Below are 56709 nucleotides of genomic sequence, written 5' to 3'. Positions count from 1 at the left end.
GGGGCGGTGACGATCGGTGGTGGATCTGGTGGTGGCTCCTCCGGCGGAGGCGTGAGTGTCGGCGGCGGTGACTCTTCCGGCGGTTCCAATGGTGGCGGGGATGGTCCTCTGAAGATCGTCAAGCAACCCACCAGCGTGAGTGTGGTGGAAAAAGGCTCCTTCCAGCTTGAAGTGACCTTCAGCGGAGGAACTTCTCCTTATACAATTCAGTGGTATCACAACAGCAAGGCCATCACCAGCGGCATGGGCCACTACAGCTTTTATTCAGGTTCGGCCGATTCGTGGCACAACGAAGGCACTTATTATGTGGTGATCAAAGACAGTCGCAATCAATCAGTCCAAAGTAATTTGGCGCGCGTCACTATTCTGGAGCCTGCGGTGGGTTGCACTGCCGGCCGCTACTTCACCTATACCAATGCGACTTATGATCAGGCCTATAACTACTTCACTGAATATTTTGATGGCCCCCGCGGGAAGTTCCTGCTGCATCAAAGTTACGATCGCTACAATGCCCTGTTCCCTTATCCAAGCTTTAGTAAGTTGAGCAGTTATGACGTCCCGGCATTAAAATATATGGATAAAACCTGGATGAACTGCCGAACAGCCATTCCGCGCATTCATACGCCCACGGTGAACCCCAACTACGACTATGATTATGGGGACCGCTATGCTGACAATTATATGTGGAAATACACCGGGGAAGTGCTGTTTGAGTGTCGCAACAACAAACTGAAACTCATCTCTAACACCTGCAAATGGGTGCGACAGGACAACTAAAAAAGGGCTCTTATGATCTGTACCCCAAAAAGTGGACAGTTAAATAAAAGGGCCCTCTAAGTGAAACCTCGGCATTCTGCCGGGGTTTTTCCTTTTAAGCCCCATTGGGGACGTTCGTTATTGTAGTAGTTAATATAACGGTCTATCTCTGCTACCAATTCCTCAAACGTATGGCAACTTTGAAGATCCACTTCATCTTTTAAATGACCAAAAAAACTTTCTATAGGCGCATTGTCCAGGCAGTTGCCTTTTCTGGACATGGACTGGGTGACACCCCACTTAGACAAAAGATCTCGATACGTCTTGGATGTATAGTGACACCCTTGGTCCGAATGCATGATCAAACTCTCTGGCTTTCGGCTGAATAGGTCTTCCAGGCCTCGAATCGCAACGTGTAGTCCAGCTCCAGGAGAAACCGTATAGTGGACGATATCTTTCACTGCCAAGTCTTTTACGGCTGACAGATAAGCCCTGTTTCCTTTGCCATAGTCTAAGTAGGTAATGTCTGTTGAATAAACTGTGTCTTTCTTTTCAACATTAAATTGCCTGCTTAGGATGTTCGGACTTACCCGGTGTTCCTCACCTGATGCCCAGCCTTGCTTGTACTTATTCTTACGTCGGATAGTCGCCTGAAGGCCGTACTTCTTCATTAACCGTCTAATTTTCTTCAGGTTCATGTTGATCCAGAAGTGGCGTTGCAAAAGCATCTTTATTGTCCTAGCGCCGGCTTTACCCCTTCTATACGCAAAAATGATTTGCACCCATTCCGCGTCTGTTGTGATGACCTGGGGAGATGCTCTTTGGGCAAACCAGTAGTAATAGCCACTGGTACTGACTTGAGCCTGAGCGCACAGCCTGCTGAGACATAGATCAGGCCGATGATTGACCGCCTTGCTAATCAACGCGAACTTTTCTTGTTTGCGTATTTTGCCTCCAAGGCGCGGAGCTTTTTTAGGAAGTCGTTCTCCGCGCGAAGATAAGCGATTTCATCTTCTGCTGATTTAAGCTTTTTTCCCTTGGGTCGACCTGTAGACTTAGAACCTCGGCGGTCTTTCTTTAATCCACCTTCTTGGGTAGACATCTTTTCCCAACGCTGAAGGCACTTCTTGGCATAATCCACACCAAATAAGGATAGGTTAATACCAGCATCTTTAAAAATTTGACTAGGAGTTTGTCCCTCTTCCCGAAGCCTTAAGGCCCTAACCTTAAATTCGGGGGTATAGGCAACATTGGACTGCGTTACCTTTAGAACATTCGGATTCTTCTCAAGATCTCGGCGATCTCTTTCGGACAGTGAGCCCATGATCTGCTTCCTTTTTATACGAAAATACCCCAAAAATGGGACAGGGTCTTTTATTTTCCTGTCCGAAATTTGGGGTACAGATCACTTACGAGCCCTTTTTTAGTTCTATTTTTTATCGATACTGATGGCGAATTTTTTAACCCCGGACCCTTTGACGATATCCAGAAGTCCCACCACTTTTCCGTGCGGCACATCTTTGTCCGCTGAGATGATGGCCTGAACATCCGCGTTCTTGCCCACTTCTTCAGTGGCTTTGGCGCGAACGTCCTCTTCCGTCACGAAACTTCCATTCAGGTTGATGCGTCCGTCAGCAGTCAAAGCAATATTCAGCTTGCTCGGAGCTGTCTGATCACCGCTGGCTGCTTTGGGCAGATTCACGTTGATCGTGGGCTTCATAAACATGGGTGCTGTCACCATGAAGATGATCAGAACCACAAGAATGATGTCCACGAGCGGAACGACGTTAATGTCCGCTATGGCTTCATTATTGTCGCTGTTATTAAATGCCATTTTTAAACACCTTTTTTCTTAGCGTAAGCCAGGCACAACTCTTTCACGCTTTCCAGATTCTGGAACACACCACGAACCTGTTTGCTGTAATAGTTGTACGCTGCCACCGCCGGGATCGCCACGAACAGACCCGCTGCCGTTGCCACAAGGGCCATAGAGATGCCCGCCATCACCGTCTGCTGGCCAGCTTCTGGAGCTGTCGCCAAGTCGTTGAAGGCTTTCATGATACCCAAAACCGTACCAAACAATCCGATATAAGGCGCATTGGAACCCACTGTTGCCAGGAAGCCCAGGAATTTTTCAAGCTCTGGGCGTTCGGTCAACGCAAAGGTGTTGAAAATCTCAGACAGACCTTTGCTTCCTGCATCCTTCATATGTTTCAAAGCGTAACCAGCCGCACGACCTTCAATGGAGTTTGGATCCTTTGCCAGATCTTCGACATCTTCTAGGCTGTTGCTTTGCAACGCCAGCTTGATGCGTGCGCGAACACGTTGAGACTCAGCGGAAACTTTTTTCAGAGCAAAGTAACGCTCCAGAATCATGCCGATGCTCAGGACGCTGAGAACAAGCAAGATCCACAAAACGACCTGATCCGCCAAGTGGGCAACTGTAAATATTTTTTCCGTGAGCATGGGTGATTTCCTCCAAATCTTTGACTGCGCAATCTAATTGATCCATTATCACTAAAACCATTACATACGGTCAAGGTATGCGGAAAATCATTTTAACTCTCACACTGCTCCTTCTGAGTTTGGTCCAGCTCTCCTGCCAAACACACGACAGGAAATCCATTCTGGTCATTGCCGTCGATGAATTGACCATCAGCGACGTCAATTGCAATCAAGAAGCCCCCGAGAGGTCTGGTTTTCAATTGCTTTGCAAAGAGTCCGTGCGTTTCACCCACGCCTTTTCACCATCCCCTCTGTCCGTGCCCGCCCTGACTTCACTGCTGACTGGACTTTACCCCTATCAGCACAAGGTTCGTCACAATGGCGGTCCGGGTCTGGCGGCCGAATTTGAACTGGCCTCCGAAGTGGCTTTGGACCAAGACTATCGCACCAGCTTTTTTTCCGGTGGCGCCCCCGTCTTCCGTCGCACAGGTTTAAATCAGGGATTCGAGCTTTTTGAAGACAATATCGTTCCGACCTTCCGCAGCCTGATCCGTCCATTTAAGCAGAATGCCGATGCCTTTCGACAATGGGTCCATCAGGACGCGGCCGGTATGGCTTTTTTCAGTGTGATCTACGTTCCGGATCTGCTTTTCACCACAACTGAAACCGTCACGGATCTGGGGGAAACACGCAACCTCAGTTTTGAAAGCCAACTGGATGAGTTGGATGAAAGCCTCTACGAACTTTTTGAGGACCTCAAAAACAGTGGTCGCTGGGACAAGACCACCATCTTCTTGGTCGGCTTAAACGGTCACACAGGCAACGATCGCCCCAAAGAGCTCAGCACCATGAACCTGCATGGTGAAAACACGCAGGTCGCCTTGTTTATTAAACCATCCCAGAAACAAAAACGTGACGAAGCCATTCATTGGAAGATTGACCAGAACGTCAGTTTGGTCGATGTGGGTCGCACCTTATTCCATCTTCTGGGGGAAAGCATCGTGGATCAGGCCCCTCCGGCCTTCCCGGCGCAATCTCTGGCGGAGGTTCTGAAAAGTCCGAACGCCAACTGGTCTGATGATCGTCCTTTACTGCTGGAATCAGGCTGGGCTCTGTGGCGCAAGGCGGGTCCACTGAAAACTGCTGCCATTTCCAACCATGTTCTGCTGATCAATGATGAAAAGCCTCTTTTGTACAACACCCTGGTGGATCGCTTTGAAACCAATCCTCTTCCCATGTTGCAGGAAAGTATTCTGCCAACGACGCAACGACTGCAGTCACTGCTTTACAGAAATCAGTTCCCGGCCTTCCCTCCACTGGCGTCCGAATGGACCACCAAACTGAGCCTGCCTTTTTCGCGCTGGATGCGACTGGATCAGGAAGCCCAGCTCCTGAAGGATCTGAAACGGCTCCTGCAAGTTCAACCCGGCAGTCTGGATCTGCTGAACTGGACCGCACAGATCGCCCTGAACCAAAAAGACTGGGAAACCTTGAAACAACTGGGCACCAAACATAAAGTCCCCACCTGGCAGTTTATTGCGGAAAAGAATCTGGGTATCAAAAGCGCCAAGGTTTCAGACCCGTGTTTTGATTTGATTTCCGCCAAGACAATCAACACCGACAACCTGAAAAACTGCGGGGATTCTTTATTCCTGGAATGGATTGACTGGATTCGTGCGGATGCGCGGGGACTGTCTCGTGACACTCAGAAAAAACGTTTTGAACGTTCATTTAAAAACTACATGCTGGATCAGCAGATTCAGCGCACCAACATCGCCGCGGGCCTGATCTGGGATACGTCCCGGGATAATGTGTTCGCACCTTCAAGGGTGGAACTGGCGTTAAGCCTGCCGGAGTTCAGCAAACTGCGCAGTCAGGTTTATAAGAATCTGACATTGGAAGATCTTTAATCCGCATCCACTTCAATGAGTCCCAACCAGAAAGGCGACTCAGGGCTTTCCTGAATCATACCGGTTGTGACTGAGGACAGATCCAAAGAGTTGCCTTCACGAGTCCACAGGGTCGTCGCGACTTGGCTGCTGGCCAGCAGGACCAGACGATCCCCTTCTTTCACCGAGGTGTGCCCGCACTGGATATAACAGGTCGGGTCCAAACCAAGAAGCTGGGCCGGAAGCGGTGGCAGTTGCAGGGAGGCCGACTCGCTGGACAGATCCAGCCCCACAGAAAGCGGCTGCAATCGTTGATTCTTTCTTTGAATGAATAAACTCGGACACCCTACATGGGCCCAAGCCAACTGCGATCCTCTTCTAAAAATCGCCATCAGTTCCACACCGGAAAAATATTCGGCGCGGTTTTCACCCCGATACAGCAGATCATTGGCAATCAGAATACCGGTGCGCACATAGTTCACTTCATCTGTCAGGCAGGTTAAAAACTCAAAAGGCGAAGTCACTTCCACGTCAGCCTTGGCAGCACTGACATATTTCACCACTTCCTCCAAGGCACGCTGTGCGTGCTCTGGCTGCCCCCAGGACGTCGCCACGACGATCAGACTTCCGTCATCTTCCCGATGAATCAGCGGCTTGGGGCGAAGCATCTTGGTGCTATAGGACCGTTCTTGAATCTTCACGACTACAGGGCTCCGTATTTCTTCAACTTGATGTAGGCCTTTTTATAGTATTCCCCGTCAGGAATATCCATTTCCAAAATCTTGCGCCATTTGTCCTTGGCACCAGCCTTGGCCTCGCCTCCATCGACGTTTCCGAAGCTTTCCTCAAGAATACCTTCTTGATAAAGCGTCATCATCTGCTTACGCAATTCCACCACGTAACGTTCGATCCGCTCTGGCAGTTCGTCGTTTGTCGGGTCCAAAGTACGAGCTTTACGCAAAGACAGAATGGCCCCTTTAAGATTCTGAGCCTGATAGTATTTTTCAGCCTCTGCCTGCAAACTAGCCGTCTTGGAATTCATCATCTGACGAATGGAGGCAATCGTTCGCTTGGACTGACCCTTATAGCCATTCGGATCCGGAAGCTGTGCTTCGATCACTCTTTCATAGGCCGCGATGGCATCCAGTGGTTTGCCTTTTTTATGAACTGCTTGGGCTCGGTCATACAGACCCTTCATTCTGGAAACCAACGATTGATAAGCGGCCTTTTCAGCTGCTTTGGCTTCACGCTGCATATTCAGCATTTCAACCTGAGCCTTCAAATCCATGATTCGTGGATGCTCGGGGTTAAATTGCAACACCGGGCTTAAGCAGTCCTCAATTTCCTGAGCCGTGATCATCGGATTGATCTTTTTCTGACATTCCGCGACCTGCTTCTGAATTTTTTCTTCCGCCTCTATCTTGGATTTTTCAATCTCAGCCTGGCGTCTTTGCTGCTCCTGAATGAAGATGGCCTCTTTGGACAGACGTTCAATCTCACGAATGTCCTCATAGTCAGGAACCAGTTCCTGAATCTTGATGATTTCATCCTGAGCCAACTGGTACTTACCCTGCATGTACAGGTTCTTCGCATCTTTATAGCGCTGACGGACCAGAGCCTGCTGTTCGGGTTTCAACTTCGCAAACAGATCCGCCGGTGAACCTGGTGCCACCAAACCCTGCCCCGGTTGCGCCGGAGGAGCCTTGGTGTCACTGCCACTGAACAAATACGCCACCGCCACCAGAACAACCGCGCCAATGATGATCTTTGGACGGTGCTTTTGGAAGTCAAACTTCCCAGCCGCCGCTTGAGGATAATGCGGCTGCGGACCCGGCACACCCATTCCCGGATACTGCATCGGTTGCTGATAAGGCATGGGCGGCATCGCGCCTTGATAAGGGGCCATTTCATAGGACTGCTGCTGTTGATATTCCATCGGCAGACTGTCCTGCGCCGTCGGAACCAGCGGACTGAGCGGCGCCACACTGACCAGCTCCATACGACTTTGGAAGCTGGCATCGTGCAATTCAAAATAAAGATAGTTTTCCAGCACACTGATCGCATCACCGCTCTTGATCGGTGTCATATCCGTGGAGGAAATAGGGTTTCCATTTAACAAGGTCCCGTTGACGCTGCCCAGATCCAGAATGACATACTGGGAACCGGCTCTGCGGATTTCAAACTGGCGACGGCTGACACGCTGATCCCGGATCTGAATATGACAGGACGGATCACGACCCGCAACCCACGAATCCCCCGCATCCAGACGGATCATTTCTTTGGCTTCATTCTGACTGTCCACAATCTTGATGAAGGCCGCCGTCGGCGCCACACCAATCATGGTCTTTTCATCACTGCCTTCAAAGGACTCAAGGTGCGCACCGGCCAACGCAGGCAGGTTTTCCCCTGTAGGGGCCTGCGGCTGCTCTTCATACACAGGGGCTTCCGCCACTGTGTTCAGGAAATCAAACTCATAGGGCGGAACAGAAAACTGACTGCCGTGATCCAGCGAAAACTGCTGAACCTGCTCTCCGTTATGGATGACTTCGCCATAACGGGACACCACCTCAACATTCCAGGTGCCACTGGCAAAGAAGACCTTGAAGTGTTCCCGCGAGATTCCTTTTTCAGGCTGCAACACAATATCGCAGTCCTCTTTACGGCCAGCCACGTAAGAACGGTCTTCACTTAAATTCACTTCACAAACTGTCTTGCCACGAAGGCGAACCCGAAGCAGTGCCATTAGTATCTGCCCTCCAGGTTCAAAGTACATTCTTCATAATACTGTTTGGCTTCTTTATAGGACGGATCATCCTTCCTATGTTGAAGCATTGTCATCACATTGGAATAATTGGACTGGCACATTCTCCAGTTCTTTTTCTCTCGGTAACGGTTGCCCTGAATCATGTTGAATTTCACCAGCTCATCAAACTTAATCTTCGACAAATGGAAATAGCGCTTGGCCAGTTCATTGTCCGGATCCAGATTTAGCACCACCTGGAATGCTTCACGGGCACGGGCGTACTGTCCCTGCTGGAAGTCACGGAAGCCCTTGATAAAGTTTTCCTGGGCACGACGATATTGAATGGAATCATACTTTTCTTTTTTTACTGTCAACAGTTCCTGTGAGCGCTTTTCTGCTTCGGCGACATCGGCCATCGACAACGCAGATGTTCTGAAGGCATTGGCATCCTTTTTCGGTTTTGAATCACCCGAGAACAGGAAGAACCACGCCGCCAGACCAATGAGGGCCACAATTCCATAGAAGCGAACTTTCGGATTCGACAATGGCCCACCTGTCGGTGGCGGAGCCATCGTTCCCATCGCCGGCCCACCAACACCACCGGAAGGAGGCGGTGTGTATCCGCCATAACCCATCGGCTGAGCCGGAGGCATGGACGGATTGGGCATTGATGGCATAGGGCGCGGTTGTTGATACGCCGGCATCTGCTGCGGGCGAGGCGTCGCCACTGGTGTCGGGAAGGGATTAGGGGTCAGGCCCGGTGGCCCCTGCTGAAGAGGCGATCCCGGATTCGGAGTCAGGAAGGACACCGGGGCTGGAGCCGCCGCTGGAGGCGGAGCCACCTGAACCTCAGGCATCTCGGCGCGGAAAAGAATTTCTGTCTCACCAATCTGAATCACCGAATCGTTTGTCAACGGCTCGGATTGAACGTTCTGGCCATTGACCATCACGAAGTTCTTTTGACTTAGATTGACGAGCACAAATTCGCTGCCCCGCTGTTTGATTTCCGCATGTTGACGGCTGACGCGCGGATCCCCGGAAAGAACAATGTCGTTTTCCGGCCCACGCCCCAGCGACACGGAGGCTTTGCTGAACGAAAGCTTCAAACCGCTGTGAGGCCCCTTGATGACCTCAATATCGAATTTCAATGCATCCTTCATTGAAGGGGCTGCACTCATCAGGAGCCTCCTTCAGTTGGCGATACTGTAATTACGAAATAGTCCACTTCTTGTCCTGTGCACATGGCCTGACAACTCAAAATACAAAGATGGCCGCTGAACTCCAGCTGATCCGTATGGATGCCTCGGGTGTTTTCGCGCGAGCGCACCATCAGGCCTTCAATATTCTGCTGAAGGGCCGCATCCGGAATCGCCTTATAAGGCTGCCCCTGCAACTGCGCCATTTCCGCGCGCGCCACCTGCAGGAAGGCAGGATTGCAGGCCACAATGCGACCTTCTTTGGAAATCGTCACACACGGGAAGCCCACGATCTGCACCAGATTCTCTGCTTCGCCGTCTTTATTCACAAAGCCGGCACCACCTGACCCGCTATCCGTGTCACCATGGATATAGCGAGTCAGAAGACTGTTGATATTGCCAATCAAAGCCTGCAAAGGCGGGAACTGGAAATCCAGTGCGGTGTTATCGGTTTTTTCACGCATGGCTGTGTCCAATTGAGCATTCAGTGCCACCAATGGATATTCGATCAGCTTGTACATGAAGTAATAAATCAAAAGTCCCAACAGGGAAGCGATCACCAGCGTCTGCATGAACAAGCTGATAGCCCGTCCGTCATCGAACGCCAGACTTCCCACATCATACAACACGATGGCATGCGCCTTCACTGACTGCTCACCCGTGTTCGGGTCAAACAAACCAATCGGGAAGCTTGCACCAATTGTGGAGGAATCGACCTCCATAGCCTGAGGCCGCATCTCACGACGAGCCGAATGCACGAACGGAAGATCCGGTGTGGTCCCCGCACGGGAGGCCGGCGCCAGGATCATGCCATCGGACTGCTGCACAATCAGAACCTGCTTCACACCGTCCTCTGCCTCAGCAGCATTCGTCGACAAAGACGAATAGCTGTTCTGGATCAGCGCCGACTGATTCAGAGTTGCCACGGTACGGGCAATGGAAGACGCCCTTCTTTTACTTTCATTGATAATACTGGCCCGAGTGATCTGCACCATCGGAATCATCGACAACAGCGTCGTGGAGAAAATAAACAGAACCACAAAGCCCAGAAGGACCATTCTCATTTCCACAAACTGTGGCAAACGATAAACCCCTGGCAAAGCCACGCGGTCCATATAATCGTTCAGCTTATCCATCAAGCCGCGGAATCCACCCTGCTGGAAGGCCGGAGCTGGAGCCGGAGCGACTCCAGGAGACGCCATCCCCGGCATACCGGCCATCGGTTGCGGCATTCCATGAGGCATCCCCATCGACATTGGTTGTTGCTCGGGCATTCCCATCGGCATGGCCGGTGGCATTTGCGGAGCCGCACCACCACCATAATATGGCATGGGTGCTGGAGCATTATTCTGAGCAGGTCGCTGCGCACGGGCCTCTGGTGACGGGATCACATCGGCAATCACATCATGAATACCGAGTTTGTCCCCCAAGCGCATCACACCACTTTGCATGCGAACACCATTTAAATAGGTCCCGTTGCTGGAGCGCAAATCGGTGATCACAATTTTATCTTTATAAACTGCGATTTCCGTGTGCTCTTTGGAAACACCCGGACTTAAAAGCTTAATATCACACTGCGGAGCCCGACCGATGAGGTTCTTCCCCATCTTCAGCTCAACAACGGATCCGGCCTGTGGGCCGGTCAAGATTCTAAGCGCCCACATAAAGTTGATCTCCCACGCTGACATTCACTTTGCTGACGGTCCCTGCTGCCATTTCAATCACAGAGGCGGCACCCCAAACTGGTAAAATCAGTCTCCAAGGGCGCACATCCCTGCGAATAGCCCGAACTTTCAGATTCTTGTCCACAAACACACAATCAATTGCAAACTTCATAAAGAAAGTATGAATGCTGTTGCAATGATGAATCCACAACGCCTGATGGGACGGAAGATCCTCCCGCCCCAAAAGTCCCTTGCCACGGCTGAGGAAAGTGGAAGCCACTTCCAAATCCGCTATCAGGGTCTGATTTGTTGTTGCATTCATCAACTTAGCCATCATTACTTACCACCATACATAAAGGACACAGCCACGGGTCCAAAGACGACGATGAAAACCGCTGGCAGAATAAACAGCATCAACGGAATCAAAATCATCTGTGACGCCTGAGCCCCGGCCTTCTCTGCACGCACGAATCTTTCCAGACGCATTTGTACAGACTGGTCTTTCAAAACCTGGGAAATACTGGCACCTGTCGCCTCCGCATCCACCAGAACGGCCACGAAGCTTGTGATCTCGTTCATATCCAGGCGCTCGGCCATCTCTTTCAGGGCCTGGGCCTTGGAGGAGCCGATTTTGATATCCTTCAAAACAATCGAAAGCTCATCCGCAAGCACACTGTCGGTCCCACGTGCTTTATCCACGATCTTTTGAATCGCAGAGAAAAAGTCCAACCCCGCCTCTACCGACAAAGCCAGAAGATCAATAAAGAACGGCAGGTCGGCACGCACGGAAAGCTCCCGACGCTTCTTTTCACCCTTGGCGTGAATCTGCGGCAGATAGAAACCAATCAATCCCATCCCGATCACAACCGGGACAGAAAGACCCAACTGCAACGAAAAATTCATAATCATCAGGAAGATCGGGAACATGATCCCCCACAGAAGCTGTAAACCGATGAACTCATCTTCATTCAGCTCCGAGGACAGGCCCGAGGTTTTAATGTATTTGCTGATCTTCTTGCGATAGGACTCACTGCGGATTCTCATCGCATGTTGCAAAGTAAACTGATGCACCAAAGGGCGGGAGAAATTAATCACCGGATTTTTGGATTTCACCGGCTCATCGTTATTGGCCCACGACAACTGCTGCTTGTCCGAGTTGCTTGCAAATATCGAACTGACAAATAGGAAGACCGCCACTCCTGCGAGCAGCAATCCCAGAATCAGCATTAACTCTGCACTTCCCATTTTCGCCTCTTCGTGTTCAAGTATTCCCATGAAGCCTTTAGTTCTTGCCTCAAAGTCCCCGCGCCGAAAACAACTGCTTAGTGAAGCTGGTTTTTCATTCGACGTGGTGCCAGTTAAAATATCGGAAATTCCCAATAAAAACCTGAATGTAAACGAGCAGATTTTAGATATTGCCCGTCGTAAGGCGAGGGCCGCTTTGCCCCTGCTAAAGGCCAGTCGCACAGAGCCCTTTATCGTGCTCACAGCCGACACGGAGGTGATTTTTGGGGGTGGTCCCCTGGGTAAACCCCAGGATCGCGAGGATGCCTACCGAATTCTTAGACTTTTGTCCGGGAAATATCATGAAGTCCTGACTGCGGTCTGCGCAGTCGAGTCCAGTTCTGGCAAAGAGCTGTCTCATGTTGAGACGACAAAAGTTTACTTTAAAAATTTGAGTGATGCTGAAATCTGGACCTACATTGACACCGGGGAACCCATGGACAAAGCCGGAGCCTATGGAATTCAGGGCCAGGGTCGAACCTTCGTGGAACGAATCGAAGGCCCCTTCGACAATGTGGTGGGACTGCCTGTCGAAGCGGTGAAAAATCTACTGTCCAAATTTTAAACGATCAAAGTTCTCTGGGGTCGAAACGCAATCCTCTGGTATGGTGATCCATCATTTTTTACCGGAGGTCGTTCGTGAAACGTTCCGTTTCTCTTGCTCTGGCAGCACTGACTTTGGCTGCCACTACCACTCAGGCTCAGGAAGTTCTGCCACAAGCCCCTTCCATTCAGGAAATTATTGAACGCCAGGCCGAAGAAGGTCTGAAGCGCACGCAGGATTATGATGACACCTGGGGCATCTGGGATGTGCTTAAGCCCCGCAACAAATGTAAGTACGCAATTCAGCTTCCCGATCCTGTCACCCGCGGAACTATCGCACTGACCTTCGATGACGGTCCAAATCCAGCGACAACTCCGCTGATTCTGGATGTTCTGAAAGCACACAATGCCAAGGCGACATTCTTTATGTTAGGCAGCGCCGTCAAAAACCATCCAGCGCTGGTTCAACGTGTTGTCAACGAAGGTCACCTCATCGCAAATCATTCATACAGCCATCCAAACTTCCACGAACTGGGTTCGTCTAAAGCACAATCCGAGGTCTCTGCCACGGATCGCCTGCTGCGCGCTTTCGATACTCCGGTTTACTTCCGTTATCCTTATGGAAATTCCACTTGTTCTGCCAATGAGCTGGTAGAGTCCCTGGGTTATCGCATCACTGGATGGGATATCGACACTTGTGACTGGGCCTATGCGGATGGCCATGTCAGTGACAAAGAAAATGCCACGTGCCAGACGCCCGACAGTTTGCGCCGCGACTATGCCGGCCACGTGATGCGTGAAGTGGCTAAAACCCAGGGTGGCGTTCTGCTGATGCATGACGTTCACATGAATACAGCACAAAGCCTGGATCGTCTGCTGACTATGCTGGAACAAAAAGGCTATCGCTTTGTCACCTTGGAAGATCGCAACATCTTCCCAAAACTGAATCGCTAATCACGAAGATTCAAGAATGCTGGGTCTTCCCAAAAGACCCGGCAGAACCTTGATGTGCTGAAGATGCCTTAGAAGGCCCGCCTCTGCGACGACAGAAAATTCAGAAACCAAATCCACGATCCGTGTCCACGGTCGAAAATCCCAGAACTTCTTCTGCAAAGCCCGCGTTTTACCTGATCCCGTGATCAACAAAGCCAGCATGCCACTGACCGCCCGGATAAATGGAGCGAAGGAAGATCTGTTTTTTAGTTTAATCGTTAAATGCAAATCCTGACCGTGGGTCAAAATCTCCCGAATGGAAATGCCATGTTTCATGGCCTGATTTTTCACAACCTGACGAATAATCCGCCGGCAGCGACCGGTTTTCAAAGACCATTCACCCCGGGCCTGCTCGGAATGGAGCGCCACGTGCACGGCTCGTTTCAAAGAAAGCGGCCTTGCTGTTTTCGCATGGCTTTTCTTTAAAAGCGTACCCCCGAACTGCTTCATAGGATGCAGCCGGGGGTCATCTATCCGGGTTGTAGCTCTTCGGGAGGAGCGTCTCATGCATCATGTTCTACCACCATTTTACACATCGTCAACAAAAAAGTAGCTATGGTATTTTAATGGACAAAACGACCTGGATTCTGCTATGAAAAACACATGGATTTAAAAGAGATTCTTCAGAAAGCCCAGCCAGCCAAAGTTCTTGCAGTTTCAAAGCTGCAGCCCGCGGATAAAATTCGTTTTCTTTACAGCCAGGGGCAGCGGCGCTTTGGTGAAAACTATGTACAGGAGGCTTTGCAGAAACAAAAGGACCTGGCAGACCTGACGGATATCGAGTGGCACCTCATCGGCCACCTGCAAAAGAATAAAGCCAAGATGGTCGCTGGCGCCTTTCACCTGATTCATTCAGTGGATTCCCTGGAGCTCGCACAGACCCTGAGTCGCCAATGCCAAGCCAAAGGCGCTGAACAGAACATTCTGATTCAGGTCAACCTGGCGCAGGAAGAATCCAAAGAAGGCTTTTCCAAGCAGAAACTTCTGGAATCCTGGAAACCACTGACCGAATTGCCTCATTTACACATATTCGGCCTTATGACCATGCCACCATTAACCGAAACCGGGGTCGAGGTGCGTCCTTACTTTGTAGAGCTGCGCGAACTGCGCGACCAGCTCAAAGGCGTGACGGATCTTCAAACTCACCCACTGACTGAGCTGTCAATGGGCACGAGCCATGATTACTCTGTCGCCGTTGAAGAGGGCGCAACAATCGTACGTCTCGGGACTATTTTGTTTGGCGAACGACCGGCCAAAGGGTAGGATCACTTTATGAATCCCTTGTTGAAATCGCAAAAAGTCGGCTTTCTCGGGGCAGGAAATATGGCGCAAGCCATGATTAAAGGTCTCATCGAAGGAGGCCTGCCTGCCAAAAATATTTACGCCTCCAACCGCTCCGAAGGAAAACTTCACAAACTCGCAGAGACCTACCACATCAACCCAGTGTCGAGTAATGACGAGCTGGTCGATAAGTGCGACATCATCATCCTTGCAATCAAACCGCAGGATCTTTTGAGCGCCCTGGAACCGGTCACACGCAGCTTTGATGAACATAAAATTGTTATCAGCATTGCCGCCGGCATTCGCATGGAAAAGCTTGAACGCTATGTCCAGGGCGCACGCCTGGCCCGAGTCATGCCCAACACCCCTTCCCTGATTGGACGCGGAGTGATCGGCTATCTTCTGAACGATGATGATGACGACGGACTTGAAGCCACAGTCGAGGATCTGTTCTCCCCGCTTGGGCGTGTCATCCACGTGGGTGACGAAGATCAGTTTGAAGCTTTGATGGTTTCTTGCTCCAGCGGGACCGGTTTTGTTTTCGAAATGATGATGTACTGGCAAGACTGGATTGAAGAACATGGCTTCTCGCCTGAAGAAGCCCGCCTGATGACCATTGAAACATTTGTAGGCGCCTCCCTGCTGGCCGCACAGGCCCGCGAAGACGTGGAAGACCTTCAGGCTCGCGTCACGTCGAAAAAAGGAGTCACCGCAGCTGGACTTCAGTCCATGCGTGAACTTGAGATCGAACGCGCACTTCGCATCAGCTTTGAAAAAGCGGCGATGAGAAACAAAGAAATGGCCCGGGAAATCAAATAGGCTTGCCCACAGACAGACTCGGCCTTTATCCTTAATTCATGTTGTTCAAGGAGGAACAAAATGAGAATTACTCCTATCGATATTGCTCATAAGTCTTTTGGTAAAAAGATGATGGGACTTGATGCTGACGAGGTTATGGATTTCCTGCAGCAGATCGCGGCACAAATGGAAGCTCTGATCCAAGAGCGCAACACACTGAAAGAAGCCATCCGCGAAAAAGAACTTTCTTTGATGGAATATAAAGAGCGCGATCAGGTTTTAAAAGAAACCATCGCCACAGCCACTCAGATGGCGGATCGTTTGCGCCAGGATGCAGACCGCGAGGCAAAGTTGATCATCGCGGACGCTCAACAAAAGGCGGAAATCATCACTCGCGATTCCCGTGATTCATTGAAAAAAATGTATCAGGAAGTCAACGAACTCAAGCGCGCACGCATGCAGTTTGAGGCCAACCTGAAAGCCCTGGCGCAAGCTCACCTGTCCCTGCTGGAACAAGGCGAGAAGTACATGCCACAGGCACAGCTCCCGAATCACAACATTGTGAGTGGGGGCAGCAGCGCAGGTCGCTCTCCAAACGTCTCCCCTCTGTCCGCTGAGTAATTCCGGTCGCCTTCATGATTGAAACAACAAAAGGTGGAGTTCGGCTCCACCTTTTCATTCAGCCTAAAGCCTCTAAGAATGAAGTTGTGGGTCCCCACAATGGCGAATTAAAAATTAAAATCACAGCACCCCCCGTGGATGGCCGCGCCAACGAGTGCCTGATTGAATTCATGTCCGATCTTTTTGATATTCCCAAAAGAGATGTGCTGCTGGTGAAAGGCGAAACGGGCCGCCATAAAGTTGTCGAACTCAGCGGCCTGTCTGAACAGACTGTCCGGGGCATTTTAAACATACCCCCGGGATAATCAGCGCCCTCTTTGCTTCTTGTTGGATTTCAATTCGATTTGAAATTCGGTATTGTCCAATTCCTGTTGCAACTGATCCTGATTCACACGCTTGCGCTTTTTAGGTTTGGTCGGACGTGGCTTGAAAAGATTCTGATCCACACCATCATCAAGCTGTTCCTGGAAGCGACGAACCTTTTGCTGGGAACTCAACTCGCTTTCTTCGTACATATTGGAACGATAGTTCGGAACCGGGCTCGCCACTGGCGCCACGTACTCAGGTTCTGAATACCCCTCACTCATGTCAAAGCTATAGCGCAAAAATCCGCCGACATGAAAACCCGCAGCGGCATTGGAACCCGTCAAAGTCGTTCCGCCATTGACCTGCAACGTCCACTTGGGTGTCATCAGCCAGGTGGCATAGACCTGCGAATCCATCAGATTGGGCTTCACCCCGTAGAACTTCATCGAACCCGCATTCACTCCGCTGATATAAGAGGTGCGCAGTGCCGCATTCACATCCGTCGTATCATCTGAAACACTCTGATATCCGAACAGCTCCCCGCCCAGACGCAGGCGATTCATTTTGAACTGCACTCCCACGCCCCAGGGCATCAGGAAGGAACGGCCGCCACCTCGGAAGTTAAAACCCAGCCAACCATATCCGCGCAAAGTTCCGAAGTCTTTCTGCGCAATCAAACGGGAGCGAACCTCAAAAACCCCCTCCGAATTCAATACGGTATCCGAAGCAGGATCAACCTCTTCAAAGGGCATGACGGCGATGATTTCAGGAATTAACTGGAACGCATCGGAATACATCAGAAAATCAAACCCGACGGCCGCCTCACTCAAGGAGCTGTTCGCACGAGTGGCAACAGAATCTTTGCTTTCGGCATTAGAAACCGTTCCCCAGCCAAAAACAGACCAGTTTCTTTTAGGGGTGTAACGAGTCCCAAAAGATGAGTCCAATAATGAATAACTGTTTCCACTGGGCAGATTCTGACTGCCTCCACCAGAAGACGGATAGTTGGCCTCAGAATAGAAGTAATTGACGGACGCCTCGAAATCCCAGCGATCCCGCCGGAACTCTTTGTAATTATCCAAAGCCAGAGCTGACAATGAAACCGAAAAAATACTTAAGAAGGCAATCGCCCCACGCTGAAGATTATTTGCCATTTTCATAACTTCCTAATATTAACAAGCCTATGACGGCGACATCAAACAAATCACAGCTAGCGATCATCTTTTTCACTGTTTTCCTGTATTTAGTGGGCTTTGGTGTGGTTATTCCAATTCTCCCCATCCTTAGTCGCAACTTCGGTGCAACGGCACTTGAAACCGGCCTTCTGCTTTCTGTGTATTCCTTGATGCAGTTCTTGTTCTCTCCGTTCTGGGGTCGCCTCAGTGACCGCTACGGTCGTCGTCCGATTCTGCTGTTCTGCCTTGTCGGAGAAACTTTTTCTTACATCATGTTTGCCTGGGCCCGCTCGCTGGAATGGTTGTTTGTCGCCCGCCTCCTTGCTGGATTCTTCGGTGCCAGCCTTTCCACGGCGTCGGCCTATATCTCTGACATCACCCCAAAACACGAACGCTCCAAGGGCATGGCTTTGATTGGCGCCGCCTTCGGCCTGGGCTTTGTCTTCGGTCCGGCACTGGGCGGAGGCTTGGCTGTTTGGGGTCAGCACATTTCCTCAGCTCCGCACTTTGACACTTCTTTTGCCTCTTACTGGGTGGCGGGACTTTGTTTTGCCAACTTCCTTTTTGGTCTGAAGTTCCTGAAAGAATCCTTAAGTGAAAAAAGTGAATCTGCCGCAAAGAAAAAACGCTTTTCAATCATGTGGCAGTACCTGAACAAAAAAACCGTCGGTCCACTGATGATCATCTTCCTTTTAAGTTCGTTGGCGATGTCTTCGATGGAAGCCACCTTGATTCTATTCATGGGTGAAAAGTATCAGTGGGACGTCAAACAGGTCAGCTTCGGCTTTGCCTACATCGGTCTGATCATTATCTTCACCCAGGGCTTTCTGGTACGCCGTCTGCTGCCGAAATGGGGTGAACGCAAAGTCTTGCGCCTGGGCATCCTGCTTTTGGCTGTGGGTCTGACAGGAATTGCCGTGGTGGATTCCATCACGGGCATGGCAATCACCATGACGTTACTTTCCTTGGGTAACGGCCTTGCCAATCCCTCCACTTTAGGAAGCATCAGTCTTCTTTCCGATTCTTCTGAACAAGGAGCCACAATGGGTGTCACCCAAAGCATGGCCTCCTTGGGGCGGATTCTGGGGCCAGCTCTGGGCGGGGCCCTTTATGGATCTGTGGCCATCACTGCCCCTTTCTGGGCCTCGGGAGTTATGGCCTTCGCAGGCCTTGCTATTGTTGTTGTCATTTACAAACTCATCCCTGAACACGGGCGCGTAGGATAAGCATTATGGAATTTAACTCTATCGGCTATTTTCAATTCGACAATCTCATCCAAACACGCACACCGTTTCTGCTGGTGATCTTGGATCAAGTGGATCTATCTGATTGGTACAAGAGCGTTACCAAGATGCATTTGGACAATATCAGCCTGCACTGTCAGATCGAAAATGTTTTGGAATCCGTGCAGTCCAAGAATCTTCCGCCGCACTTTGCCGTGGTCGTTTTGGATCGGGATGAAAAATCCAGCCCCCAGGTGGTCGCACAACTGGAAAGTGCCGGATTCATTAATAGTTTCTTTGTCAAAGGTGGCCTGAACGGCTTATTAAGCGAACGCCAACCATAATTTGACATAGAAGCCACAGCTTTTCTCAAAGCCTTGTTGTTGATTCCCGCCGTTTGTAACATACTTGGTACATCAAAACTTGAAACTTTAAACAAGGATGTACCATGAAAAAGTTTTTGATCGCAGCTATTGCAACAACAGTGGCTTCTACAGCTCACGCCGGTTCTTTAAATTTGGATCTGCGTGCTGACTACAACTCCACTACTTACACAGACTCTTCGCAGAAAGACTTCACCAAGTTTTACTTCAAGACGGGCCGCTTGGATTATCAGGGTAAAGCCAATGATGATCTTTCTTTCCGCGTGCGTCTGGCTTTCAATAAAGACGCCACTCGCTTGTACACCGACAGCGCACAAACCGCTGTGGAGTACGCTTTCCTGACTCACAAGATGTCTGAATACTTCTCTTTGTCAGCAGGTCGCTTCAACACAGAATTCGGCGGCTTTGAAGGTGCAACAAGTGGTGCGGATCTTTACCTGACATCTCAGTTCTACACCCGCAAAGGACCTAACGGAAATCTGGCAGCAGGTGTGTTTGGAACGGCAGACCTACTGTATATGACTGGGGTTAAGGGAACCTTCACTTTCGGAGATCAATCGATTCATGTTCTTGGAACCAACGAAAAGTTCAAAGAAGCAGCAACTCCGATGGACCAGAACCAATCCATGTATGGTGCGATCTGGAGAGGCGCCTTCATGGAAAAGGCTTTGATGACCAACTTGTCCTACCACACAATGAACGGACCTGCTGATGGCGACACTAATCAGTTCATGGCAGCGGGCGTGATGTGGAACTCCAAGCCCGTGATGGTTTCTTTGGACTACTTGATGTCTGAATTCAAAGAAGATGCTTCCGGCGACAAAGACACTGTGACCTCCATCGTAGCGAAATTCGCATACTCTGGCTGGGAACAATGGACACCTCGTCTTGAAGTGGTTTCTTCTGAAGAAAAGCTGGAAACTGCTGGCACTGTGACTAACAAATTCATGGGTTACGGCGCTGTTCTTGAATACAAGCCTTACACTGACGTGAACTTCCGCTACCATCTTGCTTACAACTATCAAAAAGAGGAGCTGGATGCTGGTGGCGACGATCCAGTTTCGCAAGAGATCGTTCTGGGCGCTCGCCTGATGGCGGACTTCCTGAAATAATCCTCTGACAACACAGACTTAGATCGAGGGAGGCGTTCACGCCTCCCTTTTTTTATTTCAACTCACGCCTCAATTTCGCACCGCTCCTCATGCTCGAAGGTCCCACGGGCCCTTTGACCCAGATTCCTTCATTTGGCCTACCCCAAAAGGCTTGAATTTGTTAGTCTCTAAGGGTTAAAAACTTAAGCATTTCATGTCCTTAAACCCTCAGAGGTCTTTACAAATGTCAGAACAGTTATCAGATCGTTACAATCCTGCAGATGTTGAATCTCGCACTTATGAATGGTGGGAAAAAAACGGCTACTTCAAAGCCCAGGATCAATCCACGAAACCTCCGTTTTCTATTATCCTTCCTCCACCGAACGTCACAGGTTTCCTGCACATGGGTCATGCCTTGGACCACACTATTCAGGACATGCTCATCCGTTGGAAAAGAATGAACGGCTACAACACCATGTGGTTGCCGGGAACAGATCACGCCGGAATCGCGACTCAATCCGTGGTAGAGCGTGAATTGAAGAAAGAAAATATCACTCGTCATGACCTGGGCCGCGAAAAATTCGTGGAAAAAGTTTGGGACTGGAAACACCAATACGGCAACCGCATTTACAATCAAATGCGCCGCCTGGGTGATTCCTGTGACTGGGATCGCGCTGTCTTCACTCTGGATGAAGGGGTCTCCAAAGCCGTTCGCAAAGTCTTCGTGTCTTTGCACAAGAAAGGCTTGATCTATCGTGGCCAGCGTCTGGTGAACTGGTCCGGCCCTCTGGAAACAGCGATTTCGGATTTGGAAGTGGAACACAAGCAGGTCAAAGGATCTTTGTACCACATCAACTATCCGCTGGAGGATGGCTCTGGCTTCCTGACAGTGGCGACCACCCGTCCGGAAACAATGCTGGGCGATTCCGCCCTGTGTGTTCACCCGGATGATGAACGCTACAAGCACCTGATTGGCAAAAACGTGGTGATTCCTTTGATCAACAGAAAGATCAAAATCATCGCCGACACTTATGTGGATCAGGCATTCGGCTCTGGTGTGGTGAAGATCACTCCGGCCCATGACTTCAACGACTATAAAATTGGTAAATCCCACAATCTGGAATTCATCAACATTCTGACGAAAAAAGCAGAACTGAATGAAAATGCAGGCGCTTATAAAGGCCTGAAAGTTCAGGAAGCACGCAAACGCATTCTGGAAGACCTGAAAGCCCAGAACCTTCTGGCAAAAGAAGAACCACACGTTCACTCTGTTGGTCACTGCTCCCGTTCCGGGGCGGTGGTTGAACCGTTCTTGTCTGAACAGTGGTTCGTCAAAATGGAAGCGCTGGCTGTTCCGGCAAAACGCGTGGTTGAAAGCGGCACCATCCGCTTTGAGCCCGAATCTTGGACAAAAGTATACCTTCACTGGCTGAACAACATCGAAGACTGGTGTATTTCGCGTCAGTTGTGGTGGGGTCACCGCATCCCGGTTTGGTACTGCTCTGACTGCAATCACCAAACTGTGGCCGAAACAGACGTCACTGCCTGCGAAAAGTGCGGCAGCACCAAGTTGCATCAGGACGAAGACGTTCTGGACACCTGGTTCAGTTCTGCTTTGTGGCCGTTCTCCACTATGGGCTGGCCAAATGAAACTGAAACTTTGAAGACATTCTACCCAACCAGCTATCTGGTCACTGGTCACGATATCATCTTCTTCTGGGTGGCTCGTATGATCATGATGGGTCTTGAATTCCAAAGGGACGTTCCTTTCCGCACGGTTTACATCCACGGTCTGGTGCGCGACTCTCAGGGCCGCAAGATGTCCAAGTCTTTGGGGAACTCCATTGATCCGGTGGAAATGATTGAAAAGCACGGGGCCGATGCCTTGCGCTTCACCTTTGCTGCGCACTTGTTCTCTGGAAAAGACTTTAAGTTCAGCGAACAGCGCCTGGAAGGTTATCGTAACTTCATGAACAAGATCTGGAATGCGGCTCGTTTTGCCCTTTCCAATCTTTCCGACTTCAAAGCTCCGGCGGAAGGTGTGAAGGCCCTGCCAAATCAGGCGCACATCAGTGTGTTTGATCAGTGGATCATCACCAAGCTTGCCGAAGTGACCAAAGAGGTTGAAGAGGCTATGGAGCAGGAAAGATTCTCTGATGCCTCTATGGCGCTTTATCAGTTCATCTGGAATCAGTTCTGTGACTGGTATATCGAGTTCACAAAACCGATCCTGAATGGCAATAACGCTGAAGAAAAGGCCGCAACACAACTGGTGATCGCGCAGGTTCTTAACCGCATCACCCGCCTGTTGCATCCGTTCACGCCGTTTATTTCTGAAGAAATCTATCAGAAACTGCCAATCAAGGGCGAAGCGTGCATCATGGACCAATATCCGAATGTGCGTAACGATAAAGATTTCCTCAGCCTGGGCTCAGCCCAAGCCGCACTGGAAATTGATATTGTGAAGGAAGTGATTACTGCCATCCGTAATATCCGCGGCGAAAACCGCATCAGTCCGGCTGTGAAACTGAATGTCCGCCTGGGTGTGACCAACGATCAAACTCAGAAAATTCTGGGCAACAACCGCACCGCTTTGATGACAATGGGTCGCCTGGAAAACGTGGAAATCGGCCCCGAGGGCAACATGATGAAATGTGCTGTTGCGCCGGTCGTTGTTAAAGACGCCAGCGTAAAAGTGATCATTCCATTGGAAGGCCTGGTGGACTTCGATGAGGAGATCAAACGCATCAACAAATCCATCGAAAAGCTGACTCGCGATATCGGCATGCTGACCGGCAAACTATCCAATGAAAAGTTTGTGGCAAATGCAGATGAAGACGTGATCGCAGCAGACCGCGCTTTGTTGGCGCAATCCAAAGTTCAACTGGATTCACTGCGCGACGCTTTGACTCGCTTCCAGTAAATCTTAAGCCCAAAAACACAAATCCTCCGTGATTCGCAGTCACGGAGGATTTTTTTTGCCCGAAATCAATACCCTCGGCGCACCCGGCGCAAATGACGACGTTGTCGGCGCCGAGGCTCAGCCCTCTCTTCCCGACTGTCGAAGTCCATGTCATCACTGCCGTAACGAAAATTAAAGTGAGGATCTACATGTGGTTCCAGCTGCGGGTGCAGGACCTCATAAGAATGACGATAACCATTTTTCTGGCGCTCGGCCTCAAAAGAATCCCAGAGAGGGGACTCGGGCTCGGGCTCTGATGAATCCTGATACTCATTGATAAATTCGCCGTAGTCTCTTTCTGGCTCTTTTCGACGGGAATCCTGTCGTCGCCAACGATCTGATGGCTGCATACAGACCTCCTTGTTTAAGGGCATAACTTATTTTAAAAGTCCGCCGACGCCCGCACAACAAAGCAAAGGGTCCTGTGCCAAAGCAAAGGACCCTTATTGTAGTCTGACATTAAGATGTGCCTCACGGCTTAGAATGTGATCTTGATCGAGTCCGCAGATTTTTTTGCCGGACCGTGGAAAACCGCCTCAATATTGTTCCCGTCCGGGTCCAAGAGGAATGCGGCATAGTAGCCTGGATGATAAGGGCGTTCGCCCGGACCACCGTTGTCTTTGCCTCCGGCGGCCAAACCCGCCTCATAGAATTTCTTTACGGCATCGCGGTCCTGCGCTTGAAATGCCAAATGTGTTCTGCCCGTCAGTTTGCCAGCGCTGGCCTGACTGTCGACGGATGAAATAAACAGTTCATCGTACCAGAAAAACCCTGGACCTTCGCCGCCCATTGGAATCCCCAAAGATCCCAATACCGCCGAATAAAACTTCTTACTTTTTTCAAGATCCGCAACCACCAACTGAAGGTGATCAATCAAACGGCCTCTGTGCAGCTCATTTGTTTCCATTTATTTCTCCTTTTATTTGCACTGACACTGGAAGGTGGAGGATTTATCAGCTCCAGTGCAGCTGTAAGTCGCCCCATCATGTGTCAGCTGGAACGAGAAAATCTTCCCGTTCTTTTCCACCAACAAAAGATCATCCCCGTTTTGATAGAAAATTCGGCGCGAAACGGAACGCCCCACCACTTCACCGTCGGCTTCAAGACTGGCCAACAATGTTTCAGACGGGTTGATTTTCTGCTCTTTTGCAAGCGGAAGCTCTTTGCGAGATCCATCCGCTGCGTAAGAAAAATACTGCAATGAACGTGACCCTTCCGGGTCACCCAATCTTTCCAAATACAGACGACGAAGCTCGCCTTCTTTGGTTCTTAAATCGGTGGCGACCCACTCTTCATCCTGGGTCACAACGTCCCCCAGATCCGCATTAATGGACTGATTGAAGGTTTCAAAATTCACCTCCACACCCGGATCCAAGGGCTTCACGATCATATTCAGGCAGGTGCCCATTTCTTTGATTTTTTGCTGATAGAGCTCGAACTTCTGAGGATCTTCCATCTCTGTGGGCAGGAAGCCCGCAGAGGGTGTGACTGCCGGAGCTTCAATGGGAGGAGGCTCGGCTTTAACGGCGGTTTTTCCTTCAGACACAGACGAAGCCGAAGTGCCCAGGGTTTCTGGTGCCAACTCCTTACCTTCCTGTACTGAATCTCTTTGTCTGTGACAGTAAGAGATAATAAGAACGATGGCGACAATAAGACCTAAAAACAAAGCTGATTTCTTATTCATACCTTCAGTTATCGACTGATATGGACAGAGACGTCAATGGGTACAAACGGTGGCAGCGAAATTCGCCGAAATAGGAACTGAACCTGCAGTTTATCAAAGTACTTGGCCACCAGCGCACAGCCCGGTCCCTTCAGCGCCACATACATCAAATAATTCGGCAGCCCGGGTTCATATTCAAAATGCCACTGACTGACTTGGTGACAGGATTTTTTGGCTTCAACATCATTGGATTCAAAAAGCACTTCCGCTGCAGTCCCAAAAGAGATCGATTGGTTGATCAGCTCCGCATCAGCTTGTGACAACACCAGACCAACGCGCAGAAGAGCCACTTGGGTCAACGGATTCCACAATGACGAATATTCATACCCCTGCGGACCCAAGGACTGAATGCGGAAGCTCATATGACCTTCTGTCGATGGATTCGCCGTATAACCTTCTGCAGACCACAGAACTGCCAGAATCATCACCACAAACATCAAATATCGCATGATTCCCCCTCATGTGAAATTCGTGAAGTGATTTCCTTTTAATCGGCGACAGGTTTAAAACGCAAGAAAGGGATCTTTGCAGATCCCTTTCTTGAAGTCATTTCAGCTGTGGTGACAAGTTTGGGCTTATTTCAGCAAGCCAATCTCACGCAGTCGCTGCATCAAGAAATCCTGACCAGTAATATCAGGGTACTTCGCACCTGTCCCTTTACAAGATGGCAAGCAGCTCAGCATGGCATCCGGATGAGGATGCATGAAGAACGGCATGGAGTAACGACTTTGATTTGTACCATCTTGTGGATTGATCACACGGTGAGTGGTGGAAGGCAAAACGTCATTGGTCAGACGAGCCAACATATCCCCGACGTCCACGATCAAAGTGTCTGGTTCAGAATCAATATCCAACCAAGTGCCATCACGATCTTTCAATTGCAAACCTGAAGCCGTCGCAGCTGGAAGAATTGTAATGAAGTTGATGTCTTCGTGAGCTGCCGCGCGCACACAGCGAGGATCCACACCTTCAGGAATCGGTGGGTAATGCAAAAGTCTGAGGATGGAATTCCCATCCTTGGTCATCTTGGCAAAGAAGTCTTTTTCAACCTCCAACGGCATCGTCAAAGCTTCCAGCATCACATCGCCGGCTTCTTCCAAGGCCGCATACAGTTTGGAAAAGTGAGACTTGAATTCCGGCAATTCAGAAGGCCATACATTCTCAGGATAGATTTCTTTCAAAGGATTGCCCTCGGAAAGCTCACGACCCACGTGCCAGAACTCTTTCAAATCCATCACCGGGGAATCTTTGGCGTGCTCTTGACCAAACGGAGTGTAACCACGCTGGAAGCCCGCGTTTGGAGAAATGTAGGATTTTTTAACTTCAGTGGGAAGAGCATAGAACTTTTTAAGGATGTCGTAAGCTTTGTGCAGATCTTCAGCTTTGACGTTGTGATCTTTAAGAATGATAAATCCGTATTCTTTAAGACCTGTGAAGAGCTTGTCGATGAACTCTGAGCGTTCAGCTCCGGTTCCTTTGGTATAACTTGCAAGGCTCAATGTTGGCACTTTACGAAGAGTGCTGTTTTCAGAATGAGAAGCAGTTTCCGTTGTTCTCAAAGTTTCCCCCTTGTATTGGTTCAGCTCGGACTGTAGCCTGCTGCGCAAATAAAAGGCAACAGCAACTAATTATGCATAAAAAGAATATCGAAAACTCTGACGTGCGTCGGGCTTTCAAACTTGAAATGGATATCTCCATCAAACAATCTTACGGCGTGAGAACTTCTATAAGGCGACTGTCCCTCTTCAAAGCCTCTATACACCACGGGACGTGGATCCAACTTCAAAGTCTCTTCGATAATTTCTCGCAAGGCTTTATCTGGATTTTGACTTTGCCATTGCTGTAAAAGTTGCTCGGCCTTGTCGTCAAAGGTCACTTCTATCGGAGTCTTGGCGATCTCGGCGGGCCACCCCGTTCGGGCTGTCGGAATCGCTTCAACTTCAGGCAGATAAGGTTTGATATCCAAAATAGGTGTGCCATCAACCAGGTCCGCACCGGCAACGATGATGCCGTCTTTTTCCACCTTCACAAGCTCCACCAACGAAAGCCCAATCGGATTCGGACGATGAGGTGTGCGGGTCGCAAACAGCCCCATACTTTCGCCGCCCAAACGCGGTGGATGCACCTTCGCATGAAAACGAGCGACCTTGTTTTGATGGAAGACCCAGATCAACCAGACATGACTGAACCCCTCCAGACCCTGCAAAGATTCTTCGGGCTGAAGATCGGCACGAATCTTCAAACGCGCCTGAGCCTGCTTTACCAAGCCAGGCTGTCGCGGCGTTCCAAATTTATCTTTAAAACAGGATTCTAAGTAGCCAATCGGTTCCATAAGGTACGCCGTACCTTTTTGGAATGTTGTGCGTCAAGGACTTTCGAATTACAGACTGTTTTCAGATGACATGGGCTCTTGAAAGCATAAGAAAGAGGCAAAACAAACAGCCATTAGGAGGCTTCAGATATGAAACAGCTTATTTTGGTCGCTGCTCTGACTTTGGGAGCAACAAGCTTTGCCTTTGCCGGTGAACTGGACAATGAATCGTCCGTCACCAATCAATCCATGAACGGCACTGTCGTGATCCGCGTGGACAACCGCAATAATCAAACAGCGGTATTGGCAACCCCGTCACCCCTCACAAGCGATGCTCAAGCGCAAACTTTGGCGCAAACAGGTGCTTTCGAACAAGCAGCCAACGTGCGCAGCGAACTTGATCAAGACGGTGGCGCTTCCAGCTGGTACTTCTACAGCGGCTACAACTACTACAGCTACGTTTACTGGTACGGCAACTGGTACACACCATGCTACACGTACAACTACGGCTACTATTCCTACTACTACTACTCTAATTACTACTGGTAAAGCGTCCGGCGGCCTTCCTGGCCGCCCTTAGCAGAGGGTTCACCGCTGGAGACGACCTCCAGCCAGCGGACGCGTTGGCCGCTCAAAGAGCCGACAGGCTGGTGAGGGCAGGAGCCCGAGTCGTCGCAAGCGGTGAACCCTCTGCTAAGGGCCGAAGTAAGTCCTGGGTCTTGGACTTCGAAGATAGTGATAGGGGGAACTTATATGAAAGTTTTTGTTTTTCTTTCTTTGATGCTTTGTTTGGCTTCTGGGGCTTTTGCAGCGAAGCCATTTTCCAATACTGATTCTTTGAAAAACTCTTTGGGTTTTACTCCTTACTACTCGGCTCAGAATCCGGGGCGCAAGTTGAAGATTGCAGTCCTGGACAAGGGCTTCTTTGGCTATGAAAAGGAAATCGGCAGGACTTTGCCAGTGGGAACTCGCTATGTGGCAGGCCCGGTGGCAAATCCTGAAAACTTGAAAGTCGTGCATGGCTTAAAGATGGCGCAGATTCTGATTTCCATGATGACCAACGATATGAAGGCCACACAGTGGATTCCGGAACTGACGCTTTATAATGCCTTTGGTTTTTCCAACTTCAAGGCGGCCATTGATGACGTGATTGCACGCCAGTATGACCTGGTTCTTTATTCTGAGGTTTGGGAATACGGTGGTAATTTTGATGGTGGCGGCTTTATTAATGCGGAAGTCAATCGCGCCACTCGAGCAGGTGTGATCTGGGTGAATGCGGCCGGCAACTTTGCACTGACCACCTATAATGGCCCTATCACAAATGGTCACGACAATTGGGTGCAAATGCCGGATCAGAACAATGCCCTGGCGTTACGCTGCCAGGCTGCTGCTGGTAAAAAATGTCCGGCGAAGATTGTTCTTTCCTGGAATGACTTCAAAGATAACGTTGAGGAAGGTACCACCAAAGACCTGGATCTGGCTTTGACCGATGATCTTTTAAACGTAATTCAAAGCAGCGCCCTGAAACAATCCGACGACCGCAACGAGGGCCGTCCCGGGTTTTCCAAATACCCGCGCGAAATAATCTCTGTGGAATTGCAACCGGGTCTTTATTTCCTACGTGTGAAGAATCGTTCCAACAATTTCACTCAGCGCGATCAGTTGCGTCTCACGGCAGATGGTGAAGGCTTGGTGATGCCGTCCCATTCTCGTGGGGAAACATTGCTGAATCCCGCAGACAATCCAACAGTGATCACAGTCGGCGCGAGTGATTCAGACCGTTCGTCGACATCTTTCTTCCACGACAAACCAGACCTGCTGGCGCCGTCGTCATTGAAATTGGAAGATGGGACTGAATATCGTGGCAGCTCCAACTCGGCAGCGATTGTGGCTGCGGGCCTGGGTCTTTTGAAGTCCCGCGAACCGCGCATGACTCGCGTGGATCTGCTGAATGCTGTCAGTTCAAAACACAACTGGGAACAGCGCGGGCTGTCCTTGAATCTTTTGGGCTTCGGTCCGACGGGCCCAAATTGCTTCTTAGACGTGAGCTTTAATCCTTTGCCTGTGCAAATTCGCGATGTGGTCGCACGCGGCGGGGTCCCGGTACAAACGACAGCTGCTGTGCGCGTGATGGTTCCGTTTGATCCGATTCTTTTGAACACGCAACTGCGCCGAAATCTTCTGAATGACATGATCGTGGCGATGCCTCAAGGGGGCTATGCAATTTATCCTCGCAGAGCTCTGATTCCCGCTGGCGCCGTGGAGATTTTCCAACGTCCGCTGGAAGCCGGCTTGTGTCGCCCCACTCCTGTCAACGGCAAGAACTTCCATCTTTGACAGAATCGGCAAGTCCAATGGCTGCCGTCTGAAGTATTCATTTGAGTGCCTAAATAATGCCCCGTAGTCTATAAAGGACTGCGGGGTTTTTTGTGTTAAAGAAGCTTCTTTATATCCATTTGTTTGCGGGCCTGATGCTGGGTTGCTCAACCCTGCCGCCAAACAACAATCGAAAAGAATCACACAGCCTTCCTCCCGATCCGACAACTCGTCTTGGCACAGCCATCGACCAACAACTCAAAACCCATCCCGGACAGTCCGCTTTTTATCCGCTCAGTTCAGGTCTTGAAGCCTTCATTGCCCGAATGGCCTCTGTCGCAGTGGCGGATCGAACTTTGGATCTGCAATACTATATCTGGGAAAATGATCTGACCGGACGCCTGATGTTTCATTCTGCTGTCACCGCCGCAGACCGGGGCGTACGAGTGCGAATCCTTCTGGATGACTTAAATCAGGCGCGGCATGAAAAAATGCTGGCGATTTTGGATTCCCATCCCAATATCGAAGTGCGCATGGCCAACCCTTTTGCCAGCAGATCCTTTAGAATTTTCGATATCATGCGCTTTTCCACCGTCAATCGTCGCATGCACAACAAAGTCTTTATCGTCGACAACCAAGCCGGCATCATCGGCGGTCGCAATATTGCCAATGAATACTTCGATGCCAGCACCGAGATGAACTTCGGTGATTTTGATCTTTGGACTTTTGGCCCTGTCGTGCAAAGTCTGTCACAGGAATTCGACACCTACTGGAACAGTGAAATTTCATATCCCATCACGACTTTAAACCACTTTCAGGCAAGTCCGGCGGACTTAGAGAATCTTCGTCAGGATTTTGCCAACTCTGTTCAGGAAGCCGAGGCCACTCGCTACGCCGAAGCTTTGCAGGACACCCCGATGGTCCGCCAGTTCACGAAAGAGCCTCTGAAGCTCTTCTGGGGGAAGGCCGAAGTCATCATCGATCCCCCAGCCAAGTTGAGCAAAATGGATGACCTTAAAGATCAGCATCTGCCCTACCAGCTTTATCCGTTAATTGAAGAAACCAAGAAGGAACTGTTGCTGGTTTCCCCTTATTTCATTCCGGGTGAAAAGGGTGTGAATTTTTTTGGCAGCTTGCGCGACCGAGGTGTTCAGGCGTTTGTCCTGACGAACTCTTTGGCTTCCAGTGATATCGCCACTGTCTTTTCCGGATATAAGGGGTATCGCCAGGATTTATTGAGAAACGGCGTGAAGCTGTTTGAGCTTAAACCCAACCCAGTCAGCAAAAAGAAAAAGAAGCAAAAAACCATTGGCAGCTTTTCAAGCTCTGGCTTGCACGGAAAGGTGTTTGTCTTTGATCGCAAGAAAGTCTTTGTCGGCTCGATGAATTTAGATCCCCGTTCCGTCACCTTAAACAGCGAAGTCGGGGTCGTCGTGGAAAGCCCCGAATTCGCGCGCACCGTGGCCGACCGATTTATGGAGGATCTTGCCGAAGACACCTATGAAGTGGTGCTGGCGACCGATAAAAACCTTCAATGGAAGACACAAGACGGCCCTCTGCAAAAAACCTACTTCACTGACCCCGAGACAAGCTGGTGGAAGCGTTTCAAGGCCGCCGTTAGCGCCATCTTCATACCTGAATCCTGGCTTTAAAATAAAAAAACCCCGAAGCATACAACCCGGGGTTCATAAGATTCTGTCAGCAGATAGAAGTTTGAAAGAACTAGAAGTTGCCAGATCTTCTCATCAAACCATCTTTGTTTTTGATGATGATCTCTTTGCCATTCAAATCAATCAGTCCTTCGTTTTTGAACTCTGTCAGATGACGTGACAAGGATTCATTGATCGTGCTGGCAAGCTGGGCAAATTCATTTCGTGTCAGTTTCAGATTCAGAGAAATACCCGCTGGCGTCTGCACACCGAATCTGTCAGCCAACAACACCAACTGGTAAGCAATGCGCTCTTGCACAGATGCCAGATAGTGCAACTGACTGGTCGTTTCGAACGACTCCAGATCATTCACAGCTTGATTCAAAAGCAACTTGATCAGTGGACTTGCTTGCGCCATGGCCACTTGAATAAGTTCACGTGGATACAACCAAAGAACTGTCGATTTCACAGCTTTGGCGTGACTCTGCGTGGGGGTTCCTTTGACAAGGGCTTTGTACCCAAAGTACTCCCCTGGGGAAACCAGCTTTGTCACATATTCGTTGGTCGTTGTGCGGCCGCGCGCATGCGAACGGTTAACAACAACTTTAACACATCCTGACTGAACGTAGTAAAGACCCTTCACCGGTTCGCCTTCTTTAAAAATCATCTCTTCTTCCTTGAGATGAATGACTTCGTAGGGAACGTTTGAAGTACTTGGAATACTTAGGTTTTGACCACCCATAAAACCAAGGGAGTTTACTCCGCCGTTGAGTATCGTCTGAGATTCCATACTCTATTACCTCCGAGCTTTCTTCGTTGGGTTATTCGTTGAAGCCATCCTAAGCTGGTATTATACAGCTTCCTAATTGAAATTTCGACATAACAACCTTGTAACGGCCTCTCCTCGAAGGTCCTAACATCCTTTTGACTTGACTCACAGGGACACGTCCCCTACTTTCAGCCCAACTCAAAACTGGAATTTTTTCGTAATTTCAACCTCTTATTCGACAGATTACTGCCTGTTAAAAGAGGTTCTATGGAGTCCGATACATGGTTAAAAGTATTCTTACGACCTTGTTAATCTTGTCATGTAGCACGCTTTCTTCAGCAAACACACTTAAAGTTGGTCTGGTTCTCGATAAAGGTGGCAAAGACGATAAGTCTTTCAACTCTGCCGCTTACTTGGGAGCGAAGAAAGCAGAACAGGATTTGAAGATCGATCTGAAATACGTTGAAGCCACCGACACCAACGCGATTGAAAATCTGCATCGCTCTTTTGCTCGTAAGAACTTCGACCTGGTTATCGGCATCGGTTTCGCGCAACAGGATGCAGTTAAAAAAGTGGCGGCTCAGTTCCCAAAAGTGAAATTTGCTGTCGTCGATAGTGATGTCAAAGCACCTAATGTTCGCTCTTTGCTTTTTGAAGAACATGAAGGATCTTTCCTCGTTGGCGCATTGGCTGCCATGGCCACTCAAACAAACTCTGTCGGTTTCGTGGGTGGCATGGACATCCCGCTGATTCGCAGATTCTCGATGGGTTATGCTGCTGGGGCAAAGTACGTTAATCCGAAAATCAAATTCACAGAAAACTACGTCGGTGTCACTGGCGAGGCCTGGAACAATCCAGCCAAAGCCAAAGAACTGGCGCTAGCTCAGATCGCCAAGGGCAGCGATGTGATCTTCGTGGCTGCTGGTGCTTCCAATACTGGCGTCTTTGATGCTGCCGAAGAAAAAAGGAAATTCGCCATCGGTGTGGATTCAAATCAGAACTGGATCAAACCAGGTGTCATCCTGACCAGCATGATGAAAGCTGTCGACATCGCCGTCTATGACACCATCAAAGAAACCCAGGCTGGAAAGTTCACATCCGGAACTGTACTTTACGGACTTAAAAACGAAGGCGTGAACTACACACTGGATAAGCACAACGAAAAGCTCATCACTCCCGATATGAAGAAAAAGGTCGAAGAGATCAAAAAGAAGATCATCGCAGGCCAGATCCAAGTTCCTGATTACTACAAGAAAAAGTAATTCGCATGACGGCTGCAGTAGAGTTTAAGGGAATCAGCAAATACTTCGGCGAGGTCCGCGCCAACTCTGATATTTCCTTTTCCGTCGCCAAAGGCTCCATTCACGCCATCGTGGGTGAAAATGGAGCCGGCAAATCCACAGCCATGAAAATCCTGTTTGGAATGTACCGGCCGGATTCAGGGAAAATTCTGATCAACGGACAGGCTGTTGAGTTTGATTCCCCGATTGATGCCATGGCCGCCAAAGTCGGTATGGTTCATCAGCACTTTATGCTGGCAGAGCCTTACACCGCCCTGGACAACATACTTCTGCAGCAAAAGGGCTCAGCCTTTTCCCTGCTTCCACGCAAAGAGCAACTTCAACGTATCACTGACATCGCCAACCGCTATGGCTTTCACGTGGATCTGAACGCCAAAGTCGAGGATCTTTCTGTCGGCGAACAGCAGCGTATAGAAATTCTGAAAATCCTTTCCCAGGATTCGGACATTCTGATTCTGGATGAACCTACGGCCGTCCTCACCCCACAAGAGGTGCAGGATCTTTTTGCCAATCTTCGCAAACTGAAAGCCGAAGGCAAAACCATTCTGATCATCACCCACAAACTTAAAGAGGTGATGGCTCTTTCCGACGCCGTCACCGTTTTCCGCTCGGGTCGCATGGTGGAATCCAAAAAAACAACCGACACTTCGGTCGAAGATCTTGCCGCCCTGATGGTGGGTCGCTGCATGCAAACACCGGCAGAGCGGGTTTCAGTTATTGATGAATCCAGAATCTTGCTGGACATCGAAAATCTTTCCGCAGATCTGGGCACCCACACACTTCGCAATATCAACTTGAAGATCCGGTCCCGCGAAATCGTCGGTGTTGCCGGCGTTGAAGGCAACGGACAGGATGTTCTGATTCGCTGTCTGCTGGATGCCAAGTCGCTGAATAAGAACTCTTTGACTGGCGCTATCCAGTGCCATGGGTCCCTGCAGGCCTTTCCCGAGGACCGCCTGCGCTTTGGTGTTCTTCCGTCACGTCCCGTATATGAGAACTTTCTGCTGGGGCAGGAACATAGATTCACCAAAGGACTTTTCCTGAAAACCCGCGAATTGATCGCGCGCACTCAGGAGATCATGAAAACCTACGACATCCGCCCCCCCAATGAGCACCTTGCCTTTGGCAAACTTTCCGGGGGCAATCAACAAAAGCTGGTCGTGGCGCGAGCGTTGACGCAGAAACCGGATGTGATTCTGGCGGCCCAACCCACTCGTGGTGTTGACATCGGCGCCATTGAATTCATTCATAATGAGATTCGCAAAAGCCGGGATGAAGGCGCAGGTGTTCTGTTAATCTCTTCCGAACTGGATGAATTGATGGCTTTGTCTGATCGTATTGTGGTTCTTTATAAAGGCCAGTTGGTTGCCGAATTCAAGCGCTCTGAATTCAACGAGATCGCCCTGGGTAAGGCCATGGGAGGTGGACAGTGAAACGCATCTTCGGCTTCCTGCTGGGATTGACCCTGGCTTTGCTTTTGACCTTGTTCGCTGGCGAAAATCCTTGGAATGTATTTACTATTCTGGTCCGCAGTGCCTTTGGTTCGATGTATGATCTGGGACTGACCCTTTCCTACACGACTCCGCTTATTTTCTGCGGTCTTTCTGTTGCCATGGGTTTCCATGCGGGGCTCTTTAACATCGGCGCTGAAGGACAAATGACCATGGCCGTTGTTACGGCGGCCGCTGTGGGGGTCTTGTTTCCTCACGTACCCTTTCCGCTGGCGCCCGTTCTGGCGGTTTCTGCTGCACTGATCGCCGGTGGGCTTTGGGGATGGATGGCCGGATGGTTGCGCGCTGAGCGCGGCAGTCACGAAGTTATCATCACTATCATGATGAACTTCATTGCCGCGGGCCTGGCGGGTTGGTTTACCTTAAAAATCATTCCAAACCCTGATTCACAGAATCCGGAAACAGCGTTGGTGTCGCCGAACTACATGTTTAAGGACTATGATCTGATTGCCCGCCTGTTCCCGGATACTCCGGCCAATGCGTCTTTGGTTTTTGCCATTGTACTTGCGATTTTGATGTGGATATTTCTCTGGAAAACCGCTTGGGGCTTCAAGTTGCGGGCGGTGGGATCTAACCCGGAAGCCGCTCATCGCGCAGGTATTTCTGAAAAGAAAGTACAGATCGCGGCCATGACCCTGGCCGGAGCTTTGGCTGGATTTGTAGCCCTTTCAGAAGTTGTTGGCAGCGCTGGGCAGTATCGTATTGGTTTTTCTCCGGACTATGGATTTATCGGTATTGCTGTGGCTTTGATGGCCAGTAACAATCCCTTGGGTATTATCCTTTCCGCTTTTCTTATGGGAGCCCTTCACAAAGGTGCCTCAGATCTAGATCTGGAAACCAGCACCATCACTCGTGATTTCTCCCGCATCATTCAAGCCCTGGTCATTCTGGGCGTCGTCGCCCAGGGTTACTGGGAATGGTTTAAGCAAAAAAGGAGGAAGGGTTAAATGGAAACAGTGACCTGGATTCTGGCACTCACTCTGGCAACACTCCGCCTGGCAACTCCGTTGATTTTTGCTTCCATGGGCGGCCTGATGAGCGAGCGCTCGGGCGTGGTGAATGTAGCCCTGGAAGGTTTCATGCTGATAGGAGCTTTTGCGGGTGCGGTTGTGGGCTACAGCACGGCCTCGGCCTGGGCCGGATGGGGAGCAGCTTTGATCGCGGGCCTTATTATTGGTGCTCTGTATGCTTTCTTCGTGATTGAACTGAAAGCTGATCAGATTATCACCGGCATGGCTTTCAATCTTCTGGTGATGGGTCTTATTCCCTTCATCACAAAAATCCTGTATAGCTCCACCGGATCGACACCGGCCTTGTTGGTCGAAGATCGTTTTACCTTTGAACCTTTGTTGTTGGCGATTGCCTTGGTGGCAGCAATCAGCTTCTGGATGTATCGCACGCGTTCTGGTTTGTGGGTCCTTTTCGCCGGGGAACATCCCGAAGCCCTGACCGCCAGCGGAGTCAGTGTTCGCAAAGTGCGTTGGGCGGCTGTGACTTTGAGTGGCGGCTTTGCAGCCTTTGGCGGGGCAAGTCTGTCATTGTTCCTGGCCTCTGCCTATTCACCGATGATGACCGGCGGGCGAGGCTTTATGGCTTTGGCGGCATTGATCTTCGGGAAGTGGAAGCCACTTCCCGCCTTGGCTGCCTGTATTTTGTTTGCCTTCGCAGATGCCATCCAGATCCGGCTGCAAGGTGTGCAGGTCGGTGGTGTTGAGATCCCCGTTCAGTTTGTTCAAATTTTACCTTACATCGTGACTATCATTGCTCTTGCGGGCTTCATTGGCAAAAGCCGAGCTCCAAAGGCATTGGGTCACCAATAGGAAGAGGTCACTATGAAAAACGTATTGTTGGCATTGATTCTTTTATCTTCAACCCAAGCCCATGCTTGGGGCGGCCGCGGGCATGATACCATTTGCCGTGTGGCTACGTTCCTGGTGAAAGAGCCAGGCTTAAAAGAATACCTGCAACACAAACCCCAGATGATGGGTCACCTGTGCAACATGCCGGACTTCTATTGGAAGAGCCTGGGCGGTGACGCTGCCAAGCTTGGCAACTCCACACATTTCATCGACATCGAAGTGATTGGTTTGGACGTCAAAGACATCACTGTTGATTATAAAAAACTGATGGCCGACTTCACCGGTCAACCGAACAAATTCAAAAACGACGGCACCACGATCAAGTCCATTCCGCAGGAGTTCGGTTCCTCCTGGTGGAGAGCCGACCAGTTCATGCGCCATATTGCCAGCCTGAAGGATCAATTCGCAGCCGCGAAAGCTCCAACCAACTTCAAAGAGGAACAAGACAACGAACTTCCGTACAACAAACTGGCTTACGACATGGTGGTGTCCATGGGCCTGATGGGTCATTTCGTCGGTGACAACTGCCAGCCGTTCCACACAACGGCTGATTATGATGGCTACGCCGCAGGTCATGGTGGCATTCACGCTTACTTCGAAGATCAGGTCGTGGGTCAATTCGATGGTGATTTGGATTATCTTGTTTTGAAATCCGCTCGTGCGATGAAGAACCCTTCGTTCCTAAAACCAAAGACCGCGATCGAGAAGATGAAAGTTTTGAGTGTCATTTCCAACAACGAAATTCCAAAGCTTCTAAAACTTGATCCCGTGATCAAAAAATCCACTTTGGTAAAAGAAAAAGGGATGGAGCTAAAAACAGCGGCCGAAAGAAAGCCCGCTACTGAAGCCTTTAAGAAAATGAAGCCGATGATCGTGACTGAGATGGCTCGCGGAGCGGTTCTGCTGGCGGCCTTGTGGGACGAAGCTTATGTTTCCGCAGGCAAACCCAAAATCGGAGCTTACAAGTCCTACAAGTATCCTTTCACCGTGGACTTTGTAGCGCCGGACTATATTGAAGTCCCGAAAGCCGAAACCAAATAAATTCTATTCTTTGACGGTGGACGAACCACCGTCTTTCCCGATGAAAAGATCGTTTATGAGTCTAAAGAAGATTGCAGATTATATTGGAACAACACTGATCTTTTCATGGGTGGCCTTGCAGTTTATTTCCTGCGAGCCTCAAATCTCACCGACCACCGAGGCGGAACTGCCTCAGAAAATCCAATCCCTCTGGAGTGACCTTAAAGCTAAAAACCTTATATCGGGATCCATCCTGATTCAGCAAGGTGATCAGGTGCTATTTCAAGATGGACCGCAGGATCTGCAGTATGCGGTTTCCAGTATTTCCAAATCGTTTGTCGGCTGGAAGTATTATGAACTTTCCCAGCAGGGGTTAAACCTCAACACCCCGGTCTGCCACTGGCTGCAAAACTTTTGCGAGGAACCCCTGAAGTCCATCACCGTTCAGATGCTCTTGGATCATAAGGCAGGATTTGGGCGCGACCTCAGCTTTGTTCATTTCTTAAAAAGAACCGTCAACCCGGACTGGAGCATCGAAAATATCGACAAACTTCCCCTGACTGCCGATGATCTGAAGAACCCGCCCGGCAGTCAGTTTCTATACTCCAACTTCGGCTATCTGGTTTTATCCCGCCTGCTTGAAGTTATAAGCAGCAAGAACTTCGCTGGGGTTATCAAAGATGTGGCGGAACAATCCGCCATGAGCGAAACTGATCTGATTGCAAAACACGACATCATTCCCATCAAGGTCCTTCTGCCCTACACTCGATGGCAGACCAGCTTAGAACTTGAAACGATCCTGTATCGATCCGCCGGCACCGGTGGCGTGCGGTCCTCAACCCGAGATCTGGCGAAGCTTTTGGGGACTTTCCAAAAAAAGGACTTTCAGAAGATTTTCACGGAGCCCCAAAGCTACTATCGCCATGGCTGGGTTCGCTCCCAGGACACTTCCTATAAAGCCTACTGGCACAATGGGGCTTCTCTGGGAGCTTACTCGTTGATGGCTCTGATCCCTGAATCGGATCTTCGTATTGTTATTCTCACAAACAACTTTAAACCTGCGAAATTCTGGTCACAACAGGCAGAACAATTCGAGCTGCTTTTCTATTAGGGGCCCGCGTCTCATCCTGAGAATGGCTCCCTCGCTGGTTCTCGGGATTTAGCTGTGGGTAAATAAGAAGAAAGACATCCTGTCATAGGAGCTTCCCGCTCCCATACCCTGGGGAAAAGCCGGTCATCGTGACCAGCTTTTTGCGTTGTGGCGTGGGAATAAAAAAGGCCCATCTTGGCTGACCTTGTGATTTGATTTTTTTACCACAAATCACCAAATTACAAAGGCCAAGGATGGACCTTCATCATTTGATCAACAGCTTGTTGGGTCTGCAAGACTTAACGATTACCAACGCGGAGCTTTCAGAAGACTTTGTATCTTGTCGGATCAAAGCTGAGCTTCCCTGGGCGCGAGCGCGCTGCGCTAGTTGTGAGCATCCACTATTGGAGTTCCATCAATGGAGTCATCGTGAGCTCAAGGTCCCTCCACTTGGACTTTTTAAAGACGTAGTTATTCAACTACGTTATCCACGAGGCCTTTGCCCCATTTGCAATAAAATCCAACGCGCATTTGTGGCAGGAGTCCACTCTAAGTTTAAAGGCCATAGCTGTAGTTTCGTTGAAACTGCTGGTCGATTGATGGAAGAAACCACTTGCGCTGCAGCCAGTAGGACCTTGAGTTCAGATCCAAAAACTTTATGGCAAATAGATCAGTGGCGTATGCGAGAAATGCAAAAGAATTTGGATCTAAAGAAGTTCACGCAAGATATAGATGTGTCACGTATGAGCGCGGATGAGGTGCATTTTAAAACTGAAACGGAAACAAAGAGAGACCACCCCTTTGCACCAAGATGGACTGTAAAGTTCGTTACCAATTTAGTCTGCACTAAAGAGGCCAAGATCATTGCAAATGCCGCTGGTCGGGATGCAATGGCGTTAGCCAACTGCCTGCGTTCGCTCTCTCGTCCTCAGCGATTATCAGTAGAGTTTTTTTCAATAGACATGAACCCAGGATACTTCCAGGCCGTTAGTAAGCTTTGCCCAGATGCTGAAATCGCGGTTGATAGATTTCACTTGATTCAGAATATGAACGAATACTTTGAAAAAATCAGAAAAGAGGAGTTTCAAAGAGCCAAGAAAAACAAAAAAGAATTCGAAGAGATCATGCTATCCCCTTCGAAGCGGTTCATGTTTTTAGAACGCAACGCTGTTTTATCTATTGAGGAGCATAATATGCTTGGTAAATTAAAAGTACTAAATACGAATATCTCAAATGCCATGATCATCGTTGAATACTTTCACAAAGTATTGGAAGAAAAAGGTGTTCAAGGTTTTAGATCTCGGCTTACGAAATGGTACGGCTTGGTTCGTGACTCAAAACTCCTTCCGCTGCGAAAGTTTGCTCTTCAAGTGAGAAAGTATCGAATGAATATTGAGGCTTATATACGATCTAATTTGACGACGGCTATCAGTGAAGGACTCAATAATAAGATCAGAGTTTTAAAGGCGATGGCTTACAATTATCAGAACGAGGAATCATTCATGCTTAAGATCCTTCAACGGTGTGGCTTTCTCAATTCGAGACACATGGATACGAGGGCTCTATTCAAATATAGCCAGTTGGCATAAAACCTACCCACAGTTAAAACCCGAGAGGCTCCCTCGCTGTATGCCGCTGTTAGGCCTCTGTCATATCTCTAGACAACCCCGAGGCTTCTAATTCCTTTCCAAGCGGGCACGTTGCTCGCATTCATTCTGATTGGAAGAAAATTCCTAAAGGAGAGAGAGTTATGAAAAAGAAGATTGTATTGGCAATGGCCGTTATCATGGTTTTGGGTTCTGTTAAAGCAATGGCTGAGGATTACCATAGTATTAACATGGAAGGAAAACTCCAGGCTACAGAGGCAGATGCCGCTGAAAGAGACGACTTTCAAATGGGCTTCAATCAAGACAAGTGGGATGCCGCTGAACTGGATTCAAATCTCATGACTATTAATTCCAAAATTCAAGAGCTGGAAAAACTGCAGGATGAACTAAGCGACATGGAAAACACCAATGGTCTTCTGAGTGCTATAGGCCAGACGGTCACCACCGCAACTGAAATTCAAAAGGAAATCGCAAAATCATCCGACTTGAAAAAGTCGCGCCAATTAATTCAGGAGCTGAATAGTGAAATCAACAATTTCAAGAATCAGCACCCTAGCTATAATATTCGCGGCATTAAGAAGCACGACGAACTGACGTACTAATCAGACAAATAAAAAAATCCAAAAAGCCCCGGACTTAACACACGGGGCTTTTTTTTATTTACCGCGTGCTCGCGCGGTGACGGTGCTGCCTGCAGAGGCGATCACGATACAAAGAATGGCTGCCCACTGCACCGGTGCCAAGGTCTCTCGTAAAAATATTATTCCTATAACGGTCGCAACCACGGGTTCCAGACTCATCAGGATGCCGAAAGTTTTTGCTGGCATGTCTCGCATCGCCTTCATTTCCAACGAATACGGTAACGCACTGGAAAGGATCGCGATCGCTATCCCCATAGGCCACAAAGAAGGATTGGTGACCTGTTCAAAGTTCGTAAACAACCCCACCGGAAAAGTCACCAAAGCCGCAAAACACATTCCCACGGCCGCGTTGGCAGAAGAAGACCCTTCTGCATTCCCCACTCTTTTTCCGAAGATGATGTAAAGGCCCCAAAAAGCTCCTGCGCCCAGGGCCAGAACAACTCCGGTCAGGTCCAAGGCCTGGGACACTTCGGACGTCGGCAGAACCAGATAAATTCCCACACCGGCAAGCACCGCCCAGCACAGATCCAAAGCGCGCTTTGAAGAAAACAAGGCCACAGCCAGGGGGCCAGTGAACTCCAACGCCACAGCAATGCCCAGGGGGATGCGCTCAAGGGCAAAATAAAACAGCAGATTCATAAAGCCCAACGAAATTCCGTAGGCGGCTAAAGACTTCAGGCGCTGACCAGAATAACTTTCTTTCCAGGGGCGCATCACCAGAACCAGAATCAACGCAGAGATAAACACGCGCAAAGCCGTGGTGCCCGCAGGCCCTGCAACCGGGAACAGACCCTTGGCAACAGAGGCTCCAAACTGAATGGACAGCATCGCGATCAAAATGAGACCGATGGACTTATAAAGAGAACTCACCTGGCAACTCCGTCACTTTTCTAACAGGGCGCGCGCAATCTAGGGCACGCTTTGGCACTGCGATCTCACACTGAGAATGAGCCCTTATAAGTGCTTGAAAGCTCGTTGGCAAATTCTCATTCCAAAACGCGAGCTCTGGCACGGTCATAGCATTAGGGATATGTATACCGCGTATCGCAAAGGAGTACAAAATGACATTCGCTAAGATCTTCACAGCAGCCATCATCACAGTCACAGCAACAATGTCCTTTGCAGCTACAAAGTGTGACAGCAAAGTGAATGTAGGTCGTTTTGCAAATACGAATCCTCCTGCAAAATTCACTCAAGTTGCCAAAGATGTGAAAACGACGACCAAAGCAGGCGTTCGCTAATTCACAAAGATCTGAACAAACCCCCGAACCCCAGGTCTATTCCCCCCCAAGGCCTGGGGTTTCCCCTTTTAAAGCAAAAGCCTCTCTGTCGAGAGGCTTTTTTATTTAAACTAGATATTCAGAATGTAGCCAGAGCCGTGGACCGACGACAGATGGTCCTTCAATTCAGGGAACTTGCGTTTCAGATTATACAAGTGAGTATCCAGGGAGTTTTTGGCCACATGACGACCACCCCAGATATTCTTTTCGAGCTCTTCCCGAGTGATCAACTGGCGTGATTTGGTATAAAGCGTTTCCAATATGATGTACTCAACACGAGTCAAAGAGCAGGAGCGCCCCTTGAAACTGGCACTTCTATTTAACTGATTTAAAATCAACGAAGAACTAAACCAGTCAATGGCCCGCAAGCGGCTGTTGAGTTCTTCTTCCATGATGGGTTTTTCAATAAATCCACTGACACCATAGTTGATGGCATTGATCGCCATCTCCTTGCTGGAATGGCCGGTGACAATAATAATATGAGAGCGAGGGTGAGCGCTGCGGATGACCGGAATCAGATCAAAGCAGGTTTTTCCATCCAGATTGTGATCAAGAAAGAATAAATCCCATGACCCCTGACCAAGGCACTTCAAAGCCTCCTCATAGGAGTGCGCACACTGGATTTCGCCAATATGACTGAACTTCGCTTGGAAAAGCAGTGCAAAGTCCTTGTTGTCATCAACAAGAAGTACTTTCTTCTTCATGGCTCCTTCTCACGTTCTATATTACCACTAAAGAATTGATTCAATTTGCTGTGTTAAAGCAGTGTCAAAACTAAACTAACATCAACTTACCTGACAGACATTAGAAGAGTTTTATTCATACTTTGAATTGAGTATTTCTTGAGTTTTTCAGAAAGAATTTGAAACCATCAACCACTAGGGGACCCACTTCAGGCTTGCGGATTTCAGTTAAATACGACCATTACTTCAGTTTTCTGCTCGGCCGCCCATGATTTGCTTAAATACAAAAACATCAGCAAATGACTAACAACATGATCAAGCACGTCGGCCTTGTGTGCGTGAACTAATTTTTGCGGTGATGAACCAGGATGAAATAGCGAAGCTGAGTGGAAAGGCTCTGATAAGCTTGCTGGAAGATCATTAGGAAATAAAAAAAAAGCCCAGGGGTTACCTGGGCTTTTTAGTGTCTTTAGACTTAATCTAACAACTTGGATTAGAAGTTGTAAGTGTAAGCTACGTTAGACAAGAACTTGTCAGCGCCTGCGCCATCAGTGAAGGACAGGTGACCTTGGTTAGCTGTACCGAAGTTAGCATCCAACATACCTTTGCCCAATTTGAAACCAACACCTGCGTTGAATGCGATAGAATCAACATTCACTTTTTTGTCGTTAGCTGCAGTGATTTTTGTTTCGTTCAACAAGATGTTCTGTTTTACAGAACCGCGTAGAACCATCCAAGAAGTTGCGTTAGCTTCAATACCCATCCAAACTGGAAGAACAGAAGACTCACGCTCATCTTCGATTTTCTCGGAAGCGTATGCTACACCGTAGAAGAAGTTAGCATCTTCAGTTTTAGTTACAGTGTTTACGAAACCAACTGCGTAACCAGTCTTTTCGTATGTAGAATCTGTAGTACCGTCAGTGATGTCAGCTTTAACCATACCGTACTGAGCATATGCTTCCATATTCTCATTGATGTGGTAACCGAAACCAACTTGAGTCATGCCTTTGGATTCAACTTCGTCTTTGTCAAAAGTAGACTTACCAGTCAAGCCCTGAACCAACTCAACATCGAAAGTGCCGTTAGAAGCACCAACTGCGAAGCCAAGAGAAGAAGCTTCTGCAGTAACAATGTCCGCACCACCGGCAGCGATAGTACCGCCAGCTACTTCGTCTTTACCATTAGAGTACTTTACAGTCGCACCCCAAGTCCACTCGCCCATTTTGGAAGCGTAGAATACGTTGATTGGGTTCTGTTCACGCATCATGTTTGGAACACCAGCAGCTTCAACTGCATCGTTGAATGCAGAAGAACGACGGCCCAGGTAAACACCGTAAGCATAGTCGTCATGCTTCATCAAGAAGCCACCTTCAGCGTGTGGATTAGCTGCAGTGAATGAACCATCAGCAGGCGTCGCACCAGAGCCTACCAAGTATTTTTCATCCCCAGCACCCCATTCGATAGTTGCTTGAGTACCAAGAGCCATGAATTGGTATGGTCTGTCGAAAGCAGTTTGGAAGTCTACTAGTTGACGAGAACCTGCCAAAGCACTAACGCGAGCCTTAGAAGCCATCGCCATTGGAGCTGCTGCTGTTACCAAAGCTGCTACTACTAAAAGTTTTTTCATTGTTGCATCCTTTCGTTTCGTTGCAATCGTATGATTTCTTTTAAATCCATTAAAAGTTTTAATCGAGTACACAAAAAATGCTAATGAGGACCTAGCCCAAGATCAACAACAAAAATTTTCGGTACGTTTTCATCACGCTTAAAACTTCATCAACGCGATTCAACTTGTGACCTTCCGAACACATCAATCTGCGACCATACACCAGTGCGGCAGAATCTACTTTTTTAGAACAATTATTCCACTCAAACTCGCGCCAGCAGCGGGTTTGGTGGAGATATCAAAAGGGCCTTTTTTTGAGGAGCGCCAAAGGTCCGGTGGACAATAGAACACGGTTTGAGGTCCAAAAAAGATTTAAGAAATGACAATTGACGCGAAATTTCAAATTCGCCATGTCATGCTAGATCAAGGTCTAGCTTTACAATGTTTTTACGTTACACAGCTGGACCTAGGTCTTACCATCTTTCGGTATCCGTAACATTCACACTATATATAAGGAGCTACTTTGAAAAAGAATGTACTAGTCGCGGGTTTGTTAATTTTGTGCGGTTTCAGTGCGCAAGCTGTTGAAATCTCTGGCCTGACAGTGAACGGTGAGGTCGCTTTCGACTTCAGCCTCCTGTCCACCAAAGGCAATAAAATGCAATATACCGATGGTGTAACCAATGAGACCTACCGCTTGCGCAACGCTCAGGTACTAATCAGCAAAGAAACAGATCAAATCTACTTCCTGACTCGTTTGGCGTACTCGCCTACACCATACATCTCCGAAGTCGATACCCCAGCAACACCCACAAATGCCAAATCTTCCACCAATAACTTCGGCGCGCTAGAGCAGGCAGAAATCTTCTACAAACCAATGCAGAACCTTTACGTTGGATTTGGCCGCTTCCTGACAACAATGGGCTACGAATCACTTATGAAGTATGAAAATGCTTTCTACACCACGACTATCGCTTACCAAAGCATCGTTCCTGGCTATGGTGAAGGTTTGCGTGCAAAGTACGTTGCTGGCGACTGGTTAACTGGAACTCTTTCCACCTACAATCAAGCACAATATGGCGCTTTCGGTGAAGACTACACACCAACTAAAACAACGGAGCTTTCTTTCACTGGCAAGATCGCTGGCGACTTCACATGGTTTGCTGGATACTACTTGGGTACCGACAAGCCAGGCGCTACAAAAGTTGAAAAGTCTGCTTCCAGCGTATGGGCTTCTTACCAAATTACTGAAAACATGCTCGCAGCTTTGATCTATGATTCCTACACCACAAAACCTGATGGTTCTGGAACTCACTGGGCAGATGCCAGCACAGCTTTGATCACTTATGGTCTAGGCATGAATAACCTGGCTCTCCGTTATGAAATGGTCCGCGGGACAAGCACCTTAGAAAAATACGGCGCTGGCGAAAAAGTAGATTCACTGACAGTTGGGGATAAAATCGTTCTTAACGAAAACCTAAATGTTTATGTTGAGTACCGCATGGACAAAGCTGACGAGAAAGTTTTTGTAGATAGCGATGGAGCTCCTACAGACACTGCCAACGTAATCACTTTGGGCGCATTGGCTCACTTCTAGGCAGCTGATTGAACTGGAGGGTTCTTCCCTCCAGTTTTCTTTCAAAAATAAAACCCTTCGATAATTTTTAATGCTTCTTCGGGTGATCCAATTTTTTGACCTCGACAAAACCCCAGAACACCTGCATCTTTCACCAAACCCGACATTTCATCCAAATACGTTCTAAGATGCACCAAGGGAAGACCTGAAATCTTCAGTGACTCACCAGCCGGAAGTGCCTGGGATAACAATAGAATATCGTTGCGATGCTTTCTGATATCATCTCCATCCACCTTATGGCCACCTTCACGGCGTTCTCTGAGCTCGTTAAAAGCCCGTGCCTTTAATGGAATCTGTGCGACTGCACTAATAAATTTACAGTGGTCTCCATCAATCGCATTCGCCTGAATTAAGTCATAGTAGTCATCCTCCAGCAGAATACCAGAGAACTGATCTCCCATTTCAATCTTCTGCAAAGGGATGATATGTTGCTCATCAAATAGTTCTAAATCTTCAGGTTTTTTTGAAAACAACTCAATCTGCTTGGGAAACTCTGGATTTTTAGGCTTGTTAAAACGATAGTACTGAGCCACTCCTGCTGACTTCTCTCTATTCTCGAACTCTCCGTCTTTAATATAATCTGCCAAGTTCTTAAGAAAGGCAGGATCAGGCTTCATGAAAACGACGATATCCAGATCTTTCGTAGCCCGGAAGGAGACTCCCAATCCCGACATCAGCAAATTTCCAGCAACACCGCCAACAATAACGTAATGCTCACGAAAAGCGGCCAGCCTCTTCGTGAAATGCTCTAAACCATGAACCACTAATCCCCCAATACGGTTTTAAGAAGTTCTTTAAGAGCAATTTGCGTACGATCATCGTGACTATCTTGCATACTTAGATAGAGGGAAATCGGATCAACGGTACTACCTTCGGATATCGCATTGGGGTCCCACTCCCATACTTCAAGACAGTATTGCGCCAACTCTTTTGGAACTGCTTTTAGCTGCGCCTCGATCTTGGAAAAGTCTTTCTTGCCGATCGCCTGAGTTTGAACCATTCCGCCATCCAGCATCGTTAGATGTCCTAGGGCAGAATACCCCGCAAGTTTTGCTCCGAAGGTTTTCCTGTTCAAATATATACGCGCGATTACCGGACTTCCCAGAAGACCTTTAGCTTGGTTCCACAATTCGCGCTTGGGTAAAAAATGGACATGCTTACTGACACCTTCTCTATTTATTTTAATCAACTCAAACGTTCTAAGTTCCTCAACCAAACGACTGGCATGCACTTTGGAAATCGCAAAGAAATCTGCGAAGTCACTGACTGTTTTCCCATGAATATCACCCACAACAAGATATCTAATAATTGCCGCTTTACCTCGTAAACTTAGCTTCGCAGGAAATGCCGCCGCTTTTTCATTTGCAGCCCGAACTGCTAACAAAGCATCCGGCAAAAAAATATTTCCCCGCATATCGACATAATTTACTTTGTGACCCATCAGAGCTTTCTGCTGATAAGACTTTAATTCATTGAATATAAACATGACGGGTTTTGCCGCTGCCTTTTTCAAAATATCTTGATGTAGCAATATTTTTTTAATTTCAACTTCATCAGAAGCGGCTTCAGCTAAGATAAATGCCAGCCCCTGAATATTGGCTGTTGTTAGTCGATAGCTCTTCAAGACAAGATGAGGAATCCCCTTTGGAATTTCCACATTAGGAGTAATTGTTACTATTTTAAAGGATATCAAGTCCCCCAAAAGGGTGTTAATTCGAGCTGTCTCCATAGAGACATGTTAACTTATAAATACTATTGTTACCATGTAAATGTAAATAATATGGTAAACATGGTAAATAATTGATTTTACTTATAAATTTTTATTAAAAATGATGATTCGGGCATTAAGTGTCCAATCCCACGTAGTTTGACCGGTTTCAAGGGGGGCAAATCCCACGTAAGTGGACCGGCTTTGGGGGAAGTAAATCCCACCTAATTTGACCGGGCAATTGCTTACGTTTTCAGCACATTTTCTCCATCTGATCCCATGCGCTAAGCTGCTGGTTTAACAACCAGACTACAGCAAGGAATACGCATGCGGAAACTCAGAAAAAAGGACTTGGAGAAAATCACAGTGGACCGAAAAATCGTCGAAGGCCTTCGCGAAGGACACTCACTCACCGCACTGACTAAATCAACTGGTAAAGGCAAAGGTTACGTCATAAAAATCCGCGACCAGGCGATAGAGCATGGCTATGTAGCCGTCGCAAACCCAGAGAAGAAAATCTACTGCAAAACCTCAAAAGAAATCCCACCTTACCCAGAGGCGCTGTTTCCGCTGCGCGATGGTCGCAGCGAGAAGGCCATTGAAACGGATGCCATCTTAGATCCCAAGCGCGAATGGATCAAGGAGCGCATTGAACTTGGCTGGAGTCCGCAAAGTATTTTTGAAGAGCTTCCGCTCTCTGTCCCGCGATCTAACTTCTACCGCTACATTCACCGCCACAAACTTATGCGATCCGCACCTGCGCGCAATGTGATGGAGCTTGTTCACTCACCGGGGGAATGTCTGCAGGTGGACTGGGGAAAGCTCTTTGACGTCGTCGATCCTGTCACAAAAAAGAAAAAAACAATTTGGATTTTCGTTGGCGTTCTTGGGCATTCTCGTTACGAGATGGCCCGAGTTGTAGAGAAACTCGACTTTGAAACAACTGCCGAAGTTTTAATAAGCATGTTTGAGGAACTTGGCGGAGTCCCTCGTAAAGTGACTTCTGATAATCCCAAAGTCTTTGTTCATGAGGCATCAAAGCACGAGCCGACGTTGAACCCGGCCTTTGAAAGACTGGCCTCGCACTACGGGTTCGTTGTCGAGGCATTGCCGCCTTATTCTCCAGAGAAAAAAGGCAAAGTGGAGCGAATGGTTCCAATGAAGCGTCGCCTTTTTGAATCCTACGATAAGTCCCAATATTCACTGAGCGGCGCACAGTCACACATGAATAAAAAGATGAGTATCGCCAATGAGAGAAAGCACGGGACTCACCTACAAAAACCTTTGGATGTGTTTCTTAACGATGAAGCCTCGTTGTTAAAGCCTCTTCCTTTATTACGCTACGAAGTGGAAACCATCACTCGCTCAACAGTGAGGTCTGATGGTTATGTTCGCTTTGCAAACAAGTACTACCGAGTAGACACAAGACTCAAAGGCGAAATAGCTTTGGTGATTGGTAATTCAGTTCAAGTAAGTATCTACTGCAACGGTCGACTGTTAGAAGTTTACGAGCGCATCCAAGATAAATTCACAAGTAAAGCCTGTAAAGATCATTACAAGGAGTCTTGGGAGAAGACTCTTCAAGATCATGGTCACTATCTGAAGCAAGCAAAAATTATCGGCGTCAATGTTGAGCGCTTTGTAGGAATTATTTTGGCTCGAGGCGAAGGTTTTGTTGATACACGCAGCGTATGGGGTCTTCTGACGCTGAACAAGAAGTACAGCAATGCCGACATCGACAAGGCCTGCCTTTCAGCGCTGGAGTTATCACAGGTAAATTTAAAAACAGTTCATCAACTATTGAATATTATGGCAAAGCCAAAACCCAAAGCTCCTCGTCATGAGGAGGTTTTATCCGCGCAGACGGTGGGAGGTAAGTTTGCGCGCGACATGAGTGAGTATAAAAACCATTTACGTCTGGTTCATAGCAACCAGGCCCACTGAAAGGAAAGACAGTTATGACAATAGATGTGATACGCGATCAGTTAAAGCAGTTACGAATGCCCGCGGCATCCGCAGAGATCGAGGGTTTAGTTCAAAAAGGAAAACGCAGCCAGGATCTTAAGTGGCTCAGTGAGCTTCTATCCACGGAATTAGATGCAAGGGCAGATAACGCCGTAGAAAAAAGGATTAAGAAAGCGGAGTTCCCAGAGCGAAGAAGCTTTGAGCAGTTCAATTGGGATTTCAATAAAAAACTCCCGCGCGAAAAAATCGAGGATCTGAAAGATTTAAAGTTTATCGAGAACAACGAAATTGCATTGTTTTTGGGAAGTCCCGGCACGGGCAAGAGTCATCTTGCGATTGCTCTTGGGATGAGCGCTGCGCAGGCTGGTCACAGTGTTTTTTGTACGAGTGTAAAAAGACTTGGGACAAAGATCCGTAAAGCGCGCGAGAACAATAAGCTCGATGTTTTATTCAAACAAATTCTAACATCAAAGCTATGGATCTTGGATGACTGGGGCGTCGTAACAATGCCACGAGACGTGAGTGAGGAGATCTTCGATTTATTTGATCGACGCAAGCACAATTCGGCTATGATCTTAACCAGCAACCGCGACGTTGAAGAATGGCCACAAGTTTTTACCGATCCGATCCTGGCAAGTGCTGCCATCGACAGGATGTTCGAGAATGCCCATATTTGCATTTTTGAAGGCCCCAGTCACCGCATGAAGGGACGAATAACTTTCAACGATATTGACAGCGAGTAGAAAGACCAATAAACCCTCAAAAATCAGGTGGTCAAAGTATCTGAAACGAACCCGGTCAAACTAAGTGAAACGGAACACATTAAGTCCGGCAGGTATTAATAGGGTCTGGGCATGAATAATTTGGGGATATCCTTTACGGTAATAGTATCAAATGATACTATCACCGTATGACTCATCCCCCATTTAAAATTACCTCAAAAGTCCTTTCTCTCACGACAAAAATCCATGAACTCATAGGGGAAATGAAGGGCTATAGTGTAGGTAAGCCATCGGTAAAGTTCAGAAAAGAAAATAAAATTCAGACAGTGCAGCATAGCTTGGCCATAGAGGGAAATGAACTCACCGGAGAACAAATAACCGCCATCCTGGAAAAGAAAAGGGTTCTGGGCCCTAAAAAGCAGATTATGGAAGTGCAAAATGCGCTTCAGGTTTATGATTCCCTCAGCTCCTTCAATCCAAATCAGGAAAAACACCTTCTCAAAGCCCACAAGCTACTTATGCAAGGTCTAGTTAAAAATGCCGGCAAATATCGAACTGGACAGGTTGGTATTCTTAAGGGCACTCAGGTAAGTCATGTAGCTCCTCCGGCAAAGCAAGTTCCTCATTTAATGGGAGAACTGTTTAAGTTTCTCAAAGAGGACCGAGAAACTTCCGCCATAATCAAAGCTTGCGTGTTTCACTATGAGCTTGAATTTATTCATCCCTTTGAAGACGGCAACGGTCGCATGGGAAGGCTCTGGCAGCAATTGCTCCTTATGCAACACTCCCCGGTATTTGAGTATATTTCCACAGAAACACTTATCCATGAAAAGCAGATGCAATACTATTCGGTCTTAGAAAAATCCGATAAGGCTGGAGACTCCACTGCCTTTCTGGAGTTTTCACTTGAGATCATTCTTACTGCCCTTAAACATTTTAAGTCCGCACAGCGCCCGCAAAAAGTAAATAGTACTGACCGAATTCACTTTGCTCTTGAATACTTTGGGGAGAACTCTTTTAGTCGGAAAAAATACCTAGAGCTTTTCCCAGAAATCTCAACTGCTACAGCAAGTCGGGATCTTGCTCTTGCGGTTAAGGAAAATAAAGCCACCATTACTGGAGAAAAGGCACAAGCAACCTACAAAGCAACCACTCCTCGCCTTAAATAGCCCCCCCTTGCTATGCAGCAACCTTGGCCATTAAGACTTCATTTATAATAGTTTGATAGCCAACCCCACGACGCTTTCCCTCTTTCTTCGCCCAAGCAATAACCATCGGATGCAGCCTGATTGAAATAGGCTGAAACTTTTCATTAGCCGCCTTTACAGGACGTCCACGCGCCGGTCTTTTAACTCCCAGAGTAGCTTCAATAGCTCTCTTGAACGCTTCCGTTTCCTTAGCACTAACCCGGCGGGCTTTATCAAAACGAAATTCTTTTTGCTTCTTCATAAAGTCTTCTTTCCTTTTTACTGGCACGTCTTGCGCTTATGACTCTCAGTGATTTCCCTCTTTTTCGCAGGGTAAAAACCACCACAACAACAATGCGGCCGTCCGCCTCACCGATTAAAACAGCACGGCTTTCTGAGCCCACCTGTCTTTTTAAGTTTTCATCAATTAACGCGTAGGGATCGTCAAAGGCCTTAATTGCCTCCTCAAATCTAATCCGGTGTTTTTCAAAGTTTGTTTGGGCCTTCCTCATATCCCATTCAAACCCTTCTATTTCAGTATATACCATAAATTGACCCTTTAGCCAAGAAGGCTGCACGGGCGGCACCATCTTTAGGAATTAGCTAAATATATTCGGCCACTTAAGAAATACGGCTAGCGGACAATTTCGAGATTTGTGTTATGAAAAGAAATCAGTTATATATGAAGTACCTCTCTTTTCTCTGACCTCTTACAAGATCTCAGAGAGTCATAACTAATCTGTTCAATCACAAGTAATTGCTGACATTAACAGGACTTCGGCGTCGCTTTTGTCGCACAAAGATTCTCCTTTTCGCCTGCCTAACTTGTGATAATCTCTAATAAAAGGAAATACAGCCTGACAATGCAAAAAAAGAAGATCCTCAACGGCACCATCAAAAGACATCCAGACGGATTTGGTTTTTTCATCCCCGACGACAAAGAACACCCTGACGTATACATTCCCCGCCATTCCATGGAAGGCATCATGACCAACGATAAAGTGGCCATCGAAGTTTTCCCGGAAAAGGGTGGTGAACGCTTCCGTGGCGAGTTGGTTAGAGTTCTTTCGCGTGGAACCAAAACCGTGGTGGGCCGTTTTTACAAAATGAACGAACGAACCGGCGCCCTTCGCGATGAAGGAAAAGGCTGGGGCCAGGATTTAAAAATCAAACTTGAAGATTCCATGGGCGCCAAAGACAAAGAACTGGTCGCCGCTGAGATCACCAGCTATCCGGATGACGGCAAACCTTTCACAGGTAAAGTCATAGAAATCATCGGCAATGCACTGGATCCTTTGACTGATATCAAGCGGGTCATTCGTGCGAACAATATTCCCCTGGAATTTTCAAAAGCGACTTTGGAAGAGGCCGAACACTTCAGCGAGCTGCCTGATGAGAAAGACTTCCAAGGACGTCGTGACTTGCGCGACAAAGCCCTGATCACCATCGACGGTGCGACGGCGAAAGACTTCGACGATGCCGTTTATGTTGAAATGACCAACGAAGGCTTCTTGCTTTATGTGGCTATCGCTGACGTCAGCCACTACGTGAAAATCGGCACCGCGATTGACAAAGACGCCTATGAACGCGGGACTTCCGTGTACTTCCCGAACTATGTTGTCCCCATGCTTCCAGAGGTTCTAAGTAACGGACTGTGTTCTTTGAATCCTCATGTGCCGCGCCTGTGCTTGGTGGCCGAGATGCTGATTGACTTCACTGGTGAGCTGGTAAAATCCGACTTCTATGAAGGAGTCATGGAAAGCAAAGCCCGTGTCACCTACGGTGAAGCCCAGGAGATCATTGACGGCAATGACATCGAAAAGCACCGTCACGTCAAAGAGCATATCTTAAGACTTTATGACCTGGCGAAAATCCTGATGGCAAAACGCTTTAAGGAAGGTTCTCTGGATCTGGAAATCCCGGAAACAGAACTGGTTATTGATGGCGCCGGAGTCCCGGTCGACATTCAAAGGTCTGAACGCCTGTTCTCGCACCGCTTGATCGAAGAAATGATGCTGGCTGCGAACGTGGCCGTGGGTAAGTTCCTGGCCAGTCGCAATATCCCGGCTCTTTACCGTATCCACGAACCGCCAAATGAGATGGCGATTCGGACTTTGGAAAAGTATCTGGAAAACTTCGGCGGAAAAACCAAACTGGGCACTGGTAAGTTGCAAAAGCGCCTGACCAAAGCTTTGGAGGAGTTTGAGAACCGTCCGGAATCTCAGATCCTGAACATCCTGACATTGCGATCCATGAGTCAGGCAAAATACAGCATGAACAACGTCGGCCACTTTGGACTGGGTTTTGAGTTCTACACTCACTTCACCTCCCCGATCCGACGTTATCCCGACTTGATTGTGCATCGTTTGATTAAAAATCAGGTGATGCCAAATTCCCGATATCGCCTGATGAGCGAAGATGATCTTTCGACAGCGGGAACAATCCTTTCCGCGGCAGAGCAACGCTCGGTGAAAGCCGAACGTCAGGTTCAGTCCATCAAAAAAGCCCGCTTCATGGAAAAATTCGTGGGTCAGGAATTTGATGGCATGATCAGCTCCGTGGCGAAATTCGGAGTGTTCGTGCTACTTCGCGAATACGACATCGACGGTCTGGTTCGTCTGGATGATCTGGGTGGTGATCGTTTTGAGTTCGACGAAGAGAATCTTCGCCTGGTCGCAAAACGTTCGGGCTTCTCGTACAATATTGGTGACAACATCCGTATTCAGGTGGTGGCCGCCGATCCCGAGCAGGGACAAATCAACTTTGCGCTGGCCGGGCTGGACAAGGATGAACATGACGAACAAACCAGTGCGGAAAGATCTGCGGCAGCGGTTTTAAAGAAACTGCATGCACAGAAGCGCTCGAAAGATCATATTGCCCGCGGCAAAGAACGCCATGAAGAACGTCATGCGGATCGTTCTGAACGCAAAGGCCGATCAGAACACGAAAAAGACCGAAAACACGGCAAATCCAAAGACACTGGCAAAAAGAACTTGCGCGAGGAAGGCCCTGATCGCTTCAAGCAAAAGAACAAAGTTCAGGAGCATGGAAAATCCCGGTTCTTCGGTGATGTTCGCAAAGATGCCCCGGAAGGAAGTTCTGAAAAGCTGCGTAAGGTTGAAAAGCAGTACAATTTGAAACCACGTCAGCTGGATGAAGAAGACAAGAAGGGCCCCGACAAGACTTTGCTCGAGATGATCCTTGGTCCAGAGAAGTACCGTGAGCAGCACCAGGGGGAAGCCGCGGACAAACCAAAGCTCAGCAAAAAATTGATGTTTGCCGAACAGTCTAAACTCCGGGATAATAACGATTATTCGGAGAAGAATAGTGACAGCCTTAAGCACCGGACGCCAGATCGGAAAGACTCTAAAAAACGCAGCAAGACTCAGAACGATCGTGGGGGTGTTCGCAAAGCACGGCTTTCATCAGGTCGCGGAAAAGGTAAAGCTCGGTAAGTTCATTATCCAAAGACTCAACGCAAGCTCTGATGTTGAAGACCTTTCAATGCCAGAGCGTATGCGGATGAGCTTTGAGGAGCTGGGTCCCACGTTCGTCAAACTGGGACAACTGCTTGCAACACGTCCCGACCTTGTTCCCGAAGAGTATGTCGCTGAATTCGAAAAGCTGCATGACCGTGTTCAATCCATTTCATTTGAAACTGTCGAAGCCGTTCTGCGCGAAGAGTTCGGCAACACCCTTTATCAGAAATTCGAAACCATTGAAAAAGAGCCCCTGGGTTCTGCCAGCATCGCCCAGGTGCACAGGGCCCGTCTTAGCACCGGCGAAGATGTCGTTATCAAGGTTCAACGTCCCGGCATTATCCAAACGATCAATGATGACCTGAATGTCCTGTACCTGTTGGCTGATTTGTTGGTGACCTATATTCCTGAAACCAGATCCTACAATCCCGTGGGCATCGTGGATGAATACTTCCGCACTTTGGAGCTTGAAACCAACTTCGTGGTTGAAGCCAACAACATCCGCCGCTTCCAGGAAAATTTCGCCGGGGATGAGAACATCAAGATCCCCAAAGTTTATCTGGATCTGACCACCGAGCGTGTTTTAGTGATGGAAGCCCTTCCCGGTGTTCCACTTAGTCATGAATCTGCGCTGCTGCAAGCTGGGATCAGCCCCGAGGAAGTCATTCGGCGGGGGCTAAAAGCCTACCTTAAAATGGTCTTCCAGGACGGTCTTTTCCACGGGGACCTGCATGCCGGAAATTTCTTTGTTCTTCCGGAAAACAAGATCGGTCTTATCGATTTTGGGGTTGTTGGGCGATTGAACTCCCGCACGCAAGCCTCCATCGCCAATATGCTTCTGGCGTTGTCCCGTGAAGACTATGAACGGCTGGCTTACGAATATGTCGATCTGGCACCTTTTACGGACCGCGTGAACGTGGACATCTTCGCCAAGGATTTGCGCGAACTCATTGCACCTTATTTCGGATTGACGTTAAAGAACGTCAATCTGGGGAAGGTTCTGATGCGCTCCTCAGGGATTGCGGCCCGTCACCATATCCAGGTTCCAACGGACCTGATGCTGTTCTTTAAATCCATCGTGGCCATTGAAGGCATGGGACGCAAGATCCACAAAGACTTCGACTTCCTTCAATATTCTTTGGAATTTGCCGGCGAACTGGCCAAAACTCATTTTGGTCCGGACAAGTTGATTCACGAGATGTCACAGATGGCCCGGGAATCCAAAAACTTCCTGAATTCGCTTCCCAGACAATTGAACTTCTTCCTGCGCAAAGTGAACAGCCCCGATCATGC

Annotated in this window: 56 protein-coding genes (2 of these 56 cut by a window edge); 30 read left to right on the top strand and 26 right to left on the bottom strand. The window is 48.6% G+C overall.

Annotation, left to right across the window (positions count from 1 at the left end; translation table 11 throughout):
* Nucleotides 1-777, top strand: partial view of an immunoglobulin domain-containing protein gene (locus ACZ5ZV_RS02945; RefSeq protein WP_464119944.1) — the 3' portion only. It extends 288 nt beyond the left edge of the window; 777 of the gene's 1065 nt are visible here — the last part of the coding sequence; the start codon falls outside the window, past its left edge; its stop codon occupies nt 775-777.
* Nucleotides 778-833: 56 nt separating this feature from the next.
* Here the strand turns inward: ACZ5ZV_RS02945 and ACZ5ZV_RS02940 are convergent, their stop codons facing one another.
* The 4 genes from ACZ5ZV_RS02940 to ACZ5ZV_RS02925 form a co-directional block, all read right to left on the bottom strand.
* Entirely contained in the window at nt 834-1679 is an 846-nt protein-coding gene (locus ACZ5ZV_RS02940; protein ID WP_464117088.1) for an IS3 family transposase, read from the bottom strand.
* Nucleotides 1676-2080 (bottom strand): transposase, encoded by a 405-nt coding sequence (locus ACZ5ZV_RS02935; RefSeq protein ID WP_464117089.1) that lies wholly within the window; start codon nt 2078-2080, stop codon nt 1676-1678. Before ACZ5ZV_RS02935 ends, ACZ5ZV_RS02940 begins: the two co-directional genes overlap by 4 nt.
* Nucleotides 2081-2185: 105 nt before the next feature.
* Nucleotides 2186-2590, bottom strand: coding sequence for an ExbD/TolR family protein (locus ACZ5ZV_RS02930; protein WP_088566372.1), 405 nt, complete (start codon nt 2588-2590; stop codon nt 2186-2188).
* A 2-nt stretch (nt 2591-2592) separates the two neighbouring features.
* Complete coding sequence (locus ACZ5ZV_RS02925; RefSeq protein ID WP_464119943.1) at nt 2593-3222, bottom strand: MotA/TolQ/ExbB proton channel family protein; 630 nt, start codon at nt 3220-3222, stop codon at nt 2593-2595.
* Nucleotides 3223-3299: 77 nt separating this feature from the next.
* On the opposite strand from ACZ5ZV_RS02925, the gene ACZ5ZV_RS02920 reads away from it, so the two are divergent.
* Nucleotides 3300-5111 (top strand): sulfatase-like hydrolase/transferase, encoded by a 1812-nt coding sequence (locus tag ACZ5ZV_RS02920; protein ID WP_464119942.1) that lies wholly within the window; start codon nt 3300-3302, stop codon nt 5109-5111.
* Here ACZ5ZV_RS02920 and ACZ5ZV_RS02915 read toward each other — a convergent pair.
* The 6 genes from ACZ5ZV_RS02915 to ACZ5ZV_RS02890 are packed head-to-tail and all read right to left on the bottom strand — an operon-like array spanning nt 5108 to nt 11968.
* Nucleotides 5108-5791: a hypothetical protein gene (locus ACZ5ZV_RS02915; protein WP_464119941.1), complete on the bottom strand. Its 684-nt coding sequence runs from the start codon at nt 5789-5791 to the stop codon at nt 5108-5110. The genes ACZ5ZV_RS02920 and ACZ5ZV_RS02915 overlap by 4 nt on opposite strands.
* Nucleotides 5792-5793: 2 nt before the next feature.
* The gene (locus ACZ5ZV_RS02910) at nt 5794-7833 is read right to left on the bottom strand and encodes an FHA domain-containing protein (protein ID WP_464119940.1); all 2040 of its coding nucleotides are present in this window, start codon (nt 7831-7833) and stop codon (nt 5794-5796) included.
* Nucleotides 7833-9011 carry an FHA domain-containing protein gene (locus ACZ5ZV_RS02905; protein WP_464119939.1) on the bottom strand — a complete coding sequence of 393 codons (1179 nt, stop codon included), beginning with the start codon at nt 9009-9011 and terminating at the stop codon, nt 7833-7835. The genes ACZ5ZV_RS02910 and ACZ5ZV_RS02905 overlap by 1 nt, the downstream gene beginning before the upstream one ends.
* Entirely contained in the window at nt 9011-10717 is a 1707-nt protein-coding gene (locus tag ACZ5ZV_RS02900) for an FHA domain-containing protein (protein ID WP_464119938.1), read from the bottom strand. Before ACZ5ZV_RS02900 ends, ACZ5ZV_RS02905 begins: the two co-directional genes overlap by 1 nt.
* On the bottom strand, nt 10680-11030 hold the full coding sequence (locus ACZ5ZV_RS02895) for a DUF192 domain-containing protein (protein ID WP_464119937.1): 351 nt from the start codon (nt 11028-11030) through the stop codon (nt 10680-10682). Before ACZ5ZV_RS02895 ends, ACZ5ZV_RS02900 begins: the two co-directional genes overlap by 38 nt.
* Entirely contained in the window at nt 11030-11968 is a 939-nt protein-coding gene (locus ACZ5ZV_RS02890) for a type II secretion system F family protein (RefSeq protein ID WP_464119936.1), read from the bottom strand. The genes ACZ5ZV_RS02895 and ACZ5ZV_RS02890 overlap by 1 nt, the downstream gene beginning before the upstream one ends.
* On the opposite strand from ACZ5ZV_RS02890, the gene ACZ5ZV_RS02885 reads away from it, so the two are divergent.
* Nucleotides 11967-12542, top strand: a complete 576-nt coding sequence (locus ACZ5ZV_RS02885) for a Maf family protein (protein ID WP_464119935.1) — start codon at nt 11967-11969, stop codon at nt 12540-12542. The genes ACZ5ZV_RS02890 and ACZ5ZV_RS02885 overlap by 2 nt on opposite strands.
* 74 nt (nt 12543-12616) lie before the next feature.
* The gene (locus ACZ5ZV_RS02880) at nt 12617-13474 is read left to right on the top strand and encodes a polysaccharide deacetylase family protein (protein ID WP_464119934.1); all 858 of its coding nucleotides are present in this window, start codon (nt 12617-12619) and stop codon (nt 13472-13474) included.
* Here ACZ5ZV_RS02880 and ACZ5ZV_RS02875 read toward each other — a convergent pair whose 3' ends face one another.
* A complete protein-coding gene (locus tag ACZ5ZV_RS02875; protein WP_464119933.1) occupies nt 13475-13963 on the bottom strand; it encodes a hypothetical protein in 489 nt (162 codons plus the stop codon).
* A 153-nt stretch (nt 13964-14116) separates the two neighbouring features.
* On the opposite strand from ACZ5ZV_RS02875, the gene ACZ5ZV_RS02870 reads away from it, so the two are divergent.
* From ACZ5ZV_RS02870 to ACZ5ZV_RS02855, 4 genes are read left to right on the top strand one after another with little or no spacing between them, the layout of a single operon-like run.
* Nucleotides 14117-14776, top strand: a complete 660-nt coding sequence (locus ACZ5ZV_RS02870; protein ID WP_464119932.1) for a YggS family pyridoxal phosphate-dependent enzyme — start codon at nt 14117-14119, stop codon at nt 14774-14776.
* 9 nt (nt 14777-14785) lie between these two features.
* Complete coding sequence (gene proC / locus ACZ5ZV_RS02865; protein ID WP_464119931.1) at nt 14786-15613, top strand: pyrroline-5-carboxylate reductase; 828 nt, start codon at nt 14786-14788, stop codon at nt 15611-15613.
* 60 nt (nt 15614-15673) lie between these two features.
* Nucleotides 15674-16213: a DivIVA domain-containing protein gene (locus ACZ5ZV_RS02860; RefSeq protein ID WP_464119930.1), complete on the top strand. Its 540-nt coding sequence runs from the start codon at nt 15674-15676 to the stop codon at nt 16211-16213.
* Nucleotides 16214-16227: 14 nt separating this feature from the next.
* On the top strand, nt 16228-16518 hold the full coding sequence (locus tag ACZ5ZV_RS02855; protein ID WP_464119929.1) for a DUF167 domain-containing protein: 291 nt from the start codon (nt 16228-16230) through the stop codon (nt 16516-16518).
* Here the strand turns inward: ACZ5ZV_RS02855 and ACZ5ZV_RS02850 are convergent, their stop codons facing one another.
* Nucleotides 16519-17673 carry a hypothetical protein gene (locus tag ACZ5ZV_RS02850; RefSeq protein WP_464119928.1) on the bottom strand — a complete coding sequence of 385 codons (1155 nt, stop codon included), beginning with the start codon at nt 17671-17673 and terminating at the stop codon, nt 16519-16521. It abuts the gene before it with no gap.
* 29 nt (nt 17674-17702) lie between these two features.
* Between ACZ5ZV_RS02850 and ACZ5ZV_RS02845 the strand changes: the two genes are divergently transcribed.
* The 4 genes from ACZ5ZV_RS02845 to ACZ5ZV_RS02830 all read left to right on the top strand — a co-directional run bounded on the left by ACZ5ZV_RS02845 (nt 17703) and on the right by ACZ5ZV_RS02830 (nt 23314).
* The gene (locus ACZ5ZV_RS02845) at nt 17703-18920 is read left to right on the top strand and encodes an MFS transporter (RefSeq protein WP_464119927.1); all 1218 of its coding nucleotides are present in this window, start codon (nt 17703-17705) and stop codon (nt 18918-18920) included.
* 5 nt (nt 18921-18925) lie between these two features.
* Nucleotides 18926-19261 carry a rhodanese-like domain-containing protein gene (locus tag ACZ5ZV_RS02840; RefSeq protein ID WP_464119926.1) on the top strand — a complete coding sequence of 112 codons (336 nt, stop codon included), beginning with the start codon at nt 18926-18928 and terminating at the stop codon, nt 19259-19261.
* A 104-nt stretch (nt 19262-19365) separates the two neighbouring features.
* Nucleotides 19366-20412 carry a porin gene (locus ACZ5ZV_RS02835; protein WP_464119925.1) on the top strand — a complete coding sequence of 349 codons (1047 nt, stop codon included), beginning with the start codon at nt 19366-19368 and terminating at the stop codon, nt 20410-20412.
* Between the two features lie 223 nt (nt 20413-20635).
* Complete coding sequence (locus tag ACZ5ZV_RS02830) at nt 20636-23314, top strand: valine--tRNA ligase (RefSeq protein ID WP_464119924.1); 2679 nt, start codon at nt 20636-20638, stop codon at nt 23312-23314.
* Nucleotides 23315-23379: 65 nt separating this feature from the next.
* Here ACZ5ZV_RS02830 and ACZ5ZV_RS02825 read toward each other — a convergent pair whose 3' ends face one another.
* The 6 genes from ACZ5ZV_RS02825 to tsaA form a co-directional block, all read right to left on the bottom strand.
* The gene (locus tag ACZ5ZV_RS02825; protein WP_464119923.1) at nt 23380-23703 is read right to left on the bottom strand and encodes a hypothetical protein; all 324 of its coding nucleotides are present in this window, start codon (nt 23701-23703) and stop codon (nt 23380-23382) included.
* A gap of 128 nt (nt 23704-23831) precedes the next feature.
* Nucleotides 23832-24260: a VOC family protein gene (locus ACZ5ZV_RS02820; RefSeq protein WP_464119922.1), complete on the bottom strand. Its 429-nt coding sequence runs from the start codon at nt 24258-24260 to the stop codon at nt 23832-23834.
* A 12-nt stretch (nt 24261-24272) separates the two neighbouring features.
* Entirely contained in the window at nt 24273-25037 is a 765-nt protein-coding gene (locus ACZ5ZV_RS02815) for a hypothetical protein (RefSeq protein ID WP_464119921.1), read from the bottom strand.
* Nucleotides 25038-25045: 8 nt separating this feature from the next.
* A complete protein-coding gene (locus ACZ5ZV_RS02810; RefSeq protein WP_464119920.1) occupies nt 25046-25525 on the bottom strand; it encodes a hypothetical protein in 480 nt (159 codons plus the stop codon).
* A 126-nt stretch (nt 25526-25651) separates the two neighbouring features.
* Nucleotides 25652-26635, bottom strand: coding sequence for an isopenicillin N synthase family dioxygenase (locus ACZ5ZV_RS02805; protein ID WP_464119919.1), 984 nt, complete (start codon nt 26633-26635; stop codon nt 25652-25654).
* Nucleotides 26636-26700: 65 nt separating this feature from the next.
* Nucleotides 26701-27408, bottom strand: coding sequence for a tRNA (N6-threonylcarbamoyladenosine(37)-N6)-methyltransferase TrmO (gene tsaA / locus ACZ5ZV_RS02800; protein WP_464119918.1), 708 nt, complete (start codon nt 27406-27408; stop codon nt 26701-26703).
* Nucleotides 27409-27537: 129 nt separating this feature from the next.
* Between tsaA and ACZ5ZV_RS02795 the strand changes: the two genes are divergently transcribed.
* The 3 genes from ACZ5ZV_RS02795 to ACZ5ZV_RS02785 all read left to right on the top strand — a co-directional run bounded on the left by ACZ5ZV_RS02795 (nt 27538) and on the right by ACZ5ZV_RS02785 (nt 31355).
* Nucleotides 27538-27936: a hypothetical protein gene (locus ACZ5ZV_RS02795; RefSeq protein WP_464119917.1), complete on the top strand. Its 399-nt coding sequence runs from the start codon at nt 27538-27540 to the stop codon at nt 27934-27936.
* A 204-nt stretch (nt 27937-28140) separates the two neighbouring features.
* Nucleotides 28141-29724, top strand: coding sequence for a S8 family serine peptidase (locus tag ACZ5ZV_RS02790; RefSeq protein WP_464119916.1), 1584 nt, complete (start codon nt 28141-28143; stop codon nt 29722-29724).
* Nucleotides 29725-29816: 92 nt separating this feature from the next.
* Nucleotides 29817-31355: a phospholipase D family protein gene (locus tag ACZ5ZV_RS02785; protein WP_464119915.1), complete on the top strand. Its 1539-nt coding sequence runs from the start codon at nt 29817-29819 to the stop codon at nt 31353-31355.
* A 70-nt stretch (nt 31356-31425) separates the two neighbouring features.
* Here the strand turns inward: ACZ5ZV_RS02785 and ACZ5ZV_RS02780 are convergent, their stop codons facing one another.
* Nucleotides 31426-32142, bottom strand: a complete 717-nt coding sequence (locus tag ACZ5ZV_RS02780; protein WP_464119914.1) for a Crp/Fnr family transcriptional regulator — start codon at nt 32140-32142, stop codon at nt 31426-31428.
* A gap of 260 nt (nt 32143-32402) precedes the next feature.
* On the opposite strand from ACZ5ZV_RS02780, the gene ACZ5ZV_RS02775 reads away from it, so the two are divergent.
* The 8 genes from ACZ5ZV_RS02775 (at nt 32403) to ACZ5ZV_RS02740 (ending at nt 41111) form a co-directional block, all read left to right on the top strand.
* The gene (locus tag ACZ5ZV_RS02775; protein ID WP_464119913.1) at nt 32403-33383 is read left to right on the top strand and encodes a BMP family lipoprotein; all 981 of its coding nucleotides are present in this window, start codon (nt 32403-32405) and stop codon (nt 33381-33383) included.
* A 5-nt stretch (nt 33384-33388) separates the two neighbouring features.
* A complete protein-coding gene (locus tag ACZ5ZV_RS02770; protein ID WP_464119912.1) occupies nt 33389-34855 on the top strand; it encodes an ABC transporter ATP-binding protein in 1467 nt (488 codons plus the stop codon).
* Nucleotides 34852-35880 carry an ABC transporter permease gene (locus ACZ5ZV_RS02765; protein WP_464119911.1) on the top strand — a complete coding sequence of 343 codons (1029 nt, stop codon included), beginning with the start codon at nt 34852-34854 and terminating at the stop codon, nt 35878-35880. Before ACZ5ZV_RS02770 ends, ACZ5ZV_RS02765 begins: the two co-directional genes overlap by 4 nt.
* Nucleotides 35881-36753 carry an ABC transporter permease gene (locus ACZ5ZV_RS02760; protein WP_464119910.1) on the top strand — a complete coding sequence of 291 codons (873 nt, stop codon included), beginning with the start codon at nt 35881-35883 and terminating at the stop codon, nt 36751-36753.
* Between the two features lie 12 nt (nt 36754-36765).
* Nucleotides 36766-37833 (top strand): hypothetical protein, encoded by a 1068-nt coding sequence (locus ACZ5ZV_RS02755; RefSeq protein ID WP_464119909.1) that lies wholly within the window; start codon nt 36766-36768, stop codon nt 37831-37833.
* Nucleotides 37834-37888: 55 nt separating this feature from the next.
* A complete protein-coding gene (locus ACZ5ZV_RS02750; RefSeq protein ID WP_464119908.1) occupies nt 37889-38923 on the top strand; it encodes a serine hydrolase domain-containing protein in 1035 nt (344 codons plus the stop codon).
* A 233-nt stretch (nt 38924-39156) separates the two neighbouring features.
* On the top strand, nt 39157-40491 hold the full coding sequence (locus ACZ5ZV_RS02745) for an ISL3 family transposase (RefSeq protein WP_464117818.1): 1335 nt from the start codon (nt 39157-39159) through the stop codon (nt 40489-40491).
* 161 nt (nt 40492-40652) lie between these two features.
* Nucleotides 40653-41111 carry a hypothetical protein gene (locus tag ACZ5ZV_RS02740; protein WP_464119907.1) on the top strand — a complete coding sequence of 153 codons (459 nt, stop codon included), beginning with the start codon at nt 40653-40655 and terminating at the stop codon, nt 41109-41111.
* A gap of 54 nt (nt 41112-41165) precedes the next feature.
* On the opposite strand, the gene ACZ5ZV_RS02735 is transcribed toward ACZ5ZV_RS02740, so the two are convergent.
* Complete coding sequence (locus ACZ5ZV_RS02735; protein WP_464121379.1) at nt 41166-41978, bottom strand: EamA family transporter; 813 nt, start codon at nt 41976-41978, stop codon at nt 41166-41168.
* 233 nt (nt 41979-42211) lie between these two features.
* Between ACZ5ZV_RS02735 and ACZ5ZV_RS02730 the strand changes: the two genes are divergently transcribed.
* Complete coding sequence (locus tag ACZ5ZV_RS02730) at nt 42212-42391, top strand: hypothetical protein (RefSeq protein WP_464119906.1); 180 nt, start codon at nt 42212-42214, stop codon at nt 42389-42391.
* 110 nt (nt 42392-42501) lie between these two features.
* On the opposite strand, the gene ACZ5ZV_RS02725 is transcribed toward ACZ5ZV_RS02730, so the two are convergent.
* Entirely contained in the window at nt 42502-43134 is a 633-nt protein-coding gene (locus tag ACZ5ZV_RS02725; protein ID WP_464119905.1) for a response regulator transcription factor, read from the bottom strand.
* A gap of 472 nt (nt 43135-43606) precedes the next feature.
* The gene (locus ACZ5ZV_RS02720; RefSeq protein ID WP_464119904.1) at nt 43607-44740 is read right to left on the bottom strand and encodes a hypothetical protein; all 1134 of its coding nucleotides are present in this window, start codon (nt 44738-44740) and stop codon (nt 43607-43609) included.
* A 502-nt stretch (nt 44741-45242) separates the two neighbouring features.
* Here ACZ5ZV_RS02720 and ACZ5ZV_RS02715 point away from each other — a divergent pair.
* A complete protein-coding gene (locus tag ACZ5ZV_RS02715; protein ID WP_464119903.1) occupies nt 45243-46316 on the top strand; it encodes an outer membrane beta-barrel protein in 1074 nt (357 codons plus the stop codon).
* 41 nt (nt 46317-46357) lie between these two features.
* On the opposite strand, the gene ACZ5ZV_RS02710 is transcribed toward ACZ5ZV_RS02715, so the two are convergent.
* Together ACZ5ZV_RS02710 and ACZ5ZV_RS02705 are read right to left on the bottom strand one after the other, a co-directional pair.
* Nucleotides 46358-47119 carry a hypothetical protein gene (locus ACZ5ZV_RS02710; protein WP_464119902.1) on the bottom strand — a complete coding sequence of 254 codons (762 nt, stop codon included), beginning with the start codon at nt 47117-47119 and terminating at the stop codon, nt 46358-46360.
* Entirely contained in the window at nt 47119-48084 is a 966-nt protein-coding gene (locus ACZ5ZV_RS02705) for a hypothetical protein (RefSeq protein WP_464119901.1), read from the bottom strand. Before ACZ5ZV_RS02705 ends, ACZ5ZV_RS02710 begins: the two co-directional genes overlap by 1 nt.
* A gap of 306 nt (nt 48085-48390) precedes the next feature.
* Here ACZ5ZV_RS02705 and istA point away from each other — a divergent pair, with 306 nt between their 5' ends.
* From istA to ACZ5ZV_RS02690, 3 genes are all read left to right on the top strand, one after another.
* Nucleotides 48391-50007 carry an IS21 family transposase gene (istA, locus tag ACZ5ZV_RS02700; RefSeq protein ID WP_464117241.1) on the top strand — a complete coding sequence of 539 codons (1617 nt, stop codon included), beginning with the start codon at nt 48391-48393 and terminating at the stop codon, nt 50005-50007.
* Nucleotides 50008-50021: 14 nt separating this feature from the next.
* The gene (gene istB / locus ACZ5ZV_RS02695; RefSeq protein ID WP_464117240.1) at nt 50022-50771 is read left to right on the top strand and encodes an IS21-like element helper ATPase IstB; all 750 of its coding nucleotides are present in this window, start codon (nt 50022-50024) and stop codon (nt 50769-50771) included.
* Between the two features lie 242 nt (nt 50772-51013).
* Nucleotides 51014-51919, top strand: a complete 906-nt coding sequence (locus tag ACZ5ZV_RS02690) for a Fic family protein (RefSeq protein WP_464119900.1) — start codon at nt 51014-51016, stop codon at nt 51917-51919.
* A gap of 10 nt (nt 51920-51929) precedes the next feature.
* Here ACZ5ZV_RS02690 and ACZ5ZV_RS02685 read toward each other — a convergent pair whose 3' ends face one another.
* Nucleotides 51930-52199, bottom strand: coding sequence for a BrnA antitoxin family protein (locus ACZ5ZV_RS02685; protein ID WP_347359247.1), 270 nt, complete (start codon nt 52197-52199; stop codon nt 51930-51932).
* Nucleotides 52171-52485 carry a BrnT family toxin gene (locus ACZ5ZV_RS02680; protein ID WP_347359246.1) on the bottom strand — a complete coding sequence of 105 codons (315 nt, stop codon included), beginning with the start codon at nt 52483-52485 and terminating at the stop codon, nt 52171-52173. The genes ACZ5ZV_RS02685 and ACZ5ZV_RS02680 overlap by 29 nt, the downstream gene beginning before the upstream one ends.
* A gap of 315 nt (nt 52486-52800) precedes the next feature.
* On the opposite strand from ACZ5ZV_RS02680, the gene rnr reads away from it, so the two are divergent.
* On the top strand, nt 52801-55392 hold the full coding sequence (gene rnr, locus ACZ5ZV_RS02675) for a ribonuclease R (RefSeq protein ID WP_464119899.1): 2592 nt from the start codon (nt 52801-52803) through the stop codon (nt 55390-55392).
* Nucleotides 55340-56709 carry the 5' portion of an ABC1 kinase family protein gene (locus tag ACZ5ZV_RS02670; RefSeq protein WP_464119898.1) on the top strand. It continues 232 nt past the right edge of the window, so the window shows 1370 of its 1602 coding nt (coding positions 1-1370); it begins with the start codon at nt 55340-55342; the stop codon falls past the right edge of the window. Before rnr ends, ACZ5ZV_RS02670 begins: the two co-directional genes overlap by 53 nt.

The organism is Bdellovibrio sp. HAGR004 (assembly GCF_055397015.1).
The sequence above is the reverse complement of the archived record's forward strand: the minus strand, read 5'-3'. Positions and strand labels throughout refer to the sequence as shown.

Excerpts from the sequence above, each read along its gene's own strand:
- ACZ5ZV_RS02935 (WP_464117089.1), bottom strand. The coding sequence starts at position 2,080 with ATGGGCTCACTGTCCGAAAGAGATCGCCGAGATCTTGAGAAGAATCCG.
- ACZ5ZV_RS02735 (WP_464121379.1), bottom strand. The coding sequence starts at position 41,978 with ATGCTGTCCATTCAGTTTGGAGCCTCTGTTGCCAAGGGTCTGTTCCCG.
- ACZ5ZV_RS02810 (WP_464119920.1), bottom strand. The coding sequence starts at position 25,525 with ATGCGATATTTGATGTTTGTGGTGATGATTCTGGCAGTTCTGTGGTCT.
- ACZ5ZV_RS02770 (WP_464119912.1), top strand. The coding sequence starts at position 33,389 with ATGACGGCTGCAGTAGAGTTTAAGGGAATCAGCAAATACTTCGGCGAG.
- proC (WP_464119931.1), top strand. The coding sequence starts at position 14,786 with ATGAATCCCTTGTTGAAATCGCAAAAAGTCGGCTTTCTCGGGGCAGGA.
- ACZ5ZV_RS02705 (WP_464119901.1), bottom strand. The coding sequence starts at position 48,084 with ATGGAGACAGCTCGAATTAACACCCTTTTGGGGGACTTGATATCCTTT.
- ACZ5ZV_RS02730 (WP_464119906.1), top strand. The coding sequence starts at position 42,212 with ATGACATTCGCTAAGATCTTCACAGCAGCCATCATCACAGTCACAGCA.
- ACZ5ZV_RS02885 (WP_464119935.1), top strand. The coding sequence starts at position 11,967 with ATGAAGCCTTTAGTTCTTGCCTCAAAGTCCCCGCGCCGAAAACAACTG.
- tsaA (WP_464119918.1), bottom strand. The coding sequence starts at position 27,408 with ATGGAACCGATTGGCTACTTAGAATCCTGTTTTAAAGATAAATTTGGA.
- ACZ5ZV_RS02795 (WP_464119917.1), top strand. The coding sequence starts at position 27,538 with ATGAAACAGCTTATTTTGGTCGCTGCTCTGACTTTGGGAGCAACAAGC.
- ACZ5ZV_RS02720 (WP_464119904.1), bottom strand. The coding sequence starts at position 44,740 with ATGAAAAAACTTTTAGTAGTAGCAGCTTTGGTAACAGCAGCAGCTCCA.
- ACZ5ZV_RS02750 (WP_464119908.1), top strand. The coding sequence starts at position 37,889 with ATGAGTCTAAAGAAGATTGCAGATTATATTGGAACAACACTGATCTTT.
- ACZ5ZV_RS02815 (WP_464119921.1), bottom strand. The coding sequence starts at position 25,037 with ATGAATAAGAAATCAGCTTTGTTTTTAGGTCTTATTGTCGCCATCGTT.
- ACZ5ZV_RS02825 (WP_464119923.1), bottom strand. The coding sequence starts at position 23,703 with ATGCAGCCATCAGATCGTTGGCGACGACAGGATTCCCGTCGAAAAGAG.
- ACZ5ZV_RS02860 (WP_464119930.1), top strand. The coding sequence starts at position 15,674 with ATGAGAATTACTCCTATCGATATTGCTCATAAGTCTTTTGGTAAAAAG.
- ACZ5ZV_RS02780 (WP_464119914.1), bottom strand. The coding sequence starts at position 32,142 with ATGGAATCTCAGACGATACTCAACGGCGGAGTAAACTCCCTTGGTTTT.
- ACZ5ZV_RS02910 (WP_464119940.1), bottom strand. The coding sequence starts at position 7,833 with ATGGCACTGCTTCGGGTTCGCCTTCGTGGCAAGACAGTTTGTGAAGTG.
- ACZ5ZV_RS02870 (WP_464119932.1), top strand. The coding sequence starts at position 14,117 with ATGGATTTAAAAGAGATTCTTCAGAAAGCCCAGCCAGCCAAAGTTCTT.
- ACZ5ZV_RS02875 (WP_464119933.1), bottom strand. The coding sequence starts at position 13,963 with ATGAAGCAGTTCGGGGGTACGCTTTTAAAGAAAAGCCATGCGAAAACA.
- ACZ5ZV_RS02925 (WP_464119943.1), bottom strand. The coding sequence starts at position 3,222 with ATGCTCACGGAAAAAATATTTACAGTTGCCCACTTGGCGGATCAGGTC.
- ACZ5ZV_RS02840 (WP_464119926.1), top strand. The coding sequence starts at position 18,926 with ATGGAATTTAACTCTATCGGCTATTTTCAATTCGACAATCTCATCCAA.
- rnr (WP_464119899.1), top strand. The coding sequence starts at position 52,801 with ATGCAAAAAAAGAAGATCCTCAACGGCACCATCAAAAGACATCCAGAC.
- ACZ5ZV_RS02845 (WP_464119927.1), top strand. The coding sequence starts at position 17,703 with ATGACGGCGACATCAAACAAATCACAGCTAGCGATCATCTTTTTCACT.
- ACZ5ZV_RS02890 (WP_464119936.1), bottom strand. The coding sequence starts at position 11,968 with ATGGGAATACTTGAACACGAAGAGGCGAAAATGGGAAGTGCAGAGTTA.
- ACZ5ZV_RS02835 (WP_464119925.1), top strand. The coding sequence starts at position 19,366 with ATGAAAAAGTTTTTGATCGCAGCTATTGCAACAACAGTGGCTTCTACA.
- ACZ5ZV_RS02745 (WP_464117818.1), top strand. The coding sequence starts at position 39,157 with ATGGACCTTCATCATTTGATCAACAGCTTGTTGGGTCTGCAAGACTTA.
- istA (WP_464117241.1), top strand. The coding sequence starts at position 48,391 with ATGCGGAAACTCAGAAAAAAGGACTTGGAGAAAATCACAGTGGACCGA.
- ACZ5ZV_RS02850 (WP_464119928.1), bottom strand. The coding sequence starts at position 17,673 with ATGGCAAATAATCTTCAGCGTGGGGCGATTGCCTTCTTAAGTATTTTT.
- ACZ5ZV_RS02740 (WP_464119907.1), top strand. The coding sequence starts at position 40,653 with ATGAAAAAGAAGATTGTATTGGCAATGGCCGTTATCATGGTTTTGGGT.
- ACZ5ZV_RS02725 (WP_464119905.1), bottom strand. The coding sequence starts at position 43,134 with ATGAAGAAGAAAGTACTTCTTGTTGATGACAACAAGGACTTTGCACTG.
- ACZ5ZV_RS02790 (WP_464119916.1), top strand. The coding sequence starts at position 28,141 with ATGAAAGTTTTTGTTTTTCTTTCTTTGATGCTTTGTTTGGCTTCTGGG.
- ACZ5ZV_RS02820 (WP_464119922.1), bottom strand. The coding sequence starts at position 24,260 with ATGGAAACAAATGAGCTGCACAGAGGCCGTTTGATTGATCACCTTCAG.
- ACZ5ZV_RS02775 (WP_464119913.1), top strand. The coding sequence starts at position 32,403 with ATGGTTAAAAGTATTCTTACGACCTTGTTAATCTTGTCATGTAGCACG.
- istB (WP_464117240.1), top strand. The coding sequence starts at position 50,022 with ATGACAATAGATGTGATACGCGATCAGTTAAAGCAGTTACGAATGCCC.
- ACZ5ZV_RS02685 (WP_347359247.1), bottom strand. The coding sequence starts at position 52,199 with ATGAAGAAGCAAAAAGAATTTCGTTTTGATAAAGCCCGCCGGGTTAGT.
- ACZ5ZV_RS02895 (WP_464119937.1), bottom strand. The coding sequence starts at position 11,030 with ATGATGGCTAAGTTGATGAATGCAACAACAAATCAGACCCTGATAGCG.
- ACZ5ZV_RS02855 (WP_464119929.1), top strand. The coding sequence starts at position 16,228 with ATGATTGAAACAACAAAAGGTGGAGTTCGGCTCCACCTTTTCATTCAG.
- ACZ5ZV_RS02680 (WP_347359246.1), bottom strand. The coding sequence starts at position 52,485 with ATGGTATATACTGAAATAGAAGGGTTTGAATGGGATATGAGGAAGGCC.
- ACZ5ZV_RS02930 (WP_088566372.1), bottom strand. The coding sequence starts at position 2,590 with ATGGCATTTAATAACAGCGACAATAATGAAGCCATAGCGGACATTAAC.
- ACZ5ZV_RS02760 (WP_464119910.1), top strand. The coding sequence starts at position 35,881 with ATGGAAACAGTGACCTGGATTCTGGCACTCACTCTGGCAACACTCCGC.
- ACZ5ZV_RS02920 (WP_464119942.1), top strand. The coding sequence starts at position 3,300 with ATGCGGAAAATCATTTTAACTCTCACACTGCTCCTTCTGAGTTTGGTC.
- ACZ5ZV_RS02690 (WP_464119900.1), top strand. The coding sequence starts at position 51,014 with ATGAAGGGCTATAGTGTAGGTAAGCCATCGGTAAAGTTCAGAAAAGAA.
- ACZ5ZV_RS02755 (WP_464119909.1), top strand. The coding sequence starts at position 36,766 with ATGAAAAACGTATTGTTGGCATTGATTCTTTTATCTTCAACCCAAGCC.
- ACZ5ZV_RS02905 (WP_464119939.1), bottom strand. The coding sequence starts at position 9,011 with ATGAGTGCAGCCCCTTCAATGAAGGATGCATTGAAATTCGATATTGAG.
- ACZ5ZV_RS02830 (WP_464119924.1), top strand. The coding sequence starts at position 20,636 with ATGTCAGAACAGTTATCAGATCGTTACAATCCTGCAGATGTTGAATCT.
- ACZ5ZV_RS02900 (WP_464119938.1), bottom strand. The coding sequence starts at position 10,717 with ATGTCAGCGTGGGAGATCAACTTTATGTGGGCGCTTAGAATCTTGACC.